At 32.0% G+C, this 57,671-nt stretch carries 52 protein-coding genes, 4 pseudogenes, 1 riboswitch and 1 other annotated feature (2 of these 58 only partly in view); of the genes and pseudogenes, 49 read left to right on the top strand and 7 right to left on the bottom strand.

The features are described 5' to 3' along the window. From BUB33_RS16265 to BUB33_RS04310, 3 genes and pseudogenes are all read left to right on the top strand, one after another. Positions 1–1,802, top strand: a pseudogene (locus BUB33_RS16265) (pyruvate formate lyase family protein); its annotated part reaches 3 nt to the left of the window's first position; the annotation flags it as partial. 30 nt (positions 1,803–1,832) lie between these two features. Further along, positions 1,833–2,282 (top strand): glycine radical domain-containing protein, encoded by a 450-nt coding sequence (locus BUB33_RS16530; RefSeq protein ID WP_268807661.1) that lies wholly within the window; start codon positions 1,833–1,835, stop codon positions 2,280–2,282. Positions 2,283–2,339: 57 nt separating this feature from the next. Next, the gene (locus tag BUB33_RS04310; protein WP_072973518.1) at positions 2,340–3,107 is read left to right on the top strand and encodes a glycyl-radical enzyme activating protein; all 768 of its coding nucleotides are present in this window, start codon (positions 2,340–2,342) and stop codon (positions 3,105–3,107) included. Between the two features lie 34 nt (positions 3,108–3,141). On the opposite strand, the gene namA is transcribed toward BUB33_RS04310, so the two are convergent. From namA to BUB33_RS04330, 4 genes are all read right to left on the bottom strand, one after another. Further along, positions 3,142–4,158: an NADPH dehydrogenase NamA gene (namA, locus tag BUB33_RS04315; RefSeq protein WP_072973520.1), complete on the bottom strand. Its 1,017-nt coding sequence runs from the start codon at positions 4,156–4,158 to the stop codon at positions 3,142–3,144. A gap of 153 nt (positions 4,159–4,311) precedes the next feature. Beyond that, positions 4,312–5,547, bottom strand: coding sequence for an aminopeptidase (locus BUB33_RS04320; RefSeq protein ID WP_115322200.1), 1,236 nt, complete (start codon positions 5,545–5,547; stop codon positions 4,312–4,314). A 99-nt stretch (positions 5,548–5,646) separates the two neighbouring features. Beyond that, positions 5,647–6,879, bottom strand: a complete 1,233-nt coding sequence (locus BUB33_RS04325; protein ID WP_072973522.1) for a sensor histidine kinase — start codon at positions 6,877–6,879, stop codon at positions 5,647–5,649. Further along, positions 6,869–7,957, bottom strand: a complete 1,089-nt coding sequence (locus BUB33_RS04330; protein ID WP_072973524.1) for a response regulator transcription factor — start codon at positions 7,955–7,957, stop codon at positions 6,869–6,871. The genes BUB33_RS04325 and BUB33_RS04330 overlap by 11 nt, the downstream gene beginning before the upstream one ends. A 294-nt stretch (positions 7,958–8,251) precedes the next feature. Between BUB33_RS04330 and BUB33_RS04335 the strand changes: the two genes are divergently transcribed. The 4 genes from BUB33_RS04335 to trpB all read left to right on the top strand — a co-directional run bounded on the left by BUB33_RS04335 (position 8,252) and on the right by trpB (position 12,862). Beyond that, entirely contained in the window at positions 8,252–8,941 is a 690-nt protein-coding gene (locus BUB33_RS04335) for a cysteine hydrolase family protein (protein WP_072973526.1), read from the top strand. A gap of 17 nt (positions 8,942–8,958) precedes the next feature. Then, positions 8,959–10,329: an APC family permease gene (locus tag BUB33_RS04340; RefSeq protein ID WP_072973528.1), complete on the top strand. Its 1,371-nt coding sequence runs from the start codon at positions 8,959–8,961 to the stop codon at positions 10,327–10,329. Positions 10,330–10,397: 68 nt separating this feature from the next. Then, positions 10,398–11,303 (top strand): acetamidase/formamidase family protein, encoded by a 906-nt coding sequence (locus tag BUB33_RS04345; RefSeq protein ID WP_072973530.1) that lies wholly within the window; start codon positions 10,398–10,400, stop codon positions 11,301–11,303. Between the two features lie 111 nt (positions 11,304–11,414). Continuing rightward, positions 11,415–11,657 (top strand) — a binding site (T-box leader). A gap of 47 nt (positions 11,658–11,704) precedes the next feature. After that, positions 11,705–12,862 (top strand): tryptophan synthase subunit beta, encoded by a 1,158-nt coding sequence (trpB, locus tag BUB33_RS04350; protein WP_072973532.1) that lies wholly within the window; start codon positions 11,705–11,707, stop codon positions 12,860–12,862. A gap of 65 nt (positions 12,863–12,927) precedes the next feature. Here trpB and BUB33_RS04355 read toward each other — a convergent pair whose 3' ends face one another. Continuing rightward, entirely contained in the window at positions 12,928–13,446 is a 519-nt protein-coding gene (locus tag BUB33_RS04355) for a folate family ECF transporter S component (RefSeq protein ID WP_072973534.1), read from the bottom strand. Between the two features lie 65 nt (positions 13,447–13,511). Beyond that, a riboswitch (THF riboswitch) is annotated at positions 13,512–13,605 on the bottom strand. 396 nt (positions 13,606–14,001) lie between these two features. Between BUB33_RS04355 and BUB33_RS04360 the strand changes: the two genes are divergently transcribed. From BUB33_RS04360 to BUB33_RS04375, 4 genes are all read left to right on the top strand, one after another. Further along, positions 14,002–14,358, top strand: coding sequence for a DUF4234 domain-containing protein (locus BUB33_RS04360; protein ID WP_072973536.1), 357 nt, complete (start codon positions 14,002–14,004; stop codon positions 14,356–14,358). Further along, positions 14,348–14,728, top strand: a complete 381-nt coding sequence (locus BUB33_RS04365) for a DUF2752 domain-containing protein (RefSeq protein WP_072973538.1) — start codon at positions 14,348–14,350, stop codon at positions 14,726–14,728. The genes BUB33_RS04360 and BUB33_RS04365 overlap by 11 nt, the downstream gene beginning before the upstream one ends. Before the next feature lie 75 nt (positions 14,729–14,803). After that, a complete protein-coding gene (locus tag BUB33_RS04370; RefSeq protein WP_200778116.1) occupies positions 14,804–15,736 on the top strand; it encodes an ABC transporter substrate-binding protein in 933 nt (310 codons plus the stop codon). A gap of 24 nt (positions 15,737–15,760) precedes the next feature. Further along, on the top strand, positions 15,761–16,288 hold the full coding sequence (locus BUB33_RS04375) for an ATP:cob(I)alamin adenosyltransferase (RefSeq protein WP_072973540.1): 528 nt from the start codon (positions 15,761–15,763) through the stop codon (positions 16,286–16,288). 85 nt (positions 16,289–16,373) lie between these two features. Here the strand turns inward: BUB33_RS04375 and BUB33_RS04380 are convergent, their stop codons facing one another. Both BUB33_RS04380 and BUB33_RS04385 read right to left on the bottom strand, forming a co-directional pair. Further along, positions 16,374–16,553 (bottom strand): small, acid-soluble spore protein, alpha/beta type, encoded by a 180-nt coding sequence (locus BUB33_RS04380; RefSeq protein WP_072973542.1) that lies wholly within the window; start codon positions 16,551–16,553, stop codon positions 16,374–16,376. Positions 16,554–16,660: 107 nt separating this feature from the next. After that, on the bottom strand, positions 16,661–16,864 hold the full coding sequence (locus BUB33_RS04385; RefSeq protein WP_072973544.1) for a TOBE domain-containing protein: 204 nt from the start codon (positions 16,862–16,864) through the stop codon (positions 16,661–16,663). 258 nt (positions 16,865–17,122) lie between these two features. Between BUB33_RS04385 and BUB33_RS04390 the strand changes: the two genes are divergently transcribed. The 38 genes and pseudogenes from BUB33_RS04390 to BUB33_RS04560 form a co-directional block, all read left to right on the top strand. Further along, entirely contained in the window at positions 17,123–17,992 is an 870-nt protein-coding gene (locus BUB33_RS04390) for a ComEC/Rec2 family competence protein (protein ID WP_115322199.1), read from the top strand. Positions 17,993–18,003: 11 nt separating this feature from the next. Beyond that, positions 18,004–18,210, top strand: a complete 207-nt coding sequence (locus tag BUB33_RS04395) for a DUF3006 domain-containing protein (RefSeq protein ID WP_072973548.1) — start codon at positions 18,004–18,006, stop codon at positions 18,208–18,210. A gap of 129 nt (positions 18,211–18,339) precedes the next feature. Continuing rightward, a complete protein-coding gene (locus BUB33_RS04400; protein ID WP_072973719.1) occupies positions 18,340–18,936 on the top strand; it encodes a DUF3841 domain-containing protein in 597 nt (198 codons plus the stop codon). Positions 18,937–19,307: 371 nt separating this feature from the next. Then, positions 19,308–20,288: a helix-turn-helix transcriptional regulator gene (locus BUB33_RS04405; protein ID WP_072973550.1), complete on the top strand. Its 981-nt coding sequence runs from the start codon at positions 19,308–19,310 to the stop codon at positions 20,286–20,288. Between the two features lie 430 nt (positions 20,289–20,718). Further along, entirely contained in the window at positions 20,719–21,444 is a 726-nt protein-coding gene (cas6, locus tag BUB33_RS04410; RefSeq protein WP_072973552.1) for a CRISPR-associated endoribonuclease Cas6, read from the top strand. Positions 21,445–21,455: 11 nt separating this feature from the next. Continuing rightward, on the top strand, positions 21,456–23,141 hold the full coding sequence (gene cas8a1, locus BUB33_RS04415; RefSeq protein WP_072973554.1) for a type I-B CRISPR-associated protein Cas8b1/Cst1: 1,686 nt from the start codon (positions 21,456–21,458) through the stop codon (positions 23,139–23,141). Further along, complete coding sequence (gene cas7i, locus BUB33_RS04420; RefSeq protein ID WP_072973556.1) at positions 23,134–24,021, top strand: type I-B CRISPR-associated protein Cas7/Cst2/DevR; 888 nt, start codon at positions 23,134–23,136, stop codon at positions 24,019–24,021. The genes cas8a1 and cas7i overlap by 8 nt, the downstream gene beginning before the upstream one ends. Further along, on the top strand, positions 24,008–24,778 hold the full coding sequence (cas5b, locus tag BUB33_RS04425; RefSeq protein WP_072973558.1) for a type I-B CRISPR-associated protein Cas5b: 771 nt from the start codon (positions 24,008–24,010) through the stop codon (positions 24,776–24,778). Before cas7i ends, cas5b begins: the two co-directional genes overlap by 14 nt. Before the next feature lie 19 nt (positions 24,779–24,797). After that, positions 24,798–25,559, top strand: coding sequence for a CRISPR-associated endonuclease Cas3'' (locus tag BUB33_RS04430; protein WP_072973559.1), 762 nt, complete (start codon positions 24,798–24,800; stop codon positions 25,557–25,559). Between the two features lie 143 nt (positions 25,560–25,702). Then, positions 25,703–26,476 carry a ParA family protein gene (locus tag BUB33_RS04435; RefSeq protein ID WP_072973561.1) on the top strand — a complete coding sequence of 258 codons (774 nt, stop codon included), beginning with the start codon at positions 25,703–25,705 and terminating at the stop codon, positions 26,474–26,476. After that, positions 26,469–27,437 carry a ParB/RepB/Spo0J family partition protein gene (locus tag BUB33_RS04440; RefSeq protein WP_072973563.1) on the top strand — a complete coding sequence of 323 codons (969 nt, stop codon included), beginning with the start codon at positions 26,469–26,471 and terminating at the stop codon, positions 27,435–27,437. The genes BUB33_RS04435 and BUB33_RS04440 overlap by 8 nt, the downstream gene beginning before the upstream one ends. A gap of 89 nt (positions 27,438–27,526) precedes the next feature. Then, positions 27,527–28,396, top strand: a complete 870-nt coding sequence (locus tag BUB33_RS04445) for a BRO-N domain-containing protein (RefSeq protein ID WP_072973565.1) — start codon at positions 27,527–27,529, stop codon at positions 28,394–28,396. Positions 28,397–28,627: 231 nt separating this feature from the next. Further along, the gene (locus BUB33_RS16275; protein WP_268807662.1) at positions 28,628–28,894 is read left to right on the top strand and encodes a DeoR family transcriptional regulator; all 267 of its coding nucleotides are present in this window, start codon (positions 28,628–28,630) and stop codon (positions 28,892–28,894) included. Between the two features lie 96 nt (positions 28,895–28,990). Beyond that, positions 28,991–29,974, top strand: coding sequence for a replication initiator protein A (locus BUB33_RS04455; protein WP_072973567.1), 984 nt, complete (start codon positions 28,991–28,993; stop codon positions 29,972–29,974). A 99-nt stretch (positions 29,975–30,073) separates the two neighbouring features. Then, positions 30,074–30,925, top strand: coding sequence for an ATP-binding protein (locus tag BUB33_RS04460; RefSeq protein WP_072973569.1), 852 nt, complete (start codon positions 30,074–30,076; stop codon positions 30,923–30,925). A gap of 15 nt (positions 30,926–30,940) precedes the next feature. Further along, the gene (locus tag BUB33_RS04465; RefSeq protein WP_062624934.1) at positions 30,941–31,426 is read left to right on the top strand and encodes a PcfB family protein; all 486 of its coding nucleotides are present in this window, start codon (positions 30,941–30,943) and stop codon (positions 31,424–31,426) included. A gap of 218 nt (positions 31,427–31,644) precedes the next feature. Further along, on the top strand, positions 31,645–32,292 hold the full coding sequence (locus tag BUB33_RS16280; protein WP_072973572.1) for a dihydrofolate reductase family protein: 648 nt from the start codon (positions 31,645–31,647) through the stop codon (positions 32,290–32,292). Positions 32,293–32,409: 117 nt separating this feature from the next. Next, a complete protein-coding gene (locus BUB33_RS04475) occupies positions 32,410–34,191 on the top strand; it encodes a VirD4-like conjugal transfer protein, CD1115 family (protein ID WP_422821944.1) in 1,782 nt (593 codons plus the stop codon). A 127-nt stretch (positions 34,192–34,318) separates the two neighbouring features. After that, a complete protein-coding gene (locus BUB33_RS15980; protein WP_159429161.1) occupies positions 34,319–34,465 on the top strand; it encodes a hypothetical protein in 147 nt (48 codons plus the stop codon). Positions 34,466–34,536: 71 nt separating this feature from the next. Further along, a complete protein-coding gene (locus BUB33_RS04480) occupies positions 34,537–34,869 on the top strand; it encodes a single stranded DNA-binding domain-containing protein (protein ID WP_072973586.1) in 333 nt (110 codons plus the stop codon). After that, complete coding sequence (locus BUB33_RS04485) at positions 34,869–35,084, top strand: Maff2 family mobile element protein (protein ID WP_062624938.1); 216 nt, start codon at positions 34,869–34,871, stop codon at positions 35,082–35,084. The genes BUB33_RS04480 and BUB33_RS04485 overlap by 1 nt, the downstream gene beginning before the upstream one ends. A gap of 1 nt (position 35,085) precedes the next feature. Continuing rightward, positions 35,086–35,949 carry a VirB6/TrbL-like conjugal transfer protein, CD1112 family gene (locus BUB33_RS04490; protein ID WP_062624939.1) on the top strand — a complete coding sequence of 288 codons (864 nt, stop codon included), beginning with the start codon at positions 35,086–35,088 and terminating at the stop codon, positions 35,947–35,949. Positions 35,950–36,047: 98 nt separating this feature from the next. Continuing rightward, complete coding sequence (locus tag BUB33_RS04495; RefSeq protein WP_072973588.1) at positions 36,048–36,548, top strand: hypothetical protein; 501 nt, start codon at positions 36,048–36,050, stop codon at positions 36,546–36,548. 3 nt (positions 36,549–36,551) lie between these two features. Next, positions 36,552–36,956, top strand: a complete 405-nt coding sequence (locus tag BUB33_RS04500; protein WP_072973590.1) for a PrgI family protein — start codon at positions 36,552–36,554, stop codon at positions 36,954–36,956. Next, entirely contained in the window at positions 36,949–38,073 is a 1,125-nt protein-coding gene (locus BUB33_RS04505; protein ID WP_084725155.1) for a hypothetical protein, read from the top strand. The genes BUB33_RS04500 and BUB33_RS04505 overlap by 8 nt, the downstream gene beginning before the upstream one ends. Before the next feature lie 700 nt (positions 38,074–38,773). Further along, positions 38,774–40,648: a group II intron reverse transcriptase/maturase gene (gene ltrA, locus BUB33_RS04510; protein WP_084725169.1), complete on the top strand. Its 1,875-nt coding sequence runs from the start codon at positions 38,774–38,776 to the stop codon at positions 40,646–40,648. A 48-nt stretch (positions 40,649–40,696) separates the two neighbouring features. Continuing rightward, a pseudogene (locus BUB33_RS04515) lies at positions 40,697–42,199 on the top strand (VirB4-like conjugal transfer ATPase, CD1110 family); the annotation flags it as partial. A gap of 1 nt (position 42,200) precedes the next feature. Then, positions 42,201–43,214 (top strand): DNA-methyltransferase, encoded by a 1,014-nt coding sequence (locus BUB33_RS04520; protein WP_072973595.1) that lies wholly within the window; start codon positions 42,201–42,203, stop codon positions 43,212–43,214. Continuing rightward, complete coding sequence (locus BUB33_RS04525; RefSeq protein WP_200778118.1) at positions 43,183–45,777, top strand: C40 family peptidase; 2,595 nt, start codon at positions 43,183–43,185, stop codon at positions 45,775–45,777. Before BUB33_RS04520 ends, BUB33_RS04525 begins: the two co-directional genes overlap by 32 nt. 12 nt (positions 45,778–45,789) lie before the next feature. Continuing rightward, the gene (locus BUB33_RS04530; RefSeq protein WP_072973598.1) at positions 45,790–46,062 is read left to right on the top strand and encodes a conjugal transfer protein; all 273 of its coding nucleotides are present in this window, start codon (positions 45,790–45,792) and stop codon (positions 46,060–46,062) included. Next, complete coding sequence (locus tag BUB33_RS04535; protein WP_072973600.1) at positions 46,063–46,938, top strand: CD1107 family mobile element protein; 876 nt, start codon at positions 46,063–46,065, stop codon at positions 46,936–46,938. Positions 46,939–47,210: 272 nt separating this feature from the next. Continuing rightward, positions 47,211–48,617 carry an AlbA family DNA-binding domain-containing protein gene (locus BUB33_RS04540; protein ID WP_072973602.1) on the top strand — a complete coding sequence of 469 codons (1,407 nt, stop codon included), beginning with the start codon at positions 47,211–47,213 and terminating at the stop codon, positions 48,615–48,617. A 122-nt stretch (positions 48,618–48,739) separates the two neighbouring features. Further along, the gene (locus tag BUB33_RS04545; protein ID WP_072973604.1) at positions 48,740–50,452 is read left to right on the top strand and encodes a DNA topoisomerase 3; all 1,713 of its coding nucleotides are present in this window, start codon (positions 48,740–48,742) and stop codon (positions 50,450–50,452) included. Positions 50,453–50,455: 3 nt separating this feature from the next. After that, a complete protein-coding gene (locus tag BUB33_RS04550) occupies positions 50,456–51,007 on the top strand; it encodes a conjugal transfer protein (RefSeq protein ID WP_072973606.1) in 552 nt (183 codons plus the stop codon). Between the two features lie 38 nt (positions 51,008–51,045). Next, positions 51,046–51,855 (top strand): conjugal transfer protein, encoded by an 810-nt coding sequence (locus tag BUB33_RS04555; RefSeq protein ID WP_072973608.1) that lies wholly within the window; start codon positions 51,046–51,048, stop codon positions 51,853–51,855. Positions 51,856–52,400: 545 nt separating this feature from the next. Further along, positions 52,401–52,745 (top strand): annotated as a pseudogene (locus BUB33_RS16870) (phage NrS-1 polymerase family protein); the annotation flags it as partial. Positions 52,746–53,871: 1,126 nt separating this feature from the next. Further along, complete coding sequence (locus tag BUB33_RS16875) at positions 53,872–54,180, top strand: TnpV protein (protein WP_422821945.1); 309 nt, start codon at positions 53,872–53,874, stop codon at positions 54,178–54,180. Between the two features lie 1,370 nt (positions 54,181–55,550). Next, a pseudogene (locus tag BUB33_RS04560) lies at positions 55,551–57,671 on the top strand (SNF2-related protein) (its annotated part continues 5,415 nt past the right edge of the window); the annotation flags it as partial.

A 57,671-nucleotide genomic window follows, 5' to 3' on the forward strand; every position in this document is an offset into this window, starting at 1 on the left:
ATTACAGAAAGAATTGAATTGGCAAGACAGAACTATATAAATTCTAAGCCAGCAATTTCTTATGAAAGAGCAAGAATTTGGACTGAATCACACAAAATGACTGAGGGTGAATCAATACCAATAAGAAGAGCTAAAGCTTTTAGAGATACTTGTGAACAAATAGATACAAATATCTTTGAGGGTGAACTTATTGTAGGTGCTATAGGTGAATTTAGAAAATGTGGAATTTTAACACCTGAATTTTCGTGGACTTGGGTAGATAAAGAAATGGATAATTTTGATAAAAGAGTACAAGATCCTTATGTCATGACAGATGAGCAAAGGGAATATGTCAGGAAAGAAATATTTCCTTACTGGAAGGGAAAATCATTAGAAGAATTCTTCCTAGCACAATTGCCTAAAGAAACTGCAAAGGTTGTTGTTGATACAGGTATTGTAGATAATGATTCTAAATGGAGGCAGGCTGTTGGTGAAATAACACCAGATTATCAAGATGTTTTATTCAAAAAAGGTTTTGGTGGAATAATTAAAGAAGCTGAAGCAAACCTATTAAAATTGTCAGATACCTCCGCTGAAGATTTGAAGAAAAAAGATTTCTATAAATCTATAATTATTACATCAGAGGGAATTATAACACTTGCTAAAAGATACTCCCAAAAAGCAAAAGAGATGGCAATAGAAGAAAAGGATAAAATAAGGAAAAGAGAACTTTTAAATATTGCAGAAATATGCAATAAGGTACCAGAAAATCCTCCAACTACTTTTTATGAAGCTATTCAATTCATTTGGTTTACACAAGTAGGAGGTATAATATCTGAAAATCCATTGGCTCTTAATGTGGGAAGATTTGACCAGTTTATGTATCCTTATTATAAATCTGATATAGAGAAAGGGATCATGACTAAGGATCAGATTCAAGAATTAATTGAAGCATATTGGATAAAGCTTTCTGAATGGGTATGGACAATTTCAGCCAATACAGCGGAGTTTTTTGCTGGATACAATCAATTTCAAAACTTAACAATTGGCGGAAAAACGAGAGATGGAAAGGATGCTACTAATGATTTATCCTATATGAGTTTAAAGGTTACTGAAAGGATAAAGACTCACCAGCCTGGACTTAGTGTCCGAATTCATCAGGATTGCCCAAGTGAGTTTTTAGAAGCTGTAACCCATTTAGTAAGTAAAGGCACAGGATTTCCAGCTATTCATAATGATAATGCAGGCTATCAAATGCTTATTAATGCTGGCTATGAGCCAGAGGATGCAAGGGATTGGAATTTGCACTAAATCAAGGGAAAAGCAGAATTACTAAAGAGAAGATAGGGTTAGATGAAAAGGATCCGCGAACATTTGGGACCTATGAAGAAGTGGAAGATGCTTTCTATAAGCAGTTTGATAACTTAATTAGACATTCAGTTATTGCAACTTTATTGGCACAAAAACTTCATAAGGAAATGGTTCCAAGACCTTTCTTATCATCTTGTATAGAAGAATGTATATTACAAGGCAAGGATTTAGTTGATGCAGGGGCAAAATATAATTTAGGACCAGTCCTTACTGGAATAGGTCTTGCAGTTACTTCTAATTCACTGGCTGTTATTAAGAAATTGGTATTTGAAGATAAGGTAACGACTATGGAAAATCTTATAAATGCACTTGATGCCAATTGGGAAGGCTATGATGATTTGAGAAAATTAGCCTTAGATATTCCAAAGTATGGTAACGATATGGACTATGTAGATGATATAGCTATGAAGATGGCTAACCATTATTATAAGGAAGGACATAAATACAAAGATATAAATAATAACAATTTTAATACTGCTTTTATGGGAATTTCTAATTATTTGCCAACTGGCAAAGTTGTTGGAGCAACTCCATGTGGAAGAAAAGCTAAAGAACCATTATCAGAAGGGGTATCACCATTTGCTGGATCTGATATATCTACTCCATTGGCAGCCATGCGTTCTGCAGCAAAACTTAATCAAGATGTTCACTCTGGTGGAACATTGTTGAATTTAAGATTAAATGAGGAACTGGTAAATACGAAAAGAGGTCAAAGCAATTTAGGTGCTATGATTCAATCCTTTTTCTCCCTTGGAGCATTTCATGTTCAATTTAATACAATATCTACTGAAATATTACGTAAGGCTCAAGAGAGACCAGAGGACTATAAAGACTTATTAGTTAGAGTTGCTGGATATAGTACACAATTTGTCAATCTATCTAGGTCAATGCAAGATGCTATAATTGCAAGAACGGCCCATGAAAAATATTAGTTTGAGATGGACATAGGGTTATCCTATGTCTTTAATCCCAAGTTAGAGGTGAACTAAATGAATAATATTAGAGGGTACTTTATGGAGCCACAAAATTTTTCTGTGAATGATGGTAATGGAATTAGAACAGTAATTTTCTTTGCTGGTTGTCCTCTTAGGTGTAAATGGTGTGCTAATCCAGAAAGTCATGTTAATCTTAATAAGATTTCACAGGAAGAAGAGCTAATTCATTGCTATAGTAGTGAGGAAATATTAAGTATTATAGAAAAGCAAAGAATATTTTATAGATTCTCAGGTGGTGGCGTTACTTTTTCAGGTGGTGAAGCAACGTTTCAAGTAGATATGCTTAGAGAACTTGTATATAAACTCTATGATAAAGCTATAGATTTAGCAGTTGAAACCAGTGGCTATTTTGATTTTGATGAAGTAAAAGATATATTAGAGAAGTTAAATTTAATATTTATAGATATTAAACATATGGATGATGAGAAACATAAATTTTTCACTGGAGCTAGCAATAAAGAAATATTAAAAAATATAGGACGGTTACAAGAGTTAAATGTAGATATAGTAGTACGTATACCAGTAATAGATGGTGTAAATTCTGATAAAGATAATATAAGAAAAACAGCTATCTTCCTTAAAGATAGTATAAAAGAACCAAAAATAGAGTTTCTGCCATATCATTCATTTGGAGATATAAAATATGAAGCTCTTGGAAAGGAAAAACCATCTAGGGATTTTAGAACTCCATCAGATGAATATTTAAATGAATTAAAAAAGACAGTGGAAGATGAAGGGGTAGAAGTAGTTAGCTATAAGTAAAAAAACTGGCAAATTTAATTTGCCAGTTTTTTTACTACATATATCCTCTTTCATATGGTTGAGGATATTTTAAAGGAAGTCTATTTTCATAGGCCATATTCAATACAAAATATGGGTCACGAAGCAGACCTCTGCCTATAGCGACTAAATCAGCCCTATTATTATATAGAATTTCTTCTATTTGGTCATATCCATTAATAAGTCCTACTGCAATTGTAGGTATATTACATTCTCTCCTTATGGTTTCAGCATGTAATACTTGATATCCTGGAAATATATCAAATTTAACGCTAATGAGTCCACCAGTACTTACATGAACCATATCTATATTATCTTTGATTTCATCAATGATTTTAACCATTTCTTCTTTATTGATTCCGCCTTCTGCATAATCATCAGCAGATACCCTAAGAAGAATTGGTTTTTCTCTAGGCCATACTTCTTTAACAGATAGTAATATCTCCTTTAAAAATCTAGTTCTGTTCTCTAGACTGCCGCCATATTCATCAGTTCTTTTATTGGTAATAGGTGATAAAAACTCATGTATAAGATATCCATGGGCTCCGTGAATTTCTATGCTGTCAAAACCAGCTTCATTTGCACGTCTTGCAGCTTCTTTAAAGGCTAAGACCAATTCTTTGATTTCATCTATAGTTAATTCACGAGGTACTCTATATTCATCACTAAATCTAATGGCTGAAGGAGCTACAATATATTCATCATTTGATGTACATTTCCTTCCTGCATGGGCTAATTGTATTGCTATTTTACTGCCATGAGATTTTACTTTATCCACTAAGGATTTTAATCCTAGTATATGTTCGTCACTCCAGATGCCAAGGTCATTGCTAGATATTCTACCATTTGGAACAATACCAGTAGCTTCTACAATGATTAATCCAACACCGCCTATTGCCCTAGATACATAATGTACATCATGAAAATCCTGAACCATGCCATTTTCATCAGATGAGTACATACACATTGGGGGCATTACTATGCGATTTTTCAACTCTAATCCTTTTAGATTATAAGATGTTAAGCTTTTCAAATATATCACCATCCTTAAAGATATACTTACCCATAAAAGAAAAATATAATAATATGGAGTTTCATTTAATAAAGTTAAATAATTTTTTGATGACACAATAAGGAAGGATTTTTGATATTTTAAAAAGAACAACAGAAATAGACTTTATATTATCTAAAATGCCCAATTTCCATTTTCAAATACTTGTATCTTCTCCCCCTCCTTAGTTTCTCCAAGGATATTCATATCTTTTGAACCTATCATAAAGTCAACATGAGTAAGGGAGTTGTTTACCCCATGAGCTTCTAGCTCTTCATCTGTCATTTTCTCTCCGCCTACTATGTTGGTAGGGTAAGCCTTACCAAAGGCAAAGTGGCAGGAAGCATTTTCATCAAATAAAGTATTCATAAATATAATATTAGAATTTGATATTGGAGAATTGAAAGGTACTAAAGCAACTTCACCTAAATGTTTTGCACCTTCATCAATATCTAATAAATCAGCTAATGTTTCTTGACCTACTTTAGCTTCAAAATCAACAACTTTACCATCTTTAAATGTAAGTTTAAATTTATCTATTAACTTTCCCCCATAGTTTAAAGGCTTTGTACTGTATACTACACCATTTACACCAGTTTTAAGGGGCATAGTAAATACTTCTTCAGTAGGCATATTTGGAGCAAAATAAGTTTTTTTAGAATCTATTGCTCCGCCACCAGCCCATATATGTCCTTCTGGCAATTCTACAACCAAATCTGTACCGTTAGATGAAGTATAATGTAAAGTTTTAAATTCTTTGTTATTTAAGAAGTCAACTTTATCTTTTAAATTATCCATATGATCTTCCCAAGCTTTAATAGGGTCTTCTAAATCCATACGAGTAGCATTAAATATAGCTGCCCATAATTTTTCTACAGCTTCTTCTTCAGTTACATCTGGAAATACCCTTTTTGCCCAAGACTTTGTAGGAATAGATATTACACACCAAGGGTTTATATCATTCATTGTATACTTTCTCCATTCCTTTAAAGCTATGGAGGAAGATTTATTATTTGCAGCTATTTTTTTAGGGTCGATTTCTTTAAGTAATTCAGGATCTTGAGCTGATATAGAGAGGAAACCTGCACCTTTTTTAGCATAATCTTCTAAACCCTCTGCATACCACTTTGGAAAGTTTTCAAATACTTCCATAGGAGCATTTTCAAACTTTAATTTTGTAAGTACTTCATCATTCCAATTAACATGAACTTCACTAGCACCAAGTTCATAGGCATTTTTAGCCACAAGTCTTACAAAATAAGCACCTTCAATAGGAGAGTTAATAACTAAAGGTTGACCTGATTGGATATTGATACCTACTTTAACACATAACTTTGCATATTCATTTAACATAGTTTCAAAATTTTTCAAGATATCACCTCTTTTATGTATTTATCTATAGTTTATAGGATGTGGAATATTTTGTAAACGGAAAATGTTCTACAAAATTTTCATATTCCATCTTTGAAGTTACTTTCCAATATAATTATTTCTTGATATTGTAATATATATTCTTGTACCTTTATTGGGTTTGCTTTCTATATTAAAGGTTGAATTTTCACCATACATAAGTTTAAATCTTCTATAGCAATTTTTAAGACCTATGTGATTTGTAGAAGTAGTATCTTTACCACTTTGTAAAATTTTCCTAACTTCATCTAATTTTTTATCATTCATTCCAATTCCATTATCAAATATTTCGATACAATAATATGAAGGTGTAGTTGAAAAATTCAACTTTAATTTACCACCCTTTTCTAATGGAAGCAGACCATGCTCAATAGCATTTTCTACTAAAGGCTGTAAAGAAAAATAAGGTATTATAAGTGATAGTATTTCACTATCTGTTATGATTTCATACTCTATTCTCTCGCAAAAACGGTTTTTTTGTATGACTAAATAGTTTTGAATATAGTTCAGTTCCTGCTCTAAGGTAATTTGTGAGCTTATATCAGATAAACTATATCGTAACATTTGTGAAAAAGAATCCAGCATATTTGAAGCAGAAGTATACTCCTCCATAGAAATTAATCTAGATATAGAACTTACTACATTAAAAATAAAATGTGGGGTAACTTGTTTTTGCAGTGCCTCTAACTCTGCTAGCTTTAGCTGATGCTCCATTTCAATTTGTTTTTTTTCATATTCCAAGGTTTTTTGACGCTCTTTTGCTAATTTTTCTTGAAGCTTGTTATACATAGTATTTTGAATAATATAGTTTGCTATATTTTCTAGAGATACTGCTGTAGCTTCAATTTCTTGTCTAGTGAGTACCTTTATATTTCTAAAATATTCGGCGGCTTCTTCTGTATGAAGCCAAGGAAGTAATTTAAAGTCACTATCCTTTGGATAGATATCCATATCGGAACATAAGACTTGTCCTGCAGTAATTGCTCCTATGTATTCACCTCCGTAGGTCAATGGAATTTCTATATTTATAAGACCAGCATGACATATATATATACTGGGTTTTTTTGTTTTAATAGCTAAATCTATTGCTTTTCGATTAGTTAATGCACAGTAAGATGCTCCTTCCTTTGTCTTATTAATAGCACTGCAAAATTTAGAAAAATTACTTCCCTCTCCTATATGATTACCATCTAAATCTACAAAGACAACACCAAAACCTGTGGCAAAAGCAAAGGAATCCTGAAATTTTTCTAAGAAGTCTTCTGTTAGTATATCTGTTAGTTTAATATCCATTTTTAATATTTTCCTCCAGTCTGATTTGAGAAGGTTGTTTGCCTGTAACCTTTTTAAAATTTCGATTAAAGTGTGATACATTTGTGAATCCACAATTTCTTGAGATATCTTTTATTAAAAGATTAGAATTTTTTAATAGGTAAATAGCATGTTCAATTCGCTTTTTATTTAGAAAATCATTTATGGTATAACCTTTATCTTCACAAAATTTTCTTGATAAATATGAAGGATTAAAATGAAATATTTCTCCAAGCATATCTAATGAAATTTGTTTTTCAAAATTTTCTTCTATATATCTTTCAACCATATCAGTGAAATTAGAAGATAAAGATAGTTTTGCATTGAACAAAATTAAAAATTGTCTAAAGAAATCTTCAGTGACAGCTAGTATATCATACCAGTATTGGGATTTGCTTATTTTTTGAAGATATTCATCACCATTTAATAATAACTGTATATTATCAGGTAAAACTTTTTTAAGGGATCTCATTATTGAAAAGATAGTATTTATTATATGCAATCTATATTCTTCTAAATTATTTTGCTGAGAATTTAAAAAGTCAATATAATTTAAAACATTAAATCTAATAAGTTCAAAATCTCCTGTAAAGATAGAATTAGTTAATCTATCTACAAGGGCATAAGGATATTTATTATTTAAAGTATTTGATATATTATTATAATCACCAATAACTTGGTCTTTGACATATTTCTTGTGAAGAGAATTAATCATTGTATCAAGTATTTCTTTTTCACTAGCAGGTTTCAATAAATATGCATCAAGGTTATAATGAATAGCTTGTTGTGCAAATTCAAATTCTGAGTATGCACTATTTAAGATAATAATAGTATTATGAAACTTTTCTTTTATAGTTTTTGCAGCTATTAGTCCATTTTGAAGGGGCATATTAATATCCATAATTATAATATTAGGTTTCTTTTGAAAGGCCATATCAACTACTTGTTCACCATTAGTTGCTTCTCCAACTAGGGTAAACTCTTCAGAGTGTTTTTTGAGAACACTTTTTAGATAGTTGCGTTCAATAATTTCGTCATCTGCTATTAATACTGTATACATTATGTTTCTCCCTCCTTGAAGAAGATAAATTTTAACAGATAAGTTTTCTAATTATAGGTTATCATTTGCTTACAGACATATCAATATATTATATATTTGCTATTTCATACTTTTGATTTGCAAAATATGATGTTAAGATATAAAAAATAAAATATATGCAAAGGATTTACTTATATTAGGAATGTTACAATATATTTAGAATAATAAAAAAATTTAATTATGTATTAGGCTAAGTATCAACAATTTGTAGTTATTTAAGTAGTAATTATATTAAAATAAAAGGAGGAATTATCTATGAGGGTAAACAATAGGCATGTGTCTTTTTATTATGAGCTTGATAATGAAATAGGGGAAATTGTTATTGAACCGAAAAAAACTGCATTACTAATTGTTGATATGCAAAAAGTTTTTGTTACTAGACCTTTTGCAGAAAATCTTAATGAAACAGAGTTAGTTAATTTAAAAAGATGGGAACCATTCTATGACAAAATAGAAGAGGTAGTTATTCCAAATAATAAAAAGATTCTAGAAAGATTTAGATCTAAGGGAATGGAAGTTATTTTTGCTAAAATTCAATGTCACAAGAAAAATGGAAGTGATAGATCTTTAGTCCAAAAAGCTACTGGGTTTAATGAACTTCTTTTACCTATTGGATCTGAAGAGGGGGAGATAATTTCAGAGTTAGCACCTATTGATGATGAAATAGTTATTACAAAGACAACTGATAGTGCAATAACTGGTTCAAATTTGAGATTAATATTACACAATATGGGAATTGATACAGTTGTAGTAACTGGTGTATTTACAGATCAATGTGTTTCAGGGACAGTGAGAAGCCTTGCTGATGAGAGTTTTAATGTATGGTTAATTGAAGATGCTTGTATGGCTGCTACAGAGAAGATTCAACAAAATGAACTAGAAATTTTAAATAATATTTACTGCCATGTTATTAACACAGATGAATTATTAGAAGTTATTAAATAATAATAGGAGGTTTTAATATGTCAGATGTAAAATTAAAAAGAAATTTATCTTTTATGCAAATGATAGCCATAGCTTCAGGAGCAGTAATCGGTGGTTGGCTTGCTGAGGCTCCTTATTGGTTTTCTGTAACTGGAGCAGGAGCAGCCATTATATTTCCCATTTTATCTGTTTTGCTAATACCCGTAGGTTTAACATTTGCGGAGCTTACTGCAATGCTGCCATTTTCATCTGCAGTTGATATTTGGACTACTAATGCATTCGGTCATAAAGCAGGATGGGCAGCTCAATGGATGATGTTTTTAATACAAGTAGTGGAGCCGCCTATGATGGCATTTATTTTTATAACAGCACTTAATTTTTTTATTCCTATTCCAGCTGATATGGTAGTTTGGGTTGCTATTGGAATAATAGTTTTATGGTATATATTATCTAATTTCAATATTGGATTTACTGGGAGATTAGCTAGTATATTTTTCTTTACAATGGTGGTTATATCTTTAATTGTTGCAGGAACATTTTTCTTTAGTGGAAGTTGGTCCTTTGATAATATTTCATCTCATGGTGGTATGTTTCCTAAAGGATTCAATGGAATATTTATAGCATTTGCAGTATTTTCGTTAAAATTTATAGGCTTTGAAATGACTCCAACAATGATAGAAGAAACAAATTTTCCACCGGAAAAGATATGGAAAATTATTTTGTCATCATTATTTGTTCCAGCAGTTTTATATTTTATCATTGTATTTGCAATAGGTGGTATGGCTCCTTGGAAAGAAATAGCAAGTATGAATTTGCCAGAGCCAGAGCTTATAGCTAAATTTGGCTTACCTAAGATAGTTGGGATAGCTGCTATAGTTTCGGGTATATTACATGCATTTACTACATTGATGGGATTTTGGGTATCATCTGCGAGAGTATTATATGGTGCAGCTCAATTAAATCAATTGCCTAAAGCCTTTACTAAGTTAAATAAACATGGACAACCAATCATTGCAAACTTTGTAGTATTATTATTTTCCATTTTTTTCTGCCTTTTTACTGGAGATAACTGGGTTCAATATATTTATGCTGTTTCCTGTATAGCAGCAGGGTTAGTATACTTTATATGTTGTTTAGATGCAATGGTTTTAAGGAAGAAGTTTCCTGAGTGGGAAAGACCTTATAAAGCACCAGGAGGTAATCTATTATTTATTCTAGGAATGGCAGTATCTGTCTGGATAATCATCGGTTCAACTTTAGAATTAGCAATAGGTGGGTATATATCACTTGCTATATATAGTTTTATTGGAGTTGCATTATATATTTTGATGGAACTTTATAGAAAAAAACATCCTAATAAGAATGAATTAATTACATTAACACCTGATGATATCAATAGCTTTGAGTAAGTAAAAGTTAAGACAGGAGCATTTCTCCTGTCTTTTCAGAATAATATATAGATATGGGGGAGATAAATATGAAAACAATTTCGGGAAACAAAGTTATTTATAAATTTGAAAACTTTATGGAACATGTAGAAATAATTAGGCCTGGTGATATAATCAAGGTGGAAACTAATGACTGTTTTTTTCAGCAAATTTATAATGAAGAACAAGTTTTAACAGAAATTGATTATGACAGATTGAATCCTGCTACAGGACCTATTTATGTAGAGGGTGCAGAGCCAGGAGATTTACTTCAGGTAAAAGTTATTAGTATTGATATTGCTAAAAAAGGGGTTGCTGCAGTAGTACCAAATGAAGGTGTGCTTGGAGATCAAGTTAATAAACCAATAATTAGGGTGGTGAATATTGAAGATGGATATGCAATATTTCATGGAATAAAATTGCCTATAAGACCTATGATAGGAGTAATAGGAGTAGCACCTGCTAAAGAAGAGGGTGAATGGCCAACTGATAGTCCATGGAAACATGGTGGGAATATGGATACTAATGATATCACCGCAGGATCTACATTGTATTTTCCTGTAAATCAGAAGGGTGCTTTGTTGGCATTAGGTGATTGTCATGCAATTATGGGAGATGGAGAAATTTGCTTTACTGGTTTAGAAGTTCCAGCAGAGGTTACTCTTGAAATTAATTTAATCAAGGGAAAAACAGTAAAATGGCCTTTACTTGAAACAGAGGAATATACTATGATTATTGCCTCTGGTAATAATTTAGATTCTGCTTTATATGAAGCTACTAGTGAAACAGTAAAATATCTTGAGAAGGGTTTAGGATTAGAATGGGAAGAGGCTTATATTTTAACTAGTTTGGCTGTAGATTTAAAAATATCTCAAGTTGTAGATCCTAAGAAAACCATAAGATCTGCCATACCAAAACATATTATATCAACTGAAAGATTAATAGAAAAGTTATAACTATAAGTAATGATAAAAACTAAAAAATCTAGAAAGTTTATAGAAAAATATTATAATTAAAAAAGCCTTGCATTTTACAAATTAAACTGATAAAATGATTAAAATACAAAAATAAATTCGAAGACAAAGAAGAGTAGTTAATTCTTATCTTTCACAGAGAGCTAAAGATTGGTGGGACTTTGGCAAAGATGGAACTAATGAATGGACTTTGTAGAAGCTGGTGGAAATCTATAGAGAGTACCCCGTGCCGGAAGCCTACCGTTAACTAAGGACAGGATATGTTAGTATCCCATTAAGAGAGATGCATTTTTGCATAATTTAGGTGGCACCGCGAATTCAACCTTCGTCCTATTGAGGATGGAGGTTTTTTTGTATTTAATTTTAATTTAGGAGGAAGAAATATGAAAAAAGAAAGTGGATTATTTGGAGAATTTGGCGGAGCTTATGTACCAAAAGAATTGAAAGTAGTATTAGAAGAGTTAGAAAGAGAATTTTATAATGCCATGGAAGATAAAGAGTTTATGAAGGAATTAGACTATTATTTAAGAGAATATGTAGGCAGAGAAAATCCTTTATATTTTGCAGAAAGACTTACAAAGGAAATAGGTGGAGCTAAGATTTATCTAAAAAGGGAGGATTTAAACCATACAGGAGCTCACAAGATTAATAATGCCATAGGACAGGGACTACTTGCTAAAAGAATGGGGAAAAAGAGAATAATAGCAGAAACGGGAGCAGGGCAGCATGGAGTTGCTACAGCTACAGTATGTGCTTTACTTGGATTAGATTGTACAATTTATATGGGAGCTGAAGATACTAGAAGACAAGAGTTAAATGTTTTCAGAATGGAAATGTTAGGGGCAAAGGTAGTGGCAGTAGAGGAAGGAAATAAGACATTAAAAGAAGCAGTAGATAAGGCCTTAGAGGATTATGTAGAAAATAAGAATAATACTTTCTATCTTCTTGGTTCAGCAGTAGGACCTCATCCATTTCCAATGATAGTGAGGACATTTCAATCTGTAATAGGAAGAGAAGCAAAAAATCAAGTTTTACAAAAAGAAGGAAGATTACCTGATTATGTAGTAGCCTGCGTTGGGGGAGGGAGTAATGCCATAGGATTATTTTCACCTTTTTATCATGATAAGGAAGTGAAGATGGTAGGAGTAGAGCCTGCTGGAAAAGGATTAGATACGAAGGAACATGCTGCTAGTATATGTAAAGGTAATATTGGTTTAATACATGGTTTTAAATGTTATTTATTAGACCATAGTACCCACTCCATTGCTGCAGGACTAGACTACCCTGGAGTAGGGCCAGAACATAGTTATTATAACTATACTAAAAGGGCAGAATATAAGTCTGTAACTGATAAAGAAGCCTTAGATGCTTTCTTTAAATTATCGAAAATAGAGGGAATAATTCCAGCTTTAGAAAGCTCCCATGCTATAGCTTATGGAATAAAATTAGCTAAGAATTTAAGTAAAGATAAGATTATAATAGTAAACCTTTCTGGAAGAGGAGATAAGGACGTGGCACAAGTAAGGGATATGATAAAATAATTAAATATCTATATTATAATAAATATAAAAAGTGTATAGTCAAAACTATACACTTTTTATATTTATTATTCAGCTTTTTTAAGTGTTCCTGCATTATATAAAGATTGTATTAATATCTTTATAATTATGGAATAGGCAGGTATATTAATAGCTTGTTTAGTTGCTGCTTTTAACATGGTAGCTATAAATGGATGACCAAAAAGTATTTGTCTAAAATATGGTACCATTAGAACGCTTGTTATAACCTGTCCAACAAAAATAGATATGAATATTTTCCACAATTTTGGCTTGGTTAAATCGTTTTTTAAAACCTTTGTTAAGATTCCAGGAATGACGCCAGTAAGAGCCGATGTAAGAATAAAATGTGGCATAAATGCACCTGTTGGTCTTACAATGAAACTAACTACATCTCCAACTCCGCCTACTATTCCTCCCACTACTGGACCAAAGACTATTCCACTAAATATAATGGGAAAGCCTCCAAAGCTAATGATCCCTGGTATAGTGATGATTCTTGATAATACTACATTTAAGGCAATCAAAAATCCGGAGATAACAATGGTTTTAATGTTAATTTTCCTCATAAAAATACCTCCTTTCATATATGATATGACAGTCTGTCACATCAGAAAGAAGATACACTGATAGTGGCAGCGAACGCAATAATATGCCGCAAGCATTTGCTTTTCGTTCAAGGGCGACGTTCCATCCCTTGACACTTTACGCATATTATCTACTCTGTCATTTGTTTAAGCAAAGACAATTAAAAGACTTTGCTATAAATTACACATAAAGTATATCATACTATTTTTTCCCATACAATCTAATAACTAAAGGTATTTATAAAAGATTAGGGACTAATGAGCCAGAAATACAACTTAACTATATATTAATAGTTAAGATAGTATTTAGGATGAAAGTTTGAATTAGACTATTTAAATTTAAAACATAAGTAATATTCTTATGAAAAGATGTTAAAATCTTTATGAAATAAATCTTAGAAAGGTAATAGAAAGATTTTAAAATAATTGGTAAAAAAAGAGGATTTTTTAGGAGATGTGTCGAAATTTAATATATAGGATATAGAAAAGTATGAGTATAACTTTTATATCCTAAATATAAGAAAAGGAGGAGGTTTTATGATACAAAAAAGAAGCATTGGGCTAGCAATTATATTTTCAATTCTTACTTGTGGAATATATAGTATTTATTGGTTTATAAAACTTACAGATGAAGCTAGTTACTTAAGTGGAGATGATTCCATGTCTGGAGGCAAGGCGTTTTTACTTACTATAGTTACTTGTGGGATTTATTTTTTCTTCTGGAATTATAAAATGGGTAAGGTTTTATATGAGGCACAAGAAGGAACAGGTAAAGTACCACAAGACAATTCAGTTTTGTATCTAGTGTTGGCAATTTTTCAACTGGGGATCGTATCATATTGTATTATGCAATCAGAAATTAATAATATGGTTGAATATAGCTATGCTGACTAAAAAAGAGATTAAAATATTACTGCCAATTATAATTATTTTAGTAATATTTATATATTTTGCTGATCCTTTAAGTGGACCTATAATACCCTGTATTTTCAATAGAATTACGGGGTTTTATTGTCCAGGATGTGGAATGACAAGGGCATTACATTCTATTCTTAGGTTTGATTTTTATCAAGCATTTAGATTTAATTCATTAATATTTATAATACCGCCAATCTTTGTAATTTACTATATATTTGAATATAATAATTATATAAAGGTGGCAAAGATTATACTGATTTTAATGATTGTAATAGCACTAGGTTTTGGAATTATTAGAAATACCATAGCCTTTAGCTATTTATCGCCAATTATGTTAAATAATTAATATGAAATTAAATTTAAGAAAATAAGAATACTAAGATTTAAGATGCTTTTAATTATAAAAATTGGAGGAATAACAGTGAAAAGAATTATTACAACAACGATTATTTTTATAATGGTACTGTCTATGTTAATAGGGTGTAATTCAAATCAAACAAAAACAACACCTGAAACATCAAATAAACCATTGAGTTTAGTAGATCCTGCAGGAAATGAGATTTTAATTCCTGATAATATTAATAGAATAGTTTCAATGGCACCATCTATAACTGAAATCTTGCTAGAATTAGGATTTGGAGATAAAATCATTGCTATAGACACGCAATCTAAAGGTATTTCTGGTTTATCAAATGACATACCCAGCATTGATATGATGGCACCAGATGTAGAAAAGATTATTGAATTAAGACCCGATATAGTTATTGCTTCAACTATTACAGTGGCTGGTGGAAATGATCCATTGACACAAATAAAAGAGTTAGGAATTAGTTTAGCTTATATACCGTCAAGTAATAGTATTGAAGGAATCTACAATGATATAATATTTATATCTAAAGTTCTAAACTCTGAGGAAAGAGGAAAAGATATAATAAATAATATGAAGGATAAAATTACAGAAATAAAGAAAATAGGCGATACTATTACTTCAAAGAAATCAGTATACTTTGAAATAGCTGCTTTACCTAATCTATATAGTTTTGGGAAAGGCGTATTTTTAAATGAGATGATAGACATAATTGGAGCTACAAATATATTAAATGATAAGGAGGGGTGGTTGTCTATATCAGAAGAATTAGTTATAGATAGAAGCCCTGATGTAATAATTACAAATGTGAACTATATAGAAAATCCAGTAGATGAAATTAAATCTCGAAAAGGATGGAAAAGTATTAGTGCAGTAGAAAATAATCAGGTATATTATGTTGATAATATGTCTAGTTCACTTCCTAATCATAATATTATAAAGGCATTGGAAGAGATGGCAAAGGCTGTTTACCCTGATTTGTATTAGTACTATAGTTAAGAGGGTGATTATATGGAAAGCAAGGTATATAGGAGTAAGTATGAAGCATACCCTTTTTTAAGTGATGAGCCAGATGATTTAAAATGTGATTTTGAAATACTTACTGATGAAATAGCAAGTCATATAGGACTTTTAAGGTCATTAATAGAGGATGAAAATATTAAAGATGAATTATTGCTTATTTGTGAATTAGTATATCACATTAATCCATCTCTTCGTACTTTTGTATCTGTTACAGAAGATGAGCTTAAATGGTTAGAAGAGAGAACAAATACACTATATAATGATGTCAAAAAAAGATGCAATAGATTTGTACTTACTCAAGGATGTGAATCTGCAGCTCATGCACATATTCTAAGGACAAAGTTTAAGGCAGTTGTAAGAATGTTATATAGATATTATTATGGTGGAAATGAAGTTCCAAATATTCTGTTTGATTTTACTAATTTATTATCAGGGTATTTTTTCAATTTAGCTCTTAAACTTAATGAATTAAATGGAGTGGAAGAAATAGAATATGTTAGTAGAAACTACAAATAGTATGTTTTAAGTACTTCAAAGGATGTACATGAAGAAAGTATAAAAAGGCTCTTTTCTTGATTGGTAGAAAAGAGCCTTTTTATGCCTAACTTGGATTAAAGTTATTTTTATCAGTAATTTTTCTTTCTGCCCTTTCAACTAGATTGGCAGTCATAGTTCCATCTAACTTCTCTTTATGGGTTAAATTAGCATCCAATTCGTTTGCTATTTCTGCTTTCATTTGATCTAAAGCTTTGCTAGCATTTGGATCTGATAGTCTTGTCATAAAATCACCTCTTATTATTTATCTTTAGTTTGCTCATTGAGATAAATTTAATACTAGGTAATTTAATGAAAGAATTAAATTTGTAAGTACAAATTTAATTATAGTATTTATATACCTATCATTACATTACTTGCTTTAATTATGGCAATTGCTTCATCACCTACTTTAAGATTCAAAGACTCCGCTGAACCTGTTGTAATACTAGATACAACCTCTAATCCATTAACATCTATTATAACTTCTGTTGATACAGGTCCCTTTTTAATATTTTTTATAAAACCTTTAAGTTGATTTCTTGCCGATAGCTGCATATTTATCCTCCTCTTTTAACATATAATAATTATAATTGTTATACCCAAGTATTGAAGATTTAAAAGTTTTTGTAAAGGATATATTTTATAACTAAAATAAAATAGTTAGAAGGTTTATATTGGCAGGTTTTATTTGATTAACCTATGAAGATAATTTTTTATTGTATAAAACAAGTATTTATAATATGATAATCATAGAGCATATAATCTAGACAATGTAATTTATCAACAGGGTTCTTAATGAAATGGAGGCAAGGTATGAAGAATATTAAAAAGTTTTTAGTTGCAATATTGATGGTATCTATGATTTTTTTAGTAACAGCTTGTGAAGATTTTTTAGAAGCTATTGTAACATCTGATTTAGATGTTAGTGGTGATAATCTGGAAGTTCATTTTATAGATGTAGGACAAGCAGAATCTATTTTAGTAAAAAAGGGAAATGAATCCATGTTAATAGATGCTGGAAATAATTCAGATGGAGAATTGGTTGTAGACTATATTAAAAAACAAAATATCAATAAACTTAAATATGTTATAGGAACTCATCCCCATGCAGATCATATAGGGGGTTTAGATGATGTAATTGATACTTTTGAAGTTGAGAAGATTATTATGCCAAATGCAGTAACAAATACTAAAACATTTGAAGATGTTTTAGATAGTATTAAAAATAAGGGATTATCTATTACTAAGGCTAAGGTAGGAAATAGCTATGAGTTAAATGGTGCAGTGTTTACAATTCTTGCTCCTAATCAAGAAAAGTATAAAAGTTTAAATGATTATTCAGTTGTTATAAAACTTGTAAATGGGAAGAATTCTTTTTTATTTACAGGAGATGCTGAGGAATTATCTGAAAAGGAAATATTAAAAAATAATAAAGGAAGATTGAAATCAGATGTTTTAAATGTAGGTCATCATGGAAGTATAACTTCTACTTCTGAAACATTTTTAGATGCTGTTGATCCAAAATTTGCAGTTATTTCTGCTGGCAAGGATAATAGCTATGGACATCCACATAAAGAAATATTAGAGAGATTAAATGATAAAGGTATAGAAATTTATAGAACAGATTTACAGGGAGATATTATAGTGATTAGCGATGGAGATACAATAAAATTTAATGATTAGAGGTGGATTAAATGAGGTTTACTATTGATAGGTTTGAAGGTGAACTTGCCATAGTAGAATTGGAGAACAGGGAGATAATTGAAATTCCAAAGGTAATATTACCCATGGAGGCAAAGGAAGGAGATATTATAATTATTTCCGTAGATGAAAAAGAAACCCAGGATAGAAAGAAAAGAATTCAAGAAAAATTTGAAAGTTTATTTTGTGAAGAAGATTAAGAAAAACACCTATGATTGATATGCTCCTCTTGTAGTAGACAGGTAAAACAATAGAAACTGTAACTACAAGGAGGAGTATTTTTTATGGCAAATAGGGTATATATAATTTATCTGGGGAGGTGTAAAATAATGGTAAATTCGGAAAGGGATTCTAAGAAAGTGACTCTTTGGACTAGACAGAATATAAAAAGTTTAGATGAAATAAAGGAAAAAGGAAGATATAAGGTTGAAAGAAAATATATAGAACAGCAATTTGAAGATATAGCAGAACATTATATAAAGCTTTATGAATGGTTTGTAAATAAGGCAAGTAAAATAATTACTAAACCAGATGATGTAGAATTTCCAGTGTGGTGCTCAATTAGCGAAGAAAACATGCTAAAACCAATAGAAGATACAGTAGTATATGTATTAGAAGTAGAGGAAAGTGAAGTTATATATTTTGATGGCAGGAAATGGGATTATGTATTAAACCATTTATATATTCCTAAAGATATTGAAGATGAAAAGGTTTATATGGCAGATATGGAGAGAAAAGGATTTAAAGATTTATTTTCCTTCATAGATGGAAAATATTCAAGTTTTTATCCTTTGGAAAAGAAAAGGATAATGGATAGTTGGATGAGGGTATTTGAGATTGATGAGTGGAATATATTTAATGTTCAGGCTAATATATGGGACATAAGAAAAGATATGATTAGTGATATATTGTATTGGAAAGGGTAAGATAAATTTCTGCAAATTAGAATTATATAAATATTTAGTACTAAAAAGTTAAGATATTTTTGAATAAAGATTCAAATAAAAGTACATAGTTTGGACTATGTACTTTTATTATTAGTTACCATATTAGGATATATTTTAATTCTTAGTAAGTTTTTTAAGAGTTTAAGAGATTATGATTTGCATAGGGTACTCTATACTTATTCCCTAGTTATATTTTTTAACATATTAGTAATAAGGTTTTTAATATTATATATAAATTGTCGAAAATTGACAGAAGATTATGTAGATATTTATCAAAGAAAGAAGGAATCTTTACATTGAATGTAGAATATATTAATTGGTATAAGTTATAAACGGGGGGAGGAATGATTGTGTCAAGGTTATCAAATGCATTAAATATGTACATGCTTTTACAAGGAAGAAGATTGATGAAGGTTGAAGAACTTGCAGAGATACTTGAAGTAAGTCCCAGAATGGTTAAGGAATATAGAAAGGATTTTGAAAAAGCAGGTATTTATATAGGAACAAAAAGTGGAAGGTATGGTGGATATTATTTAGAAAATAAAATAGATTTAAAAGGTATAGGGTTTAAAAAAGAGGAGCTAGAAGCATTAAAGATGGCTAGAGAAACTATTAAAAGTGGAAATCATATTTTTGCATTAAATTTTGAAACCTTGGCTAATAAAATATTAAATTTAGAAAAGGATTTTGAGCATATTAATTATTTTAGTAAGGATAATTTAAAACCACTATATATGAGAGAAAGAGAAAAAGATATATGGAAAACAATTAGTAAAGCAATAATTAATAAAAGAAAGATTGAGTTATTATACAAATCATTGCGACAAGATACAAGAAAGAAGAAAAGTGATATCCGAATAGTGCACCCCTATGGAACTTTTGATCATGATGGTGCTATATATTTCTTTGGTTATTGTGAGATGAGAAAAGAAGTTCGATATTTTAAAATTTCTAGGATAGAAAATATAGAAGTATTGCAACAGAAGTTTGCCATAAATATTGAATATGATATTAAAAGTATAATGAGAAAATCATTTGGAATAATTGATGATGATATTTTTTATTTGAAACTAAAAATATCATATCCTATGAGTCAGTTGGTTAAAGAGAAACAATATTCATTGAATCAAAAAATAACTGAAATAGATGAAGAAAATATAATCTTTGAAGCAAATCTAAAGGGATATGAAGAAGTTAAAACATGGGTTTTAGGCATGGGAAGTAAGGCTGAAGTGTTAGCCCCAGACAAACTTAAGAAAGACGTAATAGAAGAAATGAGAAAATTACAAAGAATATATGAATTGGGGATTAATGATTGCACCAATGAATGATATTATTAATGTAAGAAAATCATTCATTAGTAAGAAGAAGTTTTCTAATGTAGTTCTATTAAAATAAGAAGAATATAAATATAATTTTTACATTCCATAAGCTGGTTCTATTTCATGATTATTAGTAAGTATTTCCTAAAAACATAATAATATAATTAGAATTTTATCTAAAAAATATGGAATATAAGAAGATAAATATAATTGGTGAATAGTATTTAAATTCTAAGAGATAATAAGTGTAATGAACTTAGAATAGTGGAGGTGAAATCATGTATTTCTTATTGTTGTTTACACTGATACGCAAGGTAACCATTTCACTGTATATAGGCTTATCTCTTTAATAAATATTATCACTTAAATTTAACAATTCTATAAAGCTGTACTTAGATTGCAGCTTTATAGAAACTAAAATATATTGGGAGGTGGAAATATGAGATACAATGTTGAGTTAGCTTTATCCAATGAAAATATACCAAAAGATAAAAACAGAATAATCCTTTCCTTTCTAAAACATATTTACGAGTCCTATGATAAAGACTACTATCAATCACTATATGAAGAGGAGGAAAATAAAAGAAAGAATTTTACCTTCTCAGTGTATATGCCAAATTGCAAATTTACTAGAGAAGAGATAATTATTCCTGAGAAAAAGATAATCTTGAATTTTTCAACAGCTGATATGAAGGATGGCATTTTCTTCTATAATGCAATATTAGCAAATAGAGGAAAATCCTATGATATTAAAGGTAACTCTATAATAGTACGTAATATAAATATGAATAAAGAAAAGCCAATAACTAATGATTATGCTGTCTACTCTTCTAGGTCCCCAGTAGTTGTTAGAGAACATAAAGGTGATAATAATAAAACCTGGTATTATTCGTTGAGTGAAGAAAGAGGGAAAGAAATATTTATAGAAAATCTTAGATATCAGCTATTAGATAACTTTGGTGAAGAGAGAAGATTGGATATTGAAGAAGTAGATTTTCAGTTGTTAAGTAATAAAGAGGTTAAAGTAAAACATTATGGAATAGAAGTGTTATCAAATATATGTAGGATAAAGGTGCAAGCTAAGCCATATATTTTAGACTATATTTACAAATCGGGTATAGGGGCTAGAAAAAGTGGAGGATTTGGGATGTTAGATTTAGTGTAGGGGGTGATAGAGTGGGAGAAAAGATACGATTATATATGGAAGATTGGCTTTACAATAGTGGATTAGTAGGATTTTACAATATACTAGAACACGCAGAAGATAATGTTAAAATAGATAAAAATTATATAGAGTTTGAGTTGGAGAATTTGATAAGATTTGAAGAAAAATATTTTAAGTATTTTACAGACAAATATAAAGACATATTTTCATTAAATAAAATACTTTCCTTTGAAGAATTTATAGACAAGCAGGAAGAAAATAATTTTGAAGAATTTGATGGAAAGAAACTTGAATCTATGAATAAATATATATCTGATGTTGTCAAGAAACAAATAAAAAGTAATAGCTATAAATCTGCTTATGAACTAATAGATTCTCCTGTAGATGTTTTAGAACTAGAGAAGAGTTTGAAAACTATAAAATTAAAGAAAAAACAAGAGATAAGTGAGATATTACCAGAAATAAAAGATAGGTTTACTATATTAAAAGAAATAATTGAATATATGAAGCTGGAGAAATCACAAAAATATATTGGTGCAAAAAATGCCATGTATACCATAATAAAGAATGGTTGGAATGGAGTTTGTTTCTTGAATCCTCAGACAAAAGAGAAGGATATGTATATAGATTACAAGAACTATTTCATTGAACCTGCAATAGAGTATTTAAATATAGATAAGTCTAAATTTAAGTATAATTGCTTTTCTTGTGATAAAAGTATGAAGGATTTTTCAAATGATCTTAGTTTTCTAAATTCTACAGGATTTGATGTAAGCAGAAAATCATCTCATGTATGGGAGTTTCAAAATGATATTGCTGTTTGCCCTATTTGTAAACTAGTATATTCATGTGTACCAGCAGGAATTTCTTATCTTTATGATAAAGGAATATATATAAATGATAACTCAAGTATGAGAAATGCTATAGATATAAACAATAAAATATATATGGAAATTTACAAACAAAATAGAGATGACAAGAAGTTAACCTATAAAGCATTAGTAGAATCAATAAATGAAGAATATAACGATAAAATAAAATATGAGTTAGCGGATATCCAACTAATTAGGTATGAGGATGAGAAATATAGATTTAATATACTTTCTAGAAAATCCTTAGAAATTATTAAAGCCTCAGAAGATGATTTAAATAAATTGATTAATTGTGGATTTAAAGAAATCAATACTTATTTTAATGTTTATGAATTAGTCATAGATAGATTGTTGAATAGTCAAAATATGTTTACATTAGTTCAAAAGATGCTTCATTATAAATTATCGAAGCCGAAGGATTCACATTATAATTCATTTCATGTGATTAGAATTTTAAGGATTAATACAAGATTTTTAAAGGGGGTAGGGTGTATGAAAGGAGTATATAAGGACATAGTTAGAGATGGAAATGATGAGGGGAAAAAATTAAGAGAAAAATATAGAAGTAAGGGTGCCATAGATAAACTTAGTGGTATATCATATAGACTATTAAATTCTCTAAAGACAAATAATGTTGATAGCTTCATGGATACATTATTAAATTGTTACTTGTATGTAAAATCATCAGTACCTGAAATATTTCTAGATGCTTTAAAAAATGAAGAGAGGTTTAAAACTATTGGATATGCATTTGTAGCAGGGCTTATAGAAGGAAAGAAAGAGAATAATAATGATAATGAGAATGGGGGAAAAGATAATGAATAACTTGAAACCAAAGGGATTGGCTATTTCAATGATATTTGAGGCAGAAAGTGCAAACTATGGTGAGGGAGTAGGGAATGTAGCATCTTTGAAAAAACTGACTAGAGATAAAGGAGAGCAATATACTTATATCTCAAGGCAAGCAATTAGATATAATATATCGGAACAGATAGGAGAGAATTTAGCAACAGTAAAAGCAGAAGGCAGTGGAGATAAAAAGGTTATTCAATTTGCAGAAGAAGCGACCATAGCAGATTATCCAGAAATTGATTTCTTTGGATATTTAAAGACATCAAAAGGTACAGTTTCAGGTGGAAAAAAGAGAAGTGCAAAAGTAAGACTATCCAATGCTATATCTTTAGAGACTTTTAAAGGTGATTTAGATTTTCTAACAAATAAAGGTTTGGCAGATAGAATAGATGAAAATATGAATATAGCTCAATCTGAAATTCATAGATCATATTATAGATATACAGTAGTGATGGATTTAGATCAAATAGGAATAGATGAAGTATATTCTATTGAACTTGATGATGAGGAGAAAATAAGAAGGGTTAATAAACTATTAGATACAATTGCTTTCCTATATAGGGATATTAGAGGTAGAAGAGAAGATTTAAAACCTTTGTTCGCTATAGGCGGAATTTACGATATAAAAAATCCTATATTTGAAAATGTTTTAGATGTAAAGGATAATAGGTTAGTAGTTAAACAAATCCAAGGAGTTATGTTTGATTCAATAAAAGAAGATACAAGCTGTGGATTAATTGAAGGTAAGTTTAATAATGACAATGAAATAAGAGAAAAATTAAATGCATTAACTATGCCTGAATTTTTTAATGGGCTAAAAAGTAAGGTGAAAGACTATTATGAAGGAAAATAAAAAGGCAGTTAGGCTAAAATTATATCAGAACATGGTGAATTATAAGAAACCAACTAGTTTTCAACTCAAGGAAACTTATCCACTACCACCATATTCAACAGTAATAGGAATGGTTCATAGCCTTTGCGATTACAAGGAATATAAGGAAATGGACGTTAGTATCCAGGGAAAATATCATTCTAAGGTAAATGATTTATATACTAGATATGAATTTAAAAATGGTATGAAGTTTGACTCGACGAGGCATCAATTACAGGTAGGGGAATTTGGTGTAAGTAGAGGTATTTCTACAGTAGAGCTTTTAGTTGATGTAGAACTATTGATTCATATAATTCCGCGGGATCAAAGTTTATTAGAAGAAATAGAAAAAGCTTTTCTTTATCCTAGAGAATATCCTTCTCTAGGTAGGAGAGAAGATATTGTAACTATTAAAGAAGTTAAGGTAGTGGATATTTTTGAAGAGGAATTAGAAGAAGATATTGAATTAAGTGAAGAATATACTGCTTATATTCCACTAAACATGATAATGGATGAATCAATTGTAGTAGATGGTAGTGGTGATGGAATAAAGAATAGAGGAACAAGATATAAGATTGCCAAGAATTATGTTCTTTCAGAAAACTATGGTACAGCTAATTCACCAAAAATATTTAGGGTATGGAATAAGGTAGATGTACTATATTCTTCCCATATAACAGCTATTCAGGATGAACTTGTGTTAAAAGATATAGATAATAATATTGTGTTAAATGCATAGTCTAGAGGTGTATTGGAATATGAATAATTATTTGGCTAAATCAAATCCTAGAGAAACCATTATAGGACATACTGAAAAATTAATAGAGAATTATGAGTTGTTTAAAAAAATATATCCTAATCTCAATGTAGATTGGGATATATTATACTTATCATGTTTATATCATGATTTAGGAAAGATGAATAGAAAATTTCAAGATAAGATAGAAGGTATAAGAAGGCATAGTGATGAAATTCCTCATGGGATATTAAGCTTAGCTTTTTTAAATGCAAAAGAATTGGGGGAAAAAGGATATTCAAAAGAAAGAATAAAACTACTTGCACAAGCAATAGCATATCATCATGAAAGAGATTTTAACTTTGATAAAGAAATGCTAAAAAAAGAAGTAGAGTTAATAAAGGAAGAGGCGAGCAGTTTTAATTATGAGAGATTAGATAAGATAGTTGTAAAAAGGTTAAGTGCAAAATATTTTTCTATGAATAGAATTTATGAAGAGGATGACGAAAATGGCAATGAGGAAGAAAATCTTTTCTTTAGGTATATAATGATAAAAGGTTTACTTAATAGAATAGATTATGCAGCTAGTGGTGGTATTGATGTTGAAAAGGAAAATAACTTTCTATTACAAAATCTAGAAGAAAATTTATTGGAAAAATTTAAAATAAAAAATCCTAATGCTGAGTGGAATGAACTCCAGAAATACATGATAGAAAATAGAGATAATAATCTTATAATAGTAGCTCAAACAGGTGCTAATGATATAATGATGACAGTACAATAAATCCAAGCAAAATCAAGGGTTAAAGGCTTCCACAAAACTTTTAAACTTTGATGATGGATAGACTGTCATCATTTTTTTATACCGAAATATATCTAAAAGTATAGTATAAATAAAATCTCTGTATGGAGAAGAAGGAGGTACTTATGGCAGAAGTTATTACTATAGCCAATCGAAAAGGAGGGGTTGGAAAAACGACTACCGCTTTAAATCTTGCCTACTCATTGAAAGAACTCGGTAAAAAAGTATTAGTCATAGATCTTGATCCTCAAGCCAATCTTACAAGGTGTTTTGATGTAGAAAATCTGGAAAATATAAAAACCATAGGTCATTTGTTAATGGCAGAACTGGAAGAAGAAAGTTATTCGGTAGAGGATTATGTCATATCTTATGATGAAATAGACATTATACCCTCAAGCATTTACCTGTCAGTTACAGAAACACAAATGAGGTCGGAAACGGGGAGTGAAAGAATATTATCAGAAATTATTGAACTGGTAAGGGAGCATTATGATTGTATCCTTATAGACACCTCACCATCACTTAATATTTTAACCATTAATGCCCTTTGTGCAGCAGACAGTGTGCTTATTACAGCCGATACACAACTGTTTGCCATTGTAGGAATTAGCGAACTTTTAAAAACTATTCAAAAAATCAAAAAAAGAGTCAATCCTAAGTTATCAGTAAAAGGTATTTTGCTTACCATGTGCGATAGCAGGACAAATCTTTCAAAACTTCTTACTGAACAGGTGGAAGAAATGTATCAAGGGAAAATAAAGGTTTTTCAAAACAAAATACCGAAGACTGTAAAAGTAGGAGAAGCCATATATAGCGGACAAAGCATTAAAAAGTATGCAAAAGGAAGCAGTGTAGACCTTGCATACGACCATTTGGCAAAGGAGATTTGCTATGAATAAGAAACTGAAAAAAAGAGAAATTTGTGATGCAGTGGATTTTCTGATGGGTGATGTAGATAATATAGAACAGGGGAATGTACAGGATATAGAAACAGATTTACTTGAAAATTATCATGATCATCCATTTACCCTTTATACAGGGAAAAGACTGGAAGATATGGTTGAAAGTATCAAGGAAAATGGGATATTAAATCCGGTTATTGTTTTGAAAAAAGAAACCGGAACTTATAAAATACTTTCCGGGCATAACAGAGTTAATGCAGCAAAGCTTGCCAAGTTAAAAACTGTTCCTTGTATTGTTAAAGAAAATCTAACGGAGGAGCAAGTTTATACCTATGTCATAGAAACCAATCTTATGCAGCGTTCCTTTTCCGACTTGCTGCCAACAGAAAAAGCACTTGTCCTTAAAATGAGATATGAAAAAATAGCAAGTCAAGGAAAGCGAAACGATTTACAAAAAGAGATAAACAATTTAGAACAGGGTATTATAGAAAGGGAAAACAAAACGGAAGATAAAACAGACAGCAGAAAAAATATAGGTAAGGAATACAATTTATCCGGAGCATCCATTGCAAGATATTTAAGGTTAAATAATTTAACGGATATTTGGAAACAAGCCATAGATAATGATGAAATCGGACTGACGATGGCAGTTGACATATCCTATCTTTCTATAGAGATACAAGATTATTTATATAGTCAATGTGAAGAACTGGAGCTGTGCTTAAAGCCAAGCGATGCTAAAACACTTCATTTAATGAACAGACAAGAAGAACTAAGTCAAGAGATGATTACATCATATTTGTTGAACTTAAAAAAGCCAAAGATAAAAGAATATCAGAATATTAAACTATCTCAAAGTGCCTACAAAAAATTCTTTCAGGATGAAAGCAAAGAAGCAGTAGGAGAAATTATAGAAAAGGCTTTAGAGATGTATTTTAGAGAAAAAGAAGGTGCTTAATAGTATATAAAAAGTTGTATTTTAGAGTATAATAACAGTAAGGAAAAAATATCAACAGAAAATATAGATAAAGCAAAGAGGTGGCATAGATGAATGAAATAAAGTTATATGAAAATAAAGAGATACGCTCTGCTTGGGATGAAGAAAAAGAAGAATGGTATTTTTCAATAGTAGATGTAGTAGGAGTACTCACAGAAAGTGAAAATCCTCAAGTGTACTGGAGAGTGCTTAAAAAGAGATTAAAAGAGGAAGGAAATGAAACCGTTACAAATTGTAACGGTTTGAAAATGAAAGCAGCAGATGGGAAAATGCGTCTAACTGATGTAGCAGATATGCAAGGAATATTCCGTATTATCCAGTCCATACCATCTCCCAAAGCAGAACCGTTCAAATTATGGTTGGCAGAAGTAGGGAAAGAGCGGATTGATGAAATCATTGATCCGGAACTGACCATTGACAGAGCTTTAGAAACCTATTTGAAGAAAGGGTATACACGTGAGTGGATAAATCAAAGATTACAAGCCATTCAAGTTAGAAAGGAATTGACAGATGCTTGGGATGATCATGGCATAGAGAAAGGAATTGAATACGCAATTCTTACTGACGAGATTACCAAAGCATGGTCAGGAATGACGACAAGAAAATACAAAGATCTAAAAGGCTTAAAAAAGGAAAACTTAAGAGATAATATGACAACTCTTGAAATTGTGCTGAACATGCTTGCAGAAGCAACTACAACAGAACTTACCAAAACAACCAATCCACAAGGCTTGGAAGAAAATAAAAAAGTTGCTAAAGAGGGAGGAAGTGTAGCAGGAAATGCCAGAAAAGAAATAGAACAGAAAACAGGAAAGCCTGTTATTACATCAAAGAATGCTGTAGATTTATCAAAACTGATTGAAGATGTTGTAAAAGAGCCACTAAGTAAAAAACAAGATGATACTGATAATGGAAAATAGACAAAAATAGAATATAAAATATTCGTTCATCACAGAGATAGCAAAGAAAAACAGCTATTTGAAGGAAAGATTCAATAAACATTTTAGAAAAAACATCTTTAAGAAAGAAGAATTAAATGGAAAATAACAAGTAATATAAAGCCGACTTTATAGAGAACTACGCATCAGGAGTTAGGCGAATATTTAAAGAATGATAAAAAACCGGAATATAAAACATCGGATAATGGGGTAATTCTAACATTATATAACAGAAATTATGTTAATAATGTCCCCAATGATGTCCTAAAGAATGTCCCTAAGAAATTGCTCGCTAAAGATAGACAAATACTTGTCATAGAAGAAATGGAAAACAATCCAAAAGTTACTATTATGGAGTTGAGCAATAAATTTAATGTATCTGATAAGACAATAAAAAGAGATATAGAAAAATTGAAAAAGGAAAATAAGATTTATAGACAAGGAAGTTTAACCGATGGAAGCTGGATGGTTATACAATAACACAGTAAAATAAATGAATAATAAAAAATATGGAAGAGATAGTAAAGAAAAACAGCTATCTCTTTTTTTATGCTTAAAACATAGGAGGTAGAGCGTATGAATATTAAATTCAACTACTATTACGGAAAAGAAGCGGAACAATTCTCCTTTTTTCGTATTCCAAAATTATTATTTACGGATGAAGCATTTAAAGACTTAAGTAGCGATGCTAAAGTGCTGTATGGCATCTTGCTTGACCGAATGAGTTTATCTATGAAAAATAACTGGATCGATGAAGAAAACAAGGTATATATCATCTTTACCATAGAAGAAATTGCAAACATCATGTGTTGTGCCACACAGAAAGCAACAAAAATCCTTCAGGAATTGGATGATAAAAAAGGGATAGGACTTGTTGAGAAGAAGAGGCTCGGACTAGGAAAACCCAACATACTGTATGTGAAAAATTTTATTATCCAAGAAACAAAGGAACAAACTGATGTGCAAGAAGAAATCACAAATCAGGAATTATTACAATCACAAAACCAGAATGATGAAAATCACAATTCAGGAAATGTGATTTTCACAAAACAAGAATTGTTAAAATCACAATGTAATAAGACTAATTATAATAAAACTGAATATAGTAATACTGAGTATAATAACACCACCCCCATATCCCCCTCAAAAGATAGGGCTATGGAGATGGAGGAGATAGAAAAAATACTTAAACATCAAATAGACTATCCAGCTCTAATAGAAGAACAACCGAAAGAAAAAGAAAAGATTGACCTTATGATAAATCTCATGACAGAAGCAATCCAAAACAAGACAGATATAAGAATCAATCAAAGCAGGACAGCTTATAAAACATTGAGAGAACAACTTTTATCACTACAAAAAGAACATATTAAATATGTCCTATCAGTTCTTAGGGAAAATAAGCAAAAGATAATAAACTTAAGAGCCTATCTTCTTTCTTTGCTTTACAATGCACCGGTTAATATTTTAGGAATAACAACATCAGCATCTACAAAATCAGGTACAACCGATTACAGCAAGGATTGGCAGATATGGCAGGACTTCTTGAATACAACTTAAATGTATAAAATAAAAGGTAATGGGAATAATAAGCAGTGTGAGAAATTAAACCATTTAAACCATTGCAATTAAAAGATAAAAAAGAAATGGAGAAGAGACATGGAAAGCACAAGAAATATTTTAACTAAAGTATTTGAAAGAATGGAAAAAGACAGCTTAAACGAAGAAAATAGAGATTATATAGGTGAAAAAGACGGACTTATTTATTGCGGTTTATGCCATACCCCTAAACAGCAGATAAGCATTATTGATGGGATTTCAAGGAAATTGCCGAAAAACTGTACTTGCAGGGAGAAGAAATTGAAAAAAGAAAGAGAAAAGTGGGAAACTTTTGAACGTCAAAGTAGAATAGCCGATTTAAGAGAAGAAGCCTTTGACGACCGGCTTTTAGTAGAGCAAACATTCCAAAAAGAAGATGGCAGCTTAGAGCATAAAGAAACCGGACAAAACTATGTGGAAAAATTTGAAGAAATGGAGAAAGAAAACATCGGTTTACTCCTTACAGGACCAGTAGGAACCGGAAAAACCTATTTGGCTTCAGCAATAGCCAATGCTCTAATTGAAAAGGAAGTTTCCGTGAAGATGACGAACTTTGCCATTATCTTGAATGATATGATGAATCTGGAAATCAATAAAAATAAATACATTGCAAACTTAAATAACTATAGGCTGCTGATAATTGATGACTTTGGAATGGAAAGAGACACCCCCTTTGCAACAGAGCATATCTTTAATGTTATTGATAGCAGATATAGAGCAGATAAACCAATAATATTGACCACTAATCTTAGTGCGGTACAGCTTACAAATCCAAGCAATCTAAAAGAACAGAGAATTTATTCAAGGATACTTGAAATGGCAATTCCCATCGTTTTTTCAGGAGAAAACAAAAGAGTTGCTAAGATGAAGGAGAAGGCAAGAAAGGCAAATATGTTTTTAATAAATGGATAGAGGGGAGGAAAGCTATTGATCAATGAAGAAGTAAGCAGACAAGTTATTGCCATAGTGAAAAAAGGAAATATAAAATCAGCGAAAATGATAATCAGCCTGATGAAAAAGCTGTTGGATGCAGCAGCCAAAGAAGGTAAAACGCTAAAGGCGTTTATAGAAGAAAAGAAGCCGACGACTGTAAAGGATTTAGTGCAAAAAGGGAAGGTTGAAACCTTAGAACTCAATGACGTGGATTTTAAAGGCTTAAAAAGAAACTTAAATAAAAGTGGTGTCAAATTCAGTATTAAAAAAGATCTTACCACAGGAAATAACATTATCTTCTTTCAGGCAAAAGATGAAAAAGTCATGGAAGATGCCTTTAAGAGTGCTGTTGCTAAATTTGCCGGAAAAGAGAAAAAAAGAGAATCAGTTATGACTCAATTAAATCATTACAAAGAAAAAGTCAAGAATGCACCGATGAAAGATAAAATTAGAGAAAAGAAGGCAGAAGTAGAGTTATAGTTAAATAACTTTAGGGCAGAAATAGTATAAGTTTGCTGTTAAAATATGATACAATACAGTTTAAGTATTTCGCAAATAAGGTAGAATCTAATAGGATTTGAACTGCTAAGAAAAGCAAAGGAGGGATTATTATAAAAAATCATAAAAAAGTAAATGGGAAACTCCTACAGACAAACAAGAAATTCTCTCATCTTAAAAACGCTCAAAAGGAATTTATTATGCAGGAGCTTTATTCTCAGTGTAGAGAATATATTATAGAAACAGGCAGATTTCCATGTAAAGATGAAAAGTATACAGTTTTGGATAAAGTATATGACAAAATAGAAGAACGGGATATATGGATACCTTACACAGAAGTTTATCAGCATTTTTTAAGTAAAGAAACAAAGCTGAAGAATAGGCTGATGAAAGAGGGGCTCCTTGTTGATCATAATGGCAAACTCAAGCTTTTTAGAAAGGTTATTCTGCCAATTACAACCAGCTTGAATGGAATAATTATTGATGTGGATGATATAGACTTACAAAAGGAAAAAGAAAAATATACAGAGATAGCCGATACCTTTCTGACAAAAGAAAGCTTGCCAAACCAAGTAGAAGATGCTAAAGAAGATGAGGCAAAAAAAGATTTAGTAGATATTATACGCAAAGAAAACGGAAAACATATCATAGTAATCGGGAAGTCAAAGTTTATAAAAGGTTTTATTGAGGAAGATATAATAGATGAATATATCATTACGATTAAGCCCTTGATATTAAGCGAAAATGAGGCAAATAGCATAAAGCTTAATAAAAAAATGAATCTAAAATTGCTTTCAGTGAAGAAAGAAGGTGCAGATGCAGTATTACGTTATAAAAGAATCAGATAAGATAAAATAAAATACATCGTTAAAACCAATGTGGAGCAGAGAAATCTGCTCTTTTTTCATTGATAATGGAATATCTGATTAGAGGAGGAGGCGATAAAAACGAAAATATTGCAAAATATGATAAAAGATATAAAAAGCATATTTCATATAAGAGATAAGAAAAGATTTTTACTACAAAATCTACCTTATCTCTTTTTCTTTTATCCGGGAAATATTTTTTCTCATCATGTGAGAAGCTATACCGGTGGAGATGTGATTGACAGGATATTTCAAGGAATGCTTGAGCTTAATACCATGAGCTTTATCCCAAGCATACACCTTATGGACATACTTGTAGGAATAGGGATAGCAACCTTAATTAAATTCATTGTCTATACCAAAGGGAAAAATGCCAAGAAGTTCAGGCAAGGCAGAGAGTACGGTTCAGCCCGATGGGGACGCCCTAAAGACATAGAGCCTTACGCTGATGAAAAGTTTGAAAACAATATAATTTTAACCAATACAGAAAGACTGACTATGAACTCAAGACCTAAAAATCCCAAGTATGCAAGAAACAAAAATGTATTAGTGATTGGTGGCTCAGGAAGTGGAAAGACCCGATTTTTCTTAAAACCGAACTTGATGCAAATGCACTCATCTTATGTTGTTACAGACCCCAAAGGTACTGTCCTAATTGAATGTGGAAAGATGTTAGAAAAGCATGATTATGAAATTAAGGTGTTAAATACCATAAATTTCAAAAAATCTATGCACTACAATCCCTTTGCCTACCTAAGAAGTGAAAAAGACATTTTAAAACTTGTGCAAACCATTATTGCCAATACAAAGGGGGAAGGAGAAAAATCCGGTGAGGATTTTTGGGTGAAAGCCGAACGCTTATATTATACCGCACTGATTGGCTACCTTTACTATGAGGCACCGGAGGAAGAACAAAATTTTGAAACCTTACTTGCTTTTATTGATGCCAGCGAAGTGAGAGAAGAAGATGAAAACTTTAAAAATGCCGTTGACTATATCTTTGATGCACTTGAAGAAGAAAAACCTAATCACTTTGCAGTAAAGCAATACCGCAAATACAAACTTGCAGCCGGAAAAACAGCAAAATCAATCCTTATTTCATGTGGTGCAAGGCTTGCTCCCTTTGATATTGAGGAACTTAGAAGTCTTATGGAATACGATGAGATGGGGCTTGATACTATAGGAGATAAGAAAACAGCCCTATTTATTATTATCTCCGATACCGACGATACCTTTAACTTCGTGGTGGCGATGATGTATACGCAGCTTTTTAATTTACTTTGTGATAAGGCAGATGATGTGTATGGCGGTAGACTTCCCGTTCATGTAAGGTGTTTGCTTGATGAGTTTAGCAATATCGGTCAAATTCCAAAGTTTGAAAAACTCATTGCAACCATTCGTTCCAGAGAAATCTCCGCTTGCATTATCCTACAAGCACAAAGTCAGTTAAAAGCAGTCTATAAGGATCATTCCGATACCGTTATCGGCAACTGTGATACAACCATTTTTCTTGGAGGAAAGGAAGGAAGCACCTTAAAAGAAATCTCAGAAACGCTGGGAAAAGAAACCATAGATTTATATAACACCTCGGAAACAAGAAGTAATCAAAATAGCTATGGGTTAAATTATCAAAAGACAGGAAAAGATTTAATGAGTAAAGATGAACTCTTTGTTATGGATGGTGGCAAATGTATTATGCAGCTGAGAGGCGTTAGACCATTTTTCAGTGATAAATTTGATATTACCAAGCACAAAAATTATAAACTGCTTTCTGACTATAATAAGAAAAACACCTTTGATGTAGAGAAATACCTAAAAAGAAAAGATAGGGTTAATCTCAAAAAGGATATGCCTGTAAAAGTAATTGAATTAGAAAAATAGAAAATGATTGAATGATAAAAAACTGGTAGACTTTTGCTCATTATGAACAAAAGTCAATTTTAAAAATAAGGAATTAAAGATAAACTTCTGCTCAAAATGAACAGAAGTTAAGATAGAGGAGGCTTTAATGGAGAATATACAATTGAGGAAATTTAATAAGATAGGAATAGGTGGGAGAAGCCCTCCAACTTTTGCTCAAAATGAGCAGAAGTTGAGAAGGCTAAAAACAAAGAAAATAGAACAAATTAACGTAAATAAAGATCACAACGATTGAAGAATAAAAGTTGTGGTCTTTTTTGTTTGAAACGCTAGAAAAATATAACAAAAAGAAATCGGAGGAAGAATATGCAAAAAGAAGTGCTTAATATCAACGGGAATTTAATCAATGAAGTAGAGATAACAATAATTCAAAGCAAGAATGGAGAAGTTAAAGTAGCTAATTTTACCCTTTTTAGAAAGATGGGAAAAGCAGGAGAAAAGAAAAAGGAATATATTAACTGTAATGTCTATGGTGAAAAAGCTGAGCTTGCCAGAGACTTTGAAAAAGGTGATTTTATTCATGTTTTTGGTTATTACAAGGAAGTTGAAAAAGAAGATAAAAGTTATAAAAACTTTATTGTAAAGCATCTCAATAAGGTAGACAAAACAGAAAATACAGTAAACGAGGAGGAAGATTAATGGAATTTTTTACACAGGCGGTAGATGTACTGAAAGTGTTGGTAACAGCAATAGGGGCAGGACTTGGAGCATGGGGAGTCATCAATCTGCTTGAAGGTTATGGCAACGACAATCCCGGTGCGAAATCACAGGGCATAAAACAACTTATGGCAGGGGGAGGGATAGTTTTAATAGGGCTAAAGCTAATCCCGCTACTTGCCAATGTGTTGAAATAAGATGCTTGATTTGTTTGAAAAGATAGAAGAGTTTTTCAAGGATATTATGATTGATGTGATTAAAGATAATCTTTCAGCAATGCTTGTAGATATAAATGACAAGGTATCTACTGTTGCAGTAGAAGTAGGTAAAACTCCGGGTTCATGGAACTCGGAGGTGTTTGCCTTTATAAAATCCATCAATGAAAACGTCGTTTTGCCCATAGCAGCTATTATCCTGACAGCCATTCTTTGCATAGAATTAATTCAAGTGGTCGTACAGAAAAATTCCATGCACGATACAGACACCTTTGAATTTTTTAAATACATTATCAAGATGTGGGTAGCCGTATGGCTGGTATCCCATGCCTTTGAATTTTCTATGGCAGTCTTTGATGTCGCCCAGGAGATGATAGGAAAAGCAGCAGGAGTCGTGGGAAACAGTGCCAATATTACACCCGGTAATTTTGATGCTATGGTCGATGCCCTAAAGACAAAAGAACTTGGAACACTCATCGGAATTGCGCTTGAGACGGGACTTGTTAAAATCTCTTTAACAATTCTGTCCGTTCTAATCACTGTAATCTTATACGGAAGAATGATTGAAATTTATATTTATTGCTCCATTGCAGCTATTCCTTTTGCCACAATGGGAAACAAGGAATGGGGGAGTATTGGAACCAACTTTATCAGAAGTTTATTTGCACTTGGACTACAAGGATTATTTATCTTAATCTTTTTCGGAATCTATGCAGTATTGGTTAAAACCATAAACTTTACAGATATTCATGCAAGTATTTTACAGGTGTTGGCATACGGACTGATACTTGGCGTAATGATGATGAAGTCGGGAAGTATTGCAAAATCAATTCTTAACAGTCATTAGAAGCGACTTTTGTTCAAAATGAGCAAAAGTGAAAAAGTAAAAATAATTCGATTAAAAATAATACAATTAAGAAAAAATATAATTAATAGGAGGAAGCAATGAAGAAATTAAATAAAAAGATAGGAAACATTTTGGGAACGGGAGCAATCCTTTCAGTAGGTATTTTAATTAGAAGGATTGCAGGCAGGAAAACACAAAATATATCAGAATTGGCAGATAGGGATTTTGACTTTGCTAAAACCAAAGGTAAAGAAAGTGCCTTACCCAAAGAAGATTTTGGAACAAAAGATAAAGAAGAAAACTTCTTGGAATTAGAAGATGACCTTGACTTGTTTATGGATGAGTATCTGAAAGAGGAAATAAAAACAGAAGAAGAAAAGCAGGAGGAATTTAGAGAAGTGTCGATAAAGGCATTGGATGTTCTTTTAAAAGAAGTTCTTTCAATCAGTGAAACTTTAAGTCAAATAGAAATGGAGGTCAAAAAACAAGGTAAATATAAAGAACCGGCAGAAGAGTTAGAGAAGGTAAAAGAGGAAATCATCTCACTTTGGGAGCATATCGAAGCACTTTCAAATAACAAAGAAAAAGACAGGGGGTAGGTCATGGCATATGTGAAGATACCTAAGGATCTTAGCAGAGTGAAAACAAAGGTAGCTCTCAACCTTACTAAAAGGCAACTAATCGGCTTTAGTATAGCGGGACTGCTTGGTTTTCCTACTTATCTGTTATGTAAAAACTTCTTAAGTACAGATATTTCGATGATATTAATGAGCTTAGTTGTATTACCGATTTTATTTGTAACGCTTTATGAAAAGGATAATCAGCCGTTTGAAAAACATTTAGCCTATATCTTAAGGTTTCATAAAAGCAAAAAGATAAGAGTATATCAAGCAAAAAGTATTTATAACACAGGAAAGAAAAAAGGCGAGATAAAAATGAGAATAAAAAGAAAAACGCCTATAAGTAAGGCAGGATTAAGTGGCAAAAGGAGGAAAAAAATTGAATAAAGACAAGAAGAAAAAGCAGGAACAAAGAATACAGAAGGATGAACTGGCACTTAAGAAAAATAGGGAAGAATTATCTGAGTTAAAAAAAGTAAACAGGAAAAATGTAAAGAATAAGAGAAATGGGAAATCATCAATTAATAAAAAAGGATGGTTTCCTTTTTTAATGAAATCGGAGAAAAAAGAAACCGTACAGGATACGATTCCTTACAAAAGAATGCTTAAAGATGGGATTTGTCAGATTGAAAAAGAAAAATACAATAAAACTATTCGTTTTTTTGACATTAACTATCGCTTAATGGAAGAAGAAGATCAAGAAGGCATCTTCTCTGAGTTTTCTTCTTTTCTTAACTTCTTTGATTCAAGTGTGGAAGTGGAATTTAACTATATCAACAGTGTCGGCGAAAATGAGGAAATCAATAAATTGATTGACATCAAAGAAATAGGAGATGATTTTAACGAGATCAGAGATGAATACAGACAGATGCTCCTAAGCCAAAGTTCTAAGGGAAATAACGGACTAGCCAAGAGTATGTATTTAACCTTTACCATAGAGGCGGAGGACTTAAAGCAGGCAAAGAGCAGGTTAGAGCGAATAGAAATGGATGTGCTAAATAACTTTAAGCAGATGGGAGTGAAAGCCTATGTACTTGATGGAGAGGAACGCTTAAAAGTTATTCACGATATATTAAATCCAAATGACAGATTAGTTTTCTCCTTTGAGGATTTGAAATACAGCGGACTGACGACTAAGGAATATATTGTGCCGACTTCCTTTAACTTTTCCAAACCTACCTACTTTAAAACCGGAGAAGTATGTGCAGAGGTGAATTTTTTACAGCTTTTAGCATCGGATATTAAAGATGAGATGTTATCCGAGTTTTTGGCTGTGGAAGAAAATATGATTGTTACCTTTCATATCAAAGCCATTGACCAGATGGAAGCGATTAAGAATGTAAAGAGAAAAATAACCGACCTTGATAAGATGAAGCTTGAGGAAAATAAGAAAGCAATTAGAGCAGGGTACGATATGGGTGCGACACGTTCCTTGACAACTACAAATATTGTAGGAAACAAGGCATATACAAAACTTAATTTGTATATAGAACTGATATTCTAAGAGTGGAATGAAGGGGTAACGCCCTGAAACGCTCCCCTAATACTCCTACATGCTATGTAATTTCATTTTATGAAATTGGCTAAAGCATAGTATGAAGCTAGGTGAAGTCGGCAGAAAGATACCGTAAAGTGTAAAAACACTACGAAAGCTGTCCAGAGGTGGATGGTGTATCCCATATGCCGGGGGTCTATAAAATATCTATGGTGAGAATAATTTAGAAATAAGTTTGACAAACTTGCGAATGTAAGGGTCTATACGTAGCTTATGTAGAAATGCATAAACCACGGTCGTGGGGTATGTGGGGTAAAGTAAAAATCCATGTTATGAAATACCCTATTGTGTTACAGGCACAATCAAGCATACAGGCTCATAGTAAGCACCTAAGGATATATGTACAGATAAGAATATTGGAACGTGGGAAGCTGTGAATACAAATGCTAAGGATTAGCAATCCGATGATGTAGTGATAGAAAAAATCGAAAGCTAGTAGCAAATACCAGCAAGTTTAAATAACTTTCCGTTATCGAGATAATCTATCTTAATCACAGTGAAATCAGGGGCACGAGCGTTGATATTTTCTGTAATGGAAAAAGGAGCAACAGCCCCAAGACAGGATTTAGTTTTAATATTATTTTTAAATCTTTCAAGGTTCTTGTATGACTAATAGAAACCAAATCCAAAGGAGGAGGTTGACTTGACTGTGAATACGAACTTAGAGAGAAAACCTAAAAGGCAAAAATTACGCAATGCCGAATACTATGATATGCAAGACTTAATGGATAAACTTTACCAAGAATCAATACAAGGTAAAACATTCAATAAGTTAATGCAGTTGATAACAAGTGAAAACAACATACTTTTAGCCTTTCGTAACATTAAGAATAATAAAGGCTCAATGACAAAAGGTACAGATGGTAGAACGATAAAATACTACAAAGAGTGGTCAGAAGAACAATTTGTAAAATATTTTCAAGATAAGTTTAAAAACTACCACCCCAAAAGTGTTTTAAGAGTTGAAATTCCTAAAACTGGGCAACCAGATAAAACAAGACCGCTTGGTATACCATGTATGGATGATAGAATTGTGCAACAATGCATTATTCAAATATTAGAACCAATATGTGAAGCTAAGTTTCACGCTCATAGTTATGGATTTAGACCTAATAGGTCAGCAAGTCATGCAATTGCAAGAGTACAATCTCTTATGAATGTTAGCAAATTACATTATGTTGTAGATGTTGACATCAAGGGATTCTTTGACAATGTAAATCATGGCAAATTAATTAAACAAATCTGGACTATGGGAATCAGGGATAAAAGTTTGATTTCTATCATTGGCAAAATATTAAAGTCAAAGATTGAGGGGATAGGAATCCCTGAAAAAGGTACACCACAAGGCGGAATAATCAGTCCATTACTCTCAAATATAGTATTGAATGAATTAGACTGGTGGCTTAGTGACCAATGGGAAACAATACAGACAAGACACAAATATACTGCAAGTCATAAATATGATGCCTTAAAAAAATCAAAATTAAAAGAGTTTTTCTTTGTTAGATATGCAGATGACTTTAAAATTTTATGCAGAGATTACAAAACAGCTCAGAAAATATTTGTTGCTGTAAAAGACTGGTTATTTGAAAGGCTAGAATTAAAAATTAGTCCAGAGAAATCAAAGATAACCAACGTTCGCAAAGGAAAAACAGAATTTCTAGGATTTTCACTTTATGTATCCAAAAAAGGTAAAAAGTATGTATCACGAAGTAATGTATCGGATAAAGCGAAAAAGGCAATGAAAATTAAACTCAAAGAACAGATTAAAGAAATACAAAAAGATACTTCACCTCATCAAGTAAATCAGCTTAATTCAATGATACTTGGAATGCACAATTATTACAATATAGCTACTGGGTGCAGTATTGATTTTAGAGAAATAAATTTTGTTGTCAGCAAGAGCCTAAAACATAGACTTAGAGAAAAAACAAAAAAGGCAAAACGAAATAAAAAAGCTAAAAAGTTATTGTCTGGAAAAGTGCCAAAATCAAAAACTTATGAAAGATTCTATGGTAGATATAACCAAAAACCTAAAATAGTGGCAGGTATTCATATCTTTCCAATATATGGTTGTAGGTTTGTTACTCCTAGAATGTTTACGAGAGAGGTAAATAAATATACTCCAACAGGTAGAGCCTTAATACACAAAAATTTATCAACAGGAAGATACCTTGTAGAATATCTTTTAGAAATGAAAGAATATGATAAATCAGTGGAGTATAACGATAATCGTATTTCACTAATGGCTAGGCAAAATGGCAAGTGTGCTGTTACAGGAGAAGCCTTAAACATATTTAATATGGAGTGTCATCATAAAAAGCCTAAATATTTAGGTGGAATGGAAGAATACAAAAATCTAGTATGGCTAAGAACGGAAGTACACAAACTTATCCATGCCACAGATAAAGATACGATTGAAAAATATTTGCACATTTTAAAATTAGATGAAAAAGCACTTAAAAAGGTTAATTCTTTAAGACTATTAGCAGAGAATTTAGAAATAGTAGTAAGTAAAAACTAAATTTTGTTGGAACGCCGTATGCGGGGAAACTCGCACGTACGGTGTGGAGTGGGGGAAAATCTGGAGATAACATCAAAGGATTACCTATCACTATACATCTTGCCAAGTGATTTACTCACCTACGGAGCAGAAGCAAAGAGTCTGCTCTCTGAGCTTCAAAATCATGATGAAAAGATGTTTTTAGTAACTATTCTTTTTATGAATACTAATAAAAGCAAGGGGAAATTAGATAATGCGGTCTTTACCCTAAAGTCCATAGCAAACAGGCATAATTGTAATTTAAAAAACTTAAATTACAGGCAGGAGCAGGGGCTTGTTGCAAGTCTTCCACTCGGAATTAATGAGGTAGAAATTGAGAGAGGTCTTACCACAAGTGCAGCAGCTATCTTTATTCCATTTACAACAGAAGAGTTATTTATCAAGGGAGAGAGCTTATATTACGGTTTAAATGCTTTAAGTCATAATATTATTATGGCAGATCGAAAGAAACTAAAAAATCCGAACGGGTTAATACTTGGAACCCCCGGCAGCGGAAAGTCTTTTGCAGCCAAAAGAGAAATTGCCAATGCTTTTTTAATTACAGACGATGACATCATCATAGCGGATCCGGAGGAAGAATACACACCTCTTGTTAAGGCTTTAAAAGGACAGGTTATAAAGATTTCACCGACAAGTAAGGACTATATTAACCCGTTAGATATAAATATAGACTATTCTGATGAGGACAATCCCTTATCACTAAAATCTGATTTTGTTCTTTCATTATTTGAGCTTGTCGTTGGGGAGAAAAAACTTAGTGCGGAAGAAATATCCGTTATCGACCGTTGCCTGCCACTGTTATATAAAACTTATTTTGAGAATCCTATCCCGGAGAATATGCCGATATTAGAAGATTTATATAATCTTCTTAGGAAGCAGGAGGAAAAAATTGGAAAGAAGCTGGCAGTAGAGATGGAGATTTATGTCAAAGGCTCACTTAATGTCTTTAATCATAGAACTAATGTGGATATGAGCAATCGTGTCATTTGTTATGACATTAAAGAACTTGGAAAACAGCTTAAAAAAATAGGCATGTTAATTGTTCAGGATCAAGTGTGGAACAGAGTAACAATAAATAGAGCGAGTAAAAAAGCGACCCGATATTATGCAGATGAATTTCATCTTCTCTTAAAAGAACCGCAAACGGCTAACTATTCCATTGAAATCTGGAAGCGTTTTAGAAAATGGGGTGGTATGCCCACAGGTTTAACTCAAAATATTAAGGACTTGCTTGCCAGTCCGGAAATCGAAAATATCTTTGATAATACCGACTTTATTTTAATGCTTAACCAAGCAGGAACCGACAGGGATATATTAGCGAAGAAGCTAAATATATCAAAACACCAGCTTTCCTATGTGACCAATTCCAATGAGGGAGAAGGCTTAATCTTCTACGGAAATACTATTGTCCCCTTTATAGATCAGTTTCCTAAAAATACAAAGCTTTATTCTTTGATAACCACCAAACCTACTGAAACAGCAAGAAATAAAGGCGAAAGGGCGGTGAAGTAGTATGCAGGAGAAAAAAGAAAGCTCAATTTTTTTAAAACATCACCTTAATACAATCCTTTGTGGTGATGCTTTACAAACTTTAAAAAACTTTCCTGATGAAAGCATAAACTGTTGCATTACTTCTCCACCCTACTATGGACTTCGGGATTATCATAGGGAAGGACAGATTGGAAGAGAAGGTAGTGTAGAAGCTTATTTAGACAGATTAGTACAAGTATTTCGTGAAGTCAGGAGAGTATTAAAGGGTGATGGTACCTGTTGGATAGTTATTGGCGATAGCTATGCAGGCTCAGGCGGAAAAAACGGAAGCTGTTTTGACCCTAAATATCCAAAGGGAAGAAGCGGACAAATGATGACGAAAAAGATAAAAGGATACAAGTCAAAGGATTTGATGGGAATCCCTTGGCGACTAGCTTTATCTTTAAGAGAGGACGGCTGGTATTTGCGTTCCGATATTATCTGGCATAAAGAAAATGCCATGCCGGAGGCATGTAAAGACCGTCCTACTCGCTCGTATGAACATGTATTTTTGCTCAGTAAATCTCCAAAATATTACTATGATTATAATGTTATGGCAGAGCCAATGAAGGAAGTAAGCAAAAAAAGGTATGTTAGAGGACGCAAAGCAGATAACAAATATCTAAGAGAAGAAGCCGGCATTAAGATACAAAAAATTAATGAGGCAAGAATATATGGAGAGTATAAAGGGGATAATATTCCACAAATTCGCAATAAAAGAGATATTTGGACAATTAATACAGCATCATTTCGAGGAAACCATTATGCAACATTTCCTCCAAAACTTGCAGAAATTTGTATGCTTGCAGGCTGTCAGGAAAGAGGCATAGTCCTTGATCCCTTCATTGGCAGCGGAACAGTAGGATTTGTAGCCTTGTTGAGTAATCGAAACTATATAGGGATTGAGTTGAATGAAGAGTATGTAGAACTTGCAAAGGAAAGAATAGAAAGTGAGGTGAAAGGATTTGGCAAAGAAAAAAAGCAGAATGAAGGCTAGGAAAAACAAAACATACCATATTCACCATAAAAAACAGCTTTTTAATCTGAAAAATCAAGAAAATGAGCATTATAACAGAATGTCTGATGAGCATATATTTCAAAATGAAGAAACTATACCATATAAGCAAAATAAAAAGGGACATGGGCAAGGAAAAAATAAAAGCTTCTACACACAAGAAGAAAATCCAAACTTAGAAAATAATCACCTCAAACAAGGACCTATTCCATCTCAAGCTTCCGGTTTGAGTAGAAAAAAAGCAGAAAAAATTTTTTATGAAAATCAGGAGGTTTTTAAAGAATCCAAACCAAACTTTATGGAAGAAAGCATTGAAGAAAATTCTGTGGAGAGTTCTGTAGAGAGAGCTAGAGATGATTTACTGCCGGAGGATTTGAATTTTAAAAAAGATACCTTATTATCTGAAGAAGAATCAGAAATTGGTAAACAGGAGCAAGGCAGATATAGCTTTAAAAACAAAAATACTGCATTTCATCGTTTGGACGTTCAGGAAGAAACTAATCCTCTGCCTTTTAAAATTAAGAATCATAAAAAAAGGATGAGAAAGCAAATAGATAAGCTTTATAACGGAGAAAAAGAAATCTATGCTCCCTCCTCTAAAGCTATGGGTAATGATGGGATGATTGCTCAGGCAGGCTTTAATGATAAAGCCTTTTATAATGCACCTTCTGAAGATGAAAAAGACGAGGATAATAGAGATAAACTTCAAAAGAAAAGGAGAGTTAAAAATTCTAAAGATTTTAAAAATAAAGTGAAATCAAATGAGAAAGAGAATAAGGCTTGGCAAGAAGCTTCTAAAGAAAATCTAAGCTCAGTCAATAAGCACAGTAAACAGAAAAAATATTTTAAAAGTAATTTTGACAATGAGGAATATACAAGAAATAAATATAAGAAACTTTTTCAAAATGCTAGGGATACTGTAAAAAAGAAAGCCGGCAATCAAGAGAAAGTGCAGAATAAGGCAGCACCCAAAGCTAAAGAGCATTCTAAAAAAGCTGATAAGAAATTTAGAAAACAGGAAAAGAAAATCTTAAAATTACAGCATAAAAAGCAAACTTTAGAAAAGAAATTTAAAAACAAGAATACGGATAACTTACCTTCTAAAGGAGCAATGACAGCAGTGGGGGCAGTAAACAGGTACCTTGAAGGCGGTAAAGAAGATAATGCCGGTGTCAATGCTGCTTATAAGACAACAGACAGTGTAGAGAATCTTGCAAGGAAAGCCTACCGGCAAGGAAAGAAAAAGGCTTTAAAAAGGCAAAAAAAGATAGTAAAGCTTGGAAAGAACATTAAAAAACAAGAAAAGAAGCTCTTCTTTAAGAGAAATATGGAAGAATTTAAAAAAAGTGCTGAATATCAAAACACCTCAAAACTCAGACAGTTCTTTAAGAGAAGGCAATACAAAAAACAAATTCAAAAGAAGTACAAGGAAAATATAAAGAATAAAGTGAAAAAATCCTTGATAGAAGGCAGTAAAAGGGTCGTCGAATTTATAAGAGAAAGAAGCAAAAAAATAGTATTCCTAACGCTTTTAGCGGCAGGAATATTTTTTATGCTCTTTCAAGCAGGAAGCATGGTCATGAACATAGGAACAGGGATGGTAGGGAATACCGTTTCAACAACCTATCTTTCTTCAGAAGAAACTTTGAAAAATATCAATCAGGATTTTCTTTCCTTAGAGCAAGGCCTGCAAGAAGAAATGGAAAATGTAGAGCAAAATTATCCAGGATATGATGAGTATATCATCAAAGGAAAAGAAAAAATCGGTCATAATGTCCATGAACTGCTCTCCTATATTACCTCTCGCTATGGCGTGGTAAAAGAAGTATCTGAAATAAAAGGAGAATTACAACAACTATTTAAGCAAATGTATAGTTTAACCTATAAAGAAGAAATAGAAATCAGATACAGAACCATTACATCTGAGGATGGTGAAAGTAATAAAGAGGCATATGAGTATAAAAAGCTCATTGTAACCTTGGAAAAAAGAGAGATGGATACAATCATCCGAGAAGTGTTCCGCTCTTATCCTGATAATTTATCCCACTATGAAACGCTACTTGCAAGTAAAGGGAATATGGAACTTGCCTTTGGAAGTGGCAACGGAAACTTTTCTGAAATTGTAGATAATCCTGATTTTAAAAATCCGGGGCTGGAATTTAGTGAGGAAAGCGTAAAAAGAATTGTGTCCGAAGCAGAGAAACACATCGGAAAGAGATATGTTTTTGGAGCAAACGGACCAAATAACTTTGACTGCTCTTCCTTTGTCTGTTGGGTGTACACCTATTCAGGAATAAAGAATATGCCACGAACAACAGCTTGGGGTATTTATAAAGATTACTGTAATCCTGTCTCACAAAGCGAAGCAAAGGCGGGAGATATTATATTTTTTAAAGGAACATACAATTCAGGATCGCCAATAAGCCATGTCGGTATTTATGTCGGTAACGGTTATATGATTCATGCAGGCGACCCGATAAAATATGCCAGGATAGATACACCATATTGGATAGATCATTTTTACAGTTTTGGTCGTCCAAGATAGGAGGGAAGAAATTTGAATAAAAAATATCAGAAGAATATTGAAAACCAAAAAGCAATTCAAGAAAAAATAGAAGAGCTTCAGCTGAAGCAGGAAATCTTGAAGGAAGAACAGGAAGAAATGGAGCAGATTGAGATTTTAAAGGCGTATCGAAGTATTGATATTTCCATTGACGAATTTTTAGAGATGATGAGAAATTATAAAAAAGAAAAACAAAGGGAAAAGAAAATAAAAGCTTTGGAACAAGTAAAAGAAAATAGAGAAAAAGTATGGATGGAGGAAGCATAGATGAAAGAAATGAAATGGAAAAAGAATAAGGGAAAAAAATGGATAGGAGCCTTTTGCTTACTGATGACATTTATTATATGGCAGGTTATCTGTCCTGCTTATATTTTCGCACAGGTTAAAGAAAGCGAAATAGAAAGTGAGGAGATTAAGCAAACACTTACTGAAGATAAAGAGGAAGAAAAAAGCGTACGTTTTCCAAATAAACTAGAAGCCAAAGAGCCTCCAAATAATAATCAGGAGGCAGATAATGTTAATAAAGGTATTCCTAGCGTGGCAAGCAGCTCCAAAGCACAGCTTGTGGAAAATGTAAATAATGCCAATCAGGATTATCCAATTCATCATGGAGAAGGTACAGGTGAGGAAAATGATAAATACTCTGCTGATGCCAGACAGTTCATTACCTTTAAAACAAAGTCCGGAAAGACCTTTCATCTTATTATTAATCATGATGAGGAAGGACAAAATGTTATGCTACTTACGGAGGTCAGCGAGGATGATCTGTTAAATATGGTTGAAATCAAAGAAAAGCCAAAAGAAGTAAAAAAGATGGAAGAAATGCCACCGCAGGCGGAAGTAAAAAAAGAAGAACCGGTAAAGGAGGCACCTAAAAAGGAAGAAAAGTCAGGGGCGGGGTTATATCTTTTTTTAGGAGCAATCATCATAACAGTTGCTGGAGTGGGATATTATTTTAAGATTTATAAGAAAAATTTGGAAGAAAGTGAGGATGATGAAGATTATGATGAGCTTGAGGACGATTATGAGAATGAAGAAAAATACGATACCGATAATGACATTGATGAGGTAATAGCCGATAAACAGGAAGAAAATGAGGTGGATGATATGGCGATTGACGCTTATGAGGATGAAGATGAATAAAGATATAAAAAGAAAAATGTAAATTTAAATGTTGTATTTGTGCTTACTAAATGATATAAGGTACGCACATTTGCAACGTATAAGTACAGACATTAGCTCTGGATTGAATTTATAGCTAAATTAGGGTATAATCTAAAAGTAAATACTTTAAATATGACAGGTCCAAGCCAAATGTGGATGGGCATATTTTTTACCAAAGAAATTAAATAATATATGATAAAATATCCGTAATATGAGATGCTACCTTGTGGTATAAAGGAGGTGTAGTGAAAATGGATTTATCAAAATATATTGGAGAAGCTACTTCCTACGATAAAAAAGAAAAACTTGAGGTAAATAAACCGAAGAGTTGGCTAAAAAGTGTTAGTGCCTTTGCAAATGAAAACGGAGGGGCTTTAATATTTGGTATTTCTGATACAGATGAGCTTATCGGACTGGAAGATTATAGGAAAGATTCTGAAATTATTAGTGAAATAATTAAGAGTAAAATGGATCCTATTCCTAAAATAAAGCTTGAAAATTATAATGAAAATGAAAAGTATTTTATTGTTCTTCATGTAGAAGCAGGAAGTGAGACGCCATACTATATTATAGATGGTGGAAATAGGTCTTCGTATATAAGAATTGGGAATCAGAGTGTTGTCGCTACAAGTATTGACCTCAAAAATTTAGTATTAAAGGGAATGAATAGAACCTTTGATACCATACAGACAGACATTAATGTCAAAGATGCAACATTTAATAAATTAAGAATTGAATATGAAAAAAGGACAAATAAAAAATTTGAAGAAAAAGATTTATTATCTTTTGGTTTAATAACAAAGGATAATTTTTTAACTTATGCAGGAGCCTTGTTTGCGGATGGATATTTAATATATCAATCAAGGATATTTTGTACCAGATGGAATGGACTGACAAAGGCTAGCGGTTTAATGGAAGCACTTGATGATAATGAATTTGAGGGAAATATTTTACTTTTACTTGAGAATGCGTTGAATTTTACAAAGGTAAACACAAAAAAGATGTGGCGAAAAGGACCGATTTATCGTGAAGAATATCCGGAATATTCAAAGAGAGCAGTTCAAGAAGCAATTGTCAATGCTTTAATTCATAGAGATTATAGTGTTATTGGAAGTGAAGTTCATATTGATATATTTGATGATAGGATGGAAATATACTCTCCCGGCGGAATGTATGATGGAACCTTAATTCAAGATGTAGACCCATATACGATTTCTTCAAGTAGAAGAAATCCGGTTCTTGCAGATATTTTTGGAAGAATGGATTTAATGGAAAGACGAGGAAGCGGTCTTAAAAAAATAATAGAGAGTTATGAATTTGAGAAGAACTATAATGAGGATTTAAAGCCACAATTCATATCTACACGAAGTTCATTTTTTACTATTTTAAAGAACTTAAATTATGATGGTCAAAGTGAGGGTAAAAATGACGGTCAAAGTGAGGGTAAAAATGACGGTCAAAGATTAAAACCTAAAGCTAGGCAAGAAAAAATAATTCATATAATGAAAGATAAACAGAATATTACGGCACTTGAGCTATCAAAATTATTCTCTGTATCTGTAAGTACAATAGAGAGAGATTTGAAAAAATTAACTGATGAAAAAGTAATTGAATATACCGGTAGTGCTAAAGATGGCTATTGGATAGTAAAAAAATAAATAATGACATAATAACAAGTAGATATAACTTTATCTTAAATACGACATAGTGTTTGAGAGAAACCTTTGAGCGAGAGAGTACAATCTTTCGCTCTTTTTTTATATGATATGAGGAGGATTGTATGAAACTTAAGTTAGTAGTAACAGAAAAACCAAGCGTGGCAATGAGTTTATCAAAGGTTATCGGTGCAACAAGTAGGCAGGATGGATACTATGAAGGGAACGGCTATTTGGTGTCCTGGTGTGTAGGACATTTAATACAGATGGCAAACCCTTCTGCTTACAATGAAAAATATGCCAAGTGGAAATTAGAAGATTTACCAATCATTCCCAAGCAGTATAAATATGAAGTAGTAAATGCAACTAAAAAACAATTCAACATTCTTAAAAAGCTTATGAATAGCAAAGAAATTGAAACAGTTATCAATGTCTGTGATGCGGGGCGTGAGGGAGAATTAATTTTTAGATTGGTATATGAACAGGCAAAATGCAATAAGGATGTCAAAAGACTTTGGATTTCATCAATGGAAGATACAGCAATAAAAGAAGGCTTTAAACACTTAAAAGATGGAAAAGCGTATGAAACTCTATATCAATCCGCCCTTGCCAGAAGTAAGGCGGATTGGCTTGTCGGCATGAATATGAGCAGGCTATACTCTCTTCTTTACAATCAAAACTATTCTGTCGGCAGAGTACAGACACCAACTCTAGCAATGATAGTGGATAGAGATGAGGAAATTAAAAATTTTACGAAAGAAAAATACTATACAGTAGAGCTTGCTCTTTCTGATTTCACTTTATCTACAGACAGAATAGATAGTCTTGAAGTAGCCAAGCAGCTTATAAGAACAGTTAAAGACAAGATAGAAATAACTGCTGTCATTAAAAAAGAAAAGGTAACAAAGCCGGATTTGCCCTTTGATTTAACTACCTTGCAAAGAGAGTGCAACAAGTATTTCGGATTTTCAGCAAAGCAGACACTTGATTATGCTCAAAGCCTTTATGAAAAAAAGCTTATCACCTATCCAAGAACGGACAGCAGATATTTAACAGAAGATATGATTACGAGTGTAGTAAATAACATATTAGGCAAAAATGACTTTGATACAGCTCGTATTAAGGTCATTTTTAATTCAAGTAAAGTAAGTGATCACCATGCCATTATTCCAACGGCAAGCTCAATTAAAGAAGATATAAACACATTGCCACAAAGCGAAGCGAGAGTGTATAGATTGATTTTAAATAAGCTTCATGCAAGTGTAGGCTATCCTCTTACTGAAAACATTACAAAACTGATAGTAGAGTTAGGCGATTTTTTATTTACAAGTACAGGCAAAATAATTGCGGAAGAAGGCTTTACAAAGTATTTAAAGGGATATAAAGCAAAAAAAGAAGAAGTTACTTTGCCAGGTGTAAGTGTTGGAGATGTTTTTGATGTAAAAGAAAAAGAAATCAAGGAAAAATATACGACACCGCCAAAGCATTTTACTGAGGATACTCTTTTAAAGAGTATGGAGCTTGCAGGAAGTGAGGCATTGGAAAAAGATGTTGAAGTAGAAAGAAAAGGACTCGGCACTCCTGCAACAAGGGCAGGCATTATTGAAAGCTTAATCTACAAAGGCTTTATAGAAAGAGATAAGAAGAATCTGGTTGCAACACAAAAAGGAAAATCCCTGATAGAGATTGTAGCAGATAACTTTAAGTCCGCAAAAACTACTGCCAAATGGGAAATGGAATTATCCGATATAGCACAGGGTAAATCTTCCAAGAAAGAATTTTTATCGGGTATTGAAACTGAGATAAAAGAGACTATTGCAAAATGTCAAGGGGCTTAACCTATGTTTGATACATTAATGAAATTTGATAAAGGTAGGGCAACTTTAGACTTCTATGCCACGGATAAGAGAGCTATAGAGGAGCTTTTAAACAGAGAAAAATTTAGAAAAACAGTCTATGAGCCTGCTTGCGGACAGGGACATATCGGAAATGTGCTGGAAGAATATGGCTATAAGGTAAAAGCAACAGATATTTGTTACAGAGGTTATGGTGAAGAAAGAGAGGTGGATTTTTTTACGGTTAATGAAAATACTTTAGACATAGTAACTAATCCACCTTATTTTTGTGCTGATAATTTCATAAAACATGCTCTTGAAATATCTGCTCCAAAAGTAAAAATAGCAATGCTCTTTCGGCTGGCATTTTTGGAGGGACAAAAAAGATATAAATTATTTAAGGATCACCCTCCACAAAGCGTATATGTATTTTCTAAAAGACTTAGCTGTGCTAAAAATGGGAATTTTCACGAGTGTAAAAGCAATGCCATTGCATTTGCCTGGTTTATATGGGAAGTAGGTTATACAGGAAGAACGGAAATAAAATGGATTTTATAAAAAAATAGTAGCAAAGAATATAATTTAAGGAGGAAAAGATGAACGATAATACTAAAAACATTCAAGGACAGGAAGAACAGACAAAGGAAGTCATAAACGAGATTAAAGAAGAATATGTAAAGACAGCAGATTTTTTAGAAAACAATACCAATGAACAGTTTAAGATAGCTGGAGAGCTTAAAGAGGAACTGAAAAACAATGATTTTGATGCAAATATTGAAGAGTTAAAAGCCTTAAAAGAAGAAATTACAGGTCTTAAAGCAGAGATTAAAAGGCTTAATGAGATGGAGAATATAAGTCTCAGCTCTCTTGTTATTAAAGATATTAAGGCAGTAGGAAATTCTCTTATTAATCTTCAGGAAAAAGCGATAGGAAGCATTAAACATCTTTATGATAACATGAAACATCAGCTTTCCTATAATCTTACCAAAGCACAGGAGAAACTTGTGAAAGTGAAAATAGGAGTGGTAAAGGGTCTGGTAAACTCAATGCAGAGTTTTATTAAGGATCAGCAAAAGAAGTTGGACAGTTGCCTTGAAAAACTGGATAATTTGTCTAAAGAGATTCAAAAGGATGAAGAAAATTTAAATAAGGAAAATAAAGAAGAAATTAAACAGCCGGATAATGAAAAAGAAGATAGCAAGATAACTGAAAAAGTATCTGAAAGAGCTAATAGTAGTGAAAAATCAGAAAATAATCCTCAAAAGGCTGATGACAGAAAATTAAAAAATATAGAAAGAAAACCCTCTGTATTAAAGGCGCTTAAAGAAAATCAGCAAAAAATCAGGCAGGAAGAACAGGGGAAAGGAGAAAAGACAGCAAAAAAAGATAAAGGAATGGAAATATAATGGAAAAAGATGACCTTATCAAACGATATGAAAATATTCCAAGTGAGTTAAAACAGGAGAAACGCTGGTGTCTATATAAAATGATTCAAAGAAATGGAAAGAACACGAAACTACCCTTGATGCCAAACGGAAAACCTGCCAAATCCAATGATAAAACGACATGGAATTCTTATGAAGATTGCATAGCAGCACTTAATCGAAATATTGGTGATGGACTTGGATTTATGCTTGGAGATGGTTATATTGGAATTGATATAGATAAGGTAAGTGATGAAGTCTTTGAATATATGCAAAATAAAAACGCTAATTCCATGACAGCCAATTTTTTAAGAGAAATTTCCACCTATGCCGAGATTTCTCCGTCAAAAACAGGATTACATTTTATCGGAAAAGGTAAAGTTCCTGGAGAAAGAAAAAGATATAAAAATCTTGAAATTTATGATAAGGATAGATTTTTTACAGTTACCGGTAATGTTATAAAAGACAGAGACAGGAATAAAGTAATAAACATTGACAGTGAGTTAAACCCCTTATATGAAAGATATATGTCCAAAACAAATGCAATTATCAGTGAAAATAAAAGAAGTCCAACTGTTACTTCTTACAAGGGGGATCAAGATATATTAGAAAAGTTATTTGACAGGGGATATTTTTCATATACAGGAGAAGATTTAAGACAAATTTACTATGGTAATTATGAAATCTATTTTAACAGCCAGTCGGAGGCTGATTTTTTTATACTACAAAGGCTGCTTTACTATACAGGAAATGTAGAAATGGCAATATCCTTTATGGAAAATAGCGGACTAAAACGAGAGAAATGGTATAAAAAAAGAGCGGGAACCGACTATATTCACTATATAGCAAATAAAGCAATAAGTTCCATGAATAGATTTTACGATTGGAATCGTTCCTATGAAAAGATTCAAAGGAATAACGAGTTTAGAAGAACAAAGGAAAGGGGAGAATATGAGCATTCAAAAAACAACATGGAGGTGGATAAGATGCCAAGATATAAATTCAGTGAAGTAAAAGAAATGCTCTATTATGCAAAAGAAGAATTTAAAGAAGATATAGATAGATATGAAACCTATCTTAAGGTAGTGGGAAACAACTATAAATATCCGTATTTTAATCAGCTTAGCATATATACAGTAAATGAAAAGGCAACAGCCTGTGCGGAATATGACTATTGGAAGAGTGTCGGAAGAAATGTAAGTAGGGGAGAAAAGGGAATTCCAGTCTTAGACATCGAAAAAGAGAAGATAAAATATATCTTTGATATAAGCCAGACAGTGAGTTTAAATCATAATATTTCTGAAGTGAAATTATGGAAATATCATAATGAAAAGCATATAACTGCTTTAGATACCCTGATTGATACCTTTAAAGAGAAAAACAGTAACCTTATATTTTCTACAGAAGATAAGATAAATACACTTGTTTCGCTATATACGAGGCAGATATTAAATAAGGTACTTAATTCTTTAAGTGATGAAACCTTAAAAGACAACAGTAAGGTCGATATACTCCATTTTTTGGAAGAATCCGCAAAGGTGTCGGTATATGAAAGAATGGGACTGCATTTTTTAGGGGATAGGGAAAAATTAAAGCTGCTTTCAGGAGTTTCAAGTACGCAAGATATTGACAGATTGCTTGCCTATACTTCAAACAATGTAAAAAGAATCCTTATGGATATAGGTAGAGAAATTTCAAAAGTGGAAGAAAGAGAAAAATTTTCAGAAATTCAAAAAAGGGAGCAGACAAAAAAGGAGCAGGAGCGTTATAATACTATTACAGATGAAATGAAACAAACTGTCGAAATGATAGAAAATGAAAAAGAAAGAAATAAAGGAGGCTTGGAAGATGAAAGAAACCGTAGTGATGGCAAAGAAGGAATACATCTTGGAAAACGAGATTTATACACCGATCGTGAAAGAGAGTCCGTTCGAGAGACAGGGAGGAACTTACAGACTGGAAATGATGGAGGATGGATCGGAAGTGTTAATTCCGAATATGAAACTGCCGCAGAAACTGAACTTAAGCAAACTGAACCGATTTGGCAAAGCGAGACTGAAATATCTCAAAGAGGAAAGAGGAGAAGAATATCAGATTATGCTGATGGAAGAAGCACTAATGGATCATCTGTTGGACATTCAGGAACAAGTGGAGAACTTCATAGATATAGAAGAGCCGAAAATGAAAGAGGCTTGGGAGATGACCACAGAAATGCAGGATCAGGACTTTTTGAAGTACGCAGCTTTGAAGAAAAACTTGGATATGACACTTACAAGAATGGCGATGGAACAAATCGTTTGGGCATAGATGAGCAACAGGAAGAAAATACACAAAGTTTAGAACAAGAACATATAGAAGATGAGGGTAAAGAAGTCGATAAGGCTTCTTTTTCTTTTGCTCAAAACGTAGGAATTCAAGGTAGATTTGAATTACCGATGCAGCAAGAAGAAATTGATGCTGTTTTAATTCATGGAGGAAATGATGACAATTTACGCTTAAAGGTGTTAGCCGAATATTCTAAAGGTAAAAGCGTGGAAGAATTGGCTGATTTTCTTCAAACTACTTTTAAAGGTGGAAATGGATATGAGCTAAAGGGAAATAGAGTTTGTGCATGGTATGGAAATGACGGAATACATTTGTCTAATGATATTTCCTCAAGGGAAAATCCTATGCAGATTTTTCAGTGGAAAGATGCAGTAATACGTATAAAAGAATTAGTTGATAAGGGAGAATATGCCACAAATGTGGAGGTGGCAGAAGCTTTTTCCTTTGAGAGAAAAGAACTTGCGGAGATGCTTTGGTATTTAAAAAAAGATTTTGCAGATGAGGTAAAGCAAAGTTACATCACTGTTCTTGAGCAAACAGAAAAAAGCGGATTCCCCGATCAAACCGAAGAACTTGCAGAAAACCTGAAAAATCCTGAGTTTAGAAATGTACTAAGGGAGCAATACGAAACATTTTTACAAGATTATGATAAAGATCCAAGTCTTTTGCGATTCCATTATCACAAGACAAAAGATATTCTACAAAGATTGCAGGATTTAGAGATACCAAGAAAAGAATTTACTTCAAATATGATGGAAATGCACAATATAAAGGGTTTTATTACAGAAGATGAAATTGATGAAACCTTTAGAGACGGCAGCGGTATTTCTGACGGTAAGAAAAGAATATATAACTTTTTTAAGGAAAGTCATACTACAGGGGAACAAGCAAACTTTCTAAAAGAAGAATACGGAACAGGCGGTCATTCTCATGCGTTATCCGGTGCAAGAGGGAGTAATGAGTGGCACGATGCCAAAGGAATTAAGCTTGAAAAAGAAAATTGTAAGGATATTTTTCTAAACTGGAATCAGTCAGCAAAAAGGATACAAAATCTTATTGAAAGTGACAAATATATAGAAAAGGAAGAGCTTACAGAGCAGACAGAAAACAGGGAAGATAGAAAAGAAAATATAGCAGATAGAAATGAACCTTTCAAAGAAGAATCTGTTTCTGAAACAGAGAATGGTAGAGATTATTGGGTTGTAGAATTTAATGAAGGCTTGAGCCTTATAGAAAAAGAGTATGGCGGAGAACTTGTTACGAAAGAATTGCTTGATGAAATCAAAGAGCTTGACGAAAAAATCAGAGTTCATAACAAAACGGTAGGTGAAGATGAATATGGAGAAATGACTGACGAGTGGGTAGGTTATTCTAAATTCTATTTTGATCATATTGTAGATGGTAAAGTGGAAGAACACTTCAGAATGGATATCGGAGATGGAAATGAGGCAAACCAAAGAGATTTTCAGTATCTTTATGAGCAGATGAACATAAGCAGAGAAACCGAAGAACACAATGCAGAAGATATAGATAATATCTTAAAGAATATTTTAGAAAATGAGTCTATGACTGTGGTATCGAGTCAGGAAGATTATAAGAAGTTATTCCCATATTTCAAAGATTTTGTATATACGGATGGTTCAAAGTTTGAAGAATTCAATCCTTTTGAGGAAGATAAAGAATTATCCGATTTAGCCCGTTTTACTTTTTTCAAAAATAATGACGGTGAGTATAGAATAGCATACAACAATACGGATAGCTTAATTTATTCAAGTAATGTTGACAGGTTCTTAGAAAGAATAAAGGCTTTAGAAACAGAGATAGAAGACGACATAGCAAAGACGGCTGCCGAAGATAAGATTGCTATTAAGGTCGGTAATTATTATGCAGTTGTAGAAAAAGAGAAAGTAAAGGATATATCCTTAGAAGAGACAGGACTTAGAATTTACCCGAAAGAAAATAACTTTGAGGGGAAAATCTATCCGCTATATCGTGGCAGCACCTTTGAAGAAAGTACAAAAATAGATAAACTTTTCGATGAGATTGCTACAAGTATGAAAGAAGTAAATCTAACAGATCTTAATGATGTTTTCTATCTTGAAAATCAAGGACTATATGAAATTTCATCGGATAAGGTAACGGAAGAAAAAGGCGGTTTTGATTTTGAGGTGGCAAGTTTTAATACACAGTTTCCTGATTATTATAATGATATTTATGTGTATAACAGAAACTTAAAAATAGATGATGCCTATCAAAATATTGCCTATATCAACCGAGAAAATGAAATACATTTTAATGTTAATTTACCGGAAGAAGAAAAAGCAAAGGTATTGGAGTTAAGAGATAAGAAAGAAATTTTATCTGCTCTGATTTTTAAAGAGGTAAAGGACATAGGAGAATATCAATTTTATCCTCAAAGCGAAGAATTTATTTTAGATGAAAAAAATATATTGGAAGATCTTTTAAAAGCACCGGAGCATATAACAGATAGCATTGATGAAAAAGAAGGTTATGAGGCAGAGCTTGTTTTGGATATGAAAAATAAGCAGTTAAAACAAAATTTAAGATACAACGGATATATGTTAAGTTCCAATCTAGCCATCCAATATGAAAACTACCATGAAATGCTTCAAAATCTTCCTTATCTTCTTGATGATAATCATAGGAGTGTTATGCTTACTGGCTATGTCAATCAGCAGATTGAAAAAAGCAATGAGGAAAAGAAAGAACAGATAAAGGAGTCAATCTATCAGGAAGGTATGCAGGTAAAATATCAAGGCAAAGAATATGTAATTTCAGAAATTCAGGACTATAAAATATATAAGACGATAAAACTGGATGATCATGAAGGGTATTTAAACGGCTTTATAACGGGTAGCGAAATTATTCCTTTTAGAAATGAAAGTGAACTTGATTTGGAGATTGTATCTACAACAGAGAAGCTGCAAGAACAAAGTATCAATGAGGAAGATCTTATTTTGTTAGATATTGAAGATTACAACAAACAAGGACTTTCCGTTCTCTTTCAAAATAAAGAATATGAAATTACTGGAAATAATTTTAATCCCGTTGGAATGAGCAGGTTACAGCTTTTATCGAAAAAGGAAGATGTCGTTACAGATGTTTTATATACCTCTCAAAGACCGATTGCAAATCTTTATGCAAAAAGAGAATTTCTTGAACAGTATAAGTCAAACGAAAACGAGAGTGAAAGAAACATTGGAACCAAGCAGATGACTCTGATGGATATGCTTGGTAAAGATGAAACTATGCCGGGAAAAGATGAGATTTTTCAGGTAGAAGAAATACAAAAAACCAAGGAAGAGTTACAACAAGAAGAATCATATACCAATATCCCACCTGTCAATTACAAAATCACAAGAGAAGAGGAAGCCCTACCACCATCTGAGCGATTGAAAAATAATATCGAGGCGATAGAAGTGTTAAAGCTACTGGAGGAAGAACATCGATAC

The sequence above is a fragment of the Tissierella praeacuta DSM 18095 genome, assembly GCF_900128955.1.
Classification (GTDB): Bacteria; Bacillota; Clostridia; order Tissierellales; family Tissierellaceae; genus Tissierella; species Tissierella praeacuta.

What these genes read in the sequence shown, in the direction of transcription:
- BUB33_RS04460 (WP_072973569.1), top strand. Translation starts at nt 30,074, where the DNA reads ATGGAAAGCACAAGAAATATTTTAACTAAAGTATTTGAAAGAATGGAA.
- cas6 (WP_072973552.1), top strand. Translation starts at nt 20,719, where the DNA reads ATGAGATACAATGTTGAGTTAGCTTTATCCAATGAAAATATACCAAAA.
- BUB33_RS04365 (WP_072973538.1), top strand. Translation starts at nt 14,348, where the DNA reads ATGCTGACTAAAAAAGAGATTAAAATATTACTGCCAATTATAATTATT.
- BUB33_RS04545 (WP_072973604.1), top strand. Translation starts at nt 48,740, where the DNA reads ATGAAACTTAAGTTAGTAGTAACAGAAAAACCAAGCGTGGCAATGAGT.
- cas5b (WP_072973558.1), top strand. Translation starts at nt 24,008, where the DNA reads ATGAAGGAAAATAAAAAGGCAGTTAGGCTAAAATTATATCAGAACATG.
- BUB33_RS04340 (WP_072973528.1), top strand. Translation starts at nt 8,959, where the DNA reads ATGTCAGATGTAAAATTAAAAAGAAATTTATCTTTTATGCAAATGATA.
- BUB33_RS04325 (WP_072973522.1), bottom strand. Translation starts at nt 6,879, where the DNA reads ATGGATATTAAACTAACAGATATACTAACAGAAGACTTCTTAGAAAAA.
- BUB33_RS04540 (WP_072973602.1), top strand. Translation starts at nt 47,211, where the DNA reads ATGGATTTATCAAAATATATTGGAGAAGCTACTTCCTACGATAAAAAA.
- BUB33_RS04475 (WP_422821944.1), top strand. Translation starts at nt 32,410, where the DNA reads ATGATAAAAGATATAAAAAGCATATTTCATATAAGAGATAAGAAAAGA.
- BUB33_RS04395 (WP_072973548.1), top strand. Translation starts at nt 18,004, where the DNA reads ATGAGGTTTACTATTGATAGGTTTGAAGGTGAACTTGCCATAGTAGAA.
- BUB33_RS04550 (WP_072973606.1), top strand. Translation starts at nt 50,456, where the DNA reads ATGTTTGATACATTAATGAAATTTGATAAAGGTAGGGCAACTTTAGAC.
- cas7i (WP_072973556.1), top strand. Translation starts at nt 23,134, where the DNA reads ATGAATAACTTGAAACCAAAGGGATTGGCTATTTCAATGATATTTGAG.
- BUB33_RS16280 (WP_072973572.1), top strand. Translation starts at nt 31,645, where the DNA reads ATGCAGGAGCTTTATTCTCAGTGTAGAGAATATATTATAGAAACAGGC.
- BUB33_RS16530 (WP_268807661.1), top strand. Translation starts at nt 1,833, where the DNA reads ATGGGAATTTCTAATTATTTGCCAACTGGCAAAGTTGTTGGAGCAACT.
- BUB33_RS04380 (WP_072973542.1), bottom strand. Translation starts at nt 16,553, where the DNA reads ATGACAAGACTATCAGATCCAAATGCTAGCAAAGCTTTAGATCAAATG.
- BUB33_RS04445 (WP_072973565.1), top strand. Translation starts at nt 27,527, where the DNA reads ATGAATGAAATAAAGTTATATGAAAATAAAGAGATACGCTCTGCTTGG.
- BUB33_RS04440 (WP_072973563.1), top strand. Translation starts at nt 26,469, where the DNA reads ATGAATAAGAAACTGAAAAAAAGAGAAATTTGTGATGCAGTGGATTTT.
- BUB33_RS04555 (WP_072973608.1), top strand. Translation starts at nt 51,046, where the DNA reads ATGAACGATAATACTAAAAACATTCAAGGACAGGAAGAACAGACAAAG.
- BUB33_RS04400 (WP_072973719.1), top strand. Translation starts at nt 18,340, where the DNA reads ATGGTAAATTCGGAAAGGGATTCTAAGAAAGTGACTCTTTGGACTAGA.
- BUB33_RS04345 (WP_072973530.1), top strand. Translation starts at nt 10,398, where the DNA reads ATGAAAACAATTTCGGGAAACAAAGTTATTTATAAATTTGAAAACTTT.
- BUB33_RS04390 (WP_115322199.1), top strand. Translation starts at nt 17,123, where the DNA reads ATGAAGAATATTAAAAAGTTTTTAGTTGCAATATTGATGGTATCTATG.
- BUB33_RS04435 (WP_072973561.1), top strand. Translation starts at nt 25,703, where the DNA reads ATGGCAGAAGTTATTACTATAGCCAATCGAAAAGGAGGGGTTGGAAAA.
- BUB33_RS04310 (WP_072973518.1), top strand. Translation starts at nt 2,340, where the DNA reads ATGAATAATATTAGAGGGTACTTTATGGAGCCACAAAATTTTTCTGTG.
- BUB33_RS04520 (WP_072973595.1), top strand. Translation starts at nt 42,201, where the DNA reads ATGCAGGAGAAAAAAGAAAGCTCAATTTTTTTAAAACATCACCTTAAT.
- BUB33_RS04330 (WP_072973524.1), bottom strand. Translation starts at nt 7,957, where the DNA reads ATGTATACAGTATTAATAGCAGATGACGAAATTATTGAACGCAACTAT.
- trpB (WP_072973532.1), top strand. Translation starts at nt 11,705, where the DNA reads ATGAAAAAAGAAAGTGGATTATTTGGAGAATTTGGCGGAGCTTATGTA.
- BUB33_RS15980 (WP_159429161.1), top strand. Translation starts at nt 34,319, where the DNA reads ATGGAGAATATACAATTGAGGAAATTTAATAAGATAGGAATAGGTGGG.
- BUB33_RS04455 (WP_072973567.1), top strand. Translation starts at nt 28,991, where the DNA reads ATGAATATTAAATTCAACTACTATTACGGAAAAGAAGCGGAACAATTC.
- BUB33_RS04485 (WP_062624938.1), top strand. Translation starts at nt 34,869, where the DNA reads ATGGAATTTTTTACACAGGCGGTAGATGTACTGAAAGTGTTGGTAACA.
- BUB33_RS04385 (WP_072973544.1), bottom strand. Translation starts at nt 16,864, where the DNA reads ATGCAGCTATCGGCAAGAAATCAACTTAAAGGTTTTATAAAAAATATT.
- BUB33_RS04360 (WP_072973536.1), top strand. Translation starts at nt 14,002, where the DNA reads ATGATACAAAAAAGAAGCATTGGGCTAGCAATTATATTTTCAATTCTT.
- BUB33_RS04490 (WP_062624939.1), top strand. Translation starts at nt 35,086, where the DNA reads ATGCTTGATTTGTTTGAAAAGATAGAAGAGTTTTTCAAGGATATTATG.
- BUB33_RS04495 (WP_072973588.1), top strand. Translation starts at nt 36,048, where the DNA reads ATGAAGAAATTAAATAAAAAGATAGGAAACATTTTGGGAACGGGAGCA.
- BUB33_RS04375 (WP_072973540.1), top strand. Translation starts at nt 15,761, where the DNA reads ATGGAAAGCAAGGTATATAGGAGTAAGTATGAAGCATACCCTTTTTTA.
- BUB33_RS04480 (WP_072973586.1), top strand. Translation starts at nt 34,537, where the DNA reads ATGCAAAAAGAAGTGCTTAATATCAACGGGAATTTAATCAATGAAGTA.
- BUB33_RS04430 (WP_072973559.1), top strand. Translation starts at nt 24,798, where the DNA reads ATGAATAATTATTTGGCTAAATCAAATCCTAGAGAAACCATTATAGGA.
- BUB33_RS16875 (WP_422821945.1), top strand. Translation starts at nt 53,872, where the DNA reads ATGAAACTGCCGCAGAAACTGAACTTAAGCAAACTGAACCGATTTGGC.
- BUB33_RS04500 (WP_072973590.1), top strand. Translation starts at nt 36,552, where the DNA reads ATGGCATATGTGAAGATACCTAAGGATCTTAGCAGAGTGAAAACAAAG.
- BUB33_RS04355 (WP_072973534.1), bottom strand. Translation starts at nt 13,446, where the DNA reads ATGAGGAAAATTAACATTAAAACCATTGTTATCTCCGGATTTTTGATT.
- BUB33_RS04535 (WP_072973600.1), top strand. Translation starts at nt 46,063, where the DNA reads ATGAAAGAAATGAAATGGAAAAAGAATAAGGGAAAAAAATGGATAGGA.
- BUB33_RS04335 (WP_072973526.1), top strand. Translation starts at nt 8,252, where the DNA reads ATGAGGGTAAACAATAGGCATGTGTCTTTTTATTATGAGCTTGATAAT.